General features: G+C 62.5%; 55 protein-coding genes and 1 other RNA gene (2 of these 56 cut by a window edge). 29 read left to right on the top strand and 27 right to left on the bottom strand.

Annotated elements, in window-relative coordinates; genetic code table 11:
* The 4 genes from B5P46_RS18645 to B5P46_RS18625 all read left to right on the top strand — a co-directional run.
* Nucleotides 1-342 carry the end of an aspartate/glutamate racemase family protein gene (locus tag B5P46_RS18645; protein ID WP_129419997.1) on the top strand. The gene continues 378 nt to the left of window position 1, outside the view, so only the last 342 of its 720 coding nucleotides appear in the window; its start codon lies beyond the left edge, outside the window; the stop codon is at nt 340-342.
* 231 nt (nt 343-573) lie between these two features.
* On the top strand, nt 574-1,485 hold the full coding sequence (locus B5P46_RS18635; RefSeq protein ID WP_129419996.1) for a bifunctional helix-turn-helix transcriptional regulator/GNAT family N-acetyltransferase: 912 nt from the start codon (nt 574-576) through the stop codon (nt 1,483-1,485).
* Nucleotides 1,486-1,545: 60 nt separating this feature from the next.
* Nucleotides 1,546-2,169 (top strand): TetR/AcrR family transcriptional regulator, encoded by a 624-nt coding sequence (locus B5P46_RS18630; RefSeq protein ID WP_129419995.1) that lies wholly within the window; start codon nt 1,546-1,548, stop codon nt 2,167-2,169.
* A gap of 110 nt (nt 2,170-2,279) precedes the next feature.
* The gene (locus B5P46_RS18625; protein WP_129419994.1) at nt 2,280-3,494 is read left to right on the top strand and encodes an MFS transporter; all 1,215 of its coding nucleotides are present in this window, start codon (nt 2,280-2,282) and stop codon (nt 3,492-3,494) included.
* Here the strand turns inward: B5P46_RS18625 and B5P46_RS18620 are convergent.
* Complete coding sequence (locus B5P46_RS18620; protein ID WP_129419993.1) at nt 3,491-3,907, bottom strand: winged helix-turn-helix transcriptional regulator; 417 nt, start codon at nt 3,905-3,907, stop codon at nt 3,491-3,493. The two genes, B5P46_RS18625 and B5P46_RS18620, sit on opposite strands and share 4 nt — an antisense overlap.
* 123 nt (nt 3,908-4,030) lie before the next feature.
* Between B5P46_RS18620 and B5P46_RS18615 the strand changes: the two genes are divergently transcribed.
* Nucleotides 4,031-4,939, top strand: coding sequence for an SDR family oxidoreductase (locus tag B5P46_RS18615; protein ID WP_129419992.1), 909 nt, complete (start codon nt 4,031-4,033; stop codon nt 4,937-4,939).
* 352 nt (nt 4,940-5,291) lie between these two features.
* Here B5P46_RS18615 and B5P46_RS18610 read toward each other — a convergent pair whose 3' ends face one another.
* Nucleotides 5,292-6,044 (bottom strand): pyridoxine 5'-phosphate synthase, encoded by a 753-nt coding sequence (locus tag B5P46_RS18610; protein WP_129419991.1) that lies wholly within the window; start codon nt 6,042-6,044, stop codon nt 5,292-5,294.
* A gap of 450 nt (nt 6,045-6,494) precedes the next feature.
* On the opposite strand from B5P46_RS18610, the gene B5P46_RS18605 reads away from it, so the two are divergent.
* The gene (locus B5P46_RS18605; RefSeq protein WP_129419990.1) at nt 6,495-7,187 is read left to right on the top strand and encodes a MerR family transcriptional regulator; all 693 of its coding nucleotides are present in this window, start codon (nt 6,495-6,497) and stop codon (nt 7,185-7,187) included.
* 86 nt (nt 7,188-7,273) lie between these two features.
* On the opposite strand, the gene B5P46_RS18600 is transcribed toward B5P46_RS18605, so the two are convergent.
* Nucleotides 7,274-8,401 carry an ATP-dependent DNA helicase gene (locus tag B5P46_RS18600; RefSeq protein WP_003541249.1) on the bottom strand — a complete coding sequence of 376 codons (1,128 nt, stop codon included), beginning with the start codon at nt 8,399-8,401 and terminating at the stop codon, nt 7,274-7,276.
* A gap of 73 nt (nt 8,402-8,474) precedes the next feature.
* Nucleotides 8,475-9,398 carry a LysR family transcriptional regulator gene (locus B5P46_RS18595; RefSeq protein WP_129419989.1) on the bottom strand — a complete coding sequence of 308 codons (924 nt, stop codon included), beginning with the start codon at nt 9,396-9,398 and terminating at the stop codon, nt 8,475-8,477.
* A 130-nt stretch (nt 9,399-9,528) separates the two neighbouring features.
* Between B5P46_RS18595 and B5P46_RS18590 the strand changes: the two genes are divergently transcribed.
* From B5P46_RS18590 to B5P46_RS18575, 4 genes are all read left to right on the top strand, one after another.
* Nucleotides 9,529-10,008 carry a carboxymuconolactone decarboxylase family protein gene (locus tag B5P46_RS18590; RefSeq protein ID WP_129419988.1) on the top strand — a complete coding sequence of 160 codons (480 nt, stop codon included), beginning with the start codon at nt 9,529-9,531 and terminating at the stop codon, nt 10,006-10,008.
* Nucleotides 10,009-10,076: 68 nt separating this feature from the next.
* The gene (locus B5P46_RS18585; protein WP_129419987.1) at nt 10,077-10,832 is read left to right on the top strand and encodes an SDR family oxidoreductase; all 756 of its coding nucleotides are present in this window, start codon (nt 10,077-10,079) and stop codon (nt 10,830-10,832) included.
* Nucleotides 10,833-10,898: 66 nt separating this feature from the next.
* Nucleotides 10,899-11,315: a cupin domain-containing protein gene (locus tag B5P46_RS18580; protein WP_129419986.1), complete on the top strand. Its 417-nt coding sequence runs from the start codon at nt 10,899-10,901 to the stop codon at nt 11,313-11,315.
* 97 nt (nt 11,316-11,412) lie between these two features.
* A complete protein-coding gene (locus B5P46_RS18575; protein WP_129419985.1) occupies nt 11,413-12,894 on the top strand; it encodes a cyclic nucleotide-binding domain-containing protein in 1,482 nt (493 codons plus the stop codon).
* Between the two features lie 15 nt (nt 12,895-12,909).
* On the opposite strand, the gene B5P46_RS18570 is transcribed toward B5P46_RS18575, so the two are convergent.
* Complete coding sequence (locus tag B5P46_RS18570; protein WP_028732797.1) at nt 12,910-13,398, bottom strand: RrF2 family transcriptional regulator; 489 nt, start codon at nt 13,396-13,398, stop codon at nt 12,910-12,912.
* 132 nt (nt 13,399-13,530) lie between these two features.
* Nucleotides 13,531-14,082 carry a MarR family winged helix-turn-helix transcriptional regulator gene (locus B5P46_RS18565; RefSeq protein ID WP_129419984.1) on the bottom strand — a complete coding sequence of 184 codons (552 nt, stop codon included), beginning with the start codon at nt 14,080-14,082 and terminating at the stop codon, nt 13,531-13,533.
* Between the two features lie 145 nt (nt 14,083-14,227).
* On the opposite strand from B5P46_RS18565, the gene B5P46_RS18560 reads away from it, so the two are divergent.
* The 5 genes from B5P46_RS18560 (at nt 14,228) to B5P46_RS18540 (ending at nt 17,098) form a co-directional block, all read left to right on the top strand.
* Nucleotides 14,228-14,563, top strand: coding sequence for a cupin domain-containing protein (locus B5P46_RS18560; RefSeq protein ID WP_129419983.1), 336 nt, complete (start codon nt 14,228-14,230; stop codon nt 14,561-14,563).
* A gap of 57 nt (nt 14,564-14,620) precedes the next feature.
* The gene (locus tag B5P46_RS18555) at nt 14,621-15,037 is read left to right on the top strand and encodes a VOC family protein (RefSeq protein WP_129419982.1); all 417 of its coding nucleotides are present in this window, start codon (nt 14,621-14,623) and stop codon (nt 15,035-15,037) included.
* Between the two features lie 351 nt (nt 15,038-15,388).
* The gene (locus B5P46_RS18550; RefSeq protein WP_129419981.1) at nt 15,389-15,769 is read left to right on the top strand and encodes a COG4315 family predicted lipoprotein; all 381 of its coding nucleotides are present in this window, start codon (nt 15,389-15,391) and stop codon (nt 15,767-15,769) included.
* Nucleotides 15,770-15,803: 34 nt separating this feature from the next.
* Nucleotides 15,804-16,319, top strand: a complete 516-nt coding sequence (locus tag B5P46_RS18545) for an RNA polymerase sigma factor (RefSeq protein WP_129419980.1) — start codon at nt 15,804-15,806, stop codon at nt 16,317-16,319.
* Nucleotides 16,316-17,098, top strand: coding sequence for an anti-sigma factor family protein (locus B5P46_RS18540; protein WP_129419979.1), 783 nt, complete (start codon nt 16,316-16,318; stop codon nt 17,096-17,098). The genes B5P46_RS18545 and B5P46_RS18540 overlap by 4 nt, the downstream gene beginning before the upstream one ends.
* Nucleotides 17,099-17,202: 104 nt before the next feature.
* Here the strand turns inward: B5P46_RS18540 and B5P46_RS18535 are convergent, their stop codons facing one another.
* The 3 genes from B5P46_RS18535 to nthA are packed head-to-tail and all read right to left on the bottom strand — an operon-like array spanning nt 17,203 to nt 18,789.
* Nucleotides 17,203-17,571 carry a nitrile hydratase accessory protein gene (locus tag B5P46_RS18535; protein ID WP_129419978.1) on the bottom strand — a complete coding sequence of 123 codons (369 nt, stop codon included), beginning with the start codon at nt 17,569-17,571 and terminating at the stop codon, nt 17,203-17,205.
* Nucleotides 17,558-18,217 carry a nitrile hydratase subunit beta gene (gene nthB, locus B5P46_RS18530; protein ID WP_129419977.1) on the bottom strand — a complete coding sequence of 220 codons (660 nt, stop codon included), beginning with the start codon at nt 18,215-18,217 and terminating at the stop codon, nt 17,558-17,560. Before nthB ends, B5P46_RS18535 begins: the two co-directional genes overlap by 14 nt.
* The gene (gene nthA, locus B5P46_RS18525) at nt 18,214-18,789 is read right to left on the bottom strand and encodes a nitrile hydratase subunit alpha (protein ID WP_245456211.1); all 576 of its coding nucleotides are present in this window, start codon (nt 18,787-18,789) and stop codon (nt 18,214-18,216) included. The genes nthB and nthA overlap by 4 nt, the downstream gene beginning before the upstream one ends.
* 428 nt (nt 18,790-19,217) lie before the next feature.
* Between nthA and B5P46_RS18520 the strand changes: the two genes are divergently transcribed.
* Nucleotides 19,218-20,492: an SDR family oxidoreductase gene (locus B5P46_RS18520; RefSeq protein WP_129419975.1), complete on the top strand. Its 1,275-nt coding sequence runs from the start codon at nt 19,218-19,220 to the stop codon at nt 20,490-20,492.
* Nucleotides 20,492-20,968, top strand: coding sequence for a DUF2269 family protein (locus tag B5P46_RS18515; protein ID WP_129419974.1), 477 nt, complete (start codon nt 20,492-20,494; stop codon nt 20,966-20,968). Before B5P46_RS18520 ends, B5P46_RS18515 begins: the two co-directional genes overlap by 1 nt.
* Here B5P46_RS18515 and B5P46_RS18510 read toward each other — a convergent pair.
* Nucleotides 20,960-21,553, bottom strand: coding sequence for a LysE family translocator (locus B5P46_RS18510; protein ID WP_129419973.1), 594 nt, complete (start codon nt 21,551-21,553; stop codon nt 20,960-20,962). The genes B5P46_RS18515 and B5P46_RS18510 overlap by 9 nt on opposite strands.
* Nucleotides 21,554-21,705: 152 nt before the next feature.
* Here B5P46_RS18510 and B5P46_RS18505 point away from each other — a divergent pair, with 152 nt between their 5' ends.
* The gene (locus B5P46_RS18505; protein ID WP_129419972.1) at nt 21,706-22,554 is read left to right on the top strand and encodes an aldo/keto reductase; all 849 of its coding nucleotides are present in this window, start codon (nt 21,706-21,708) and stop codon (nt 22,552-22,554) included.
* A 368-nt stretch (nt 22,555-22,922) separates the two neighbouring features.
* On the opposite strand, the gene ilvN is transcribed toward B5P46_RS18505, so the two are convergent.
* Nucleotides 22,923-23,495, bottom strand: a complete 573-nt coding sequence (gene ilvN, locus B5P46_RS18500; RefSeq protein WP_129419971.1) for an acetolactate synthase small subunit — start codon at nt 23,493-23,495, stop codon at nt 22,923-22,925.
* Between the two features lie 20 nt (nt 23,496-23,515).
* The gene (locus tag B5P46_RS18495) at nt 23,516-25,306 is read right to left on the bottom strand and encodes an acetolactate synthase 3 large subunit (protein ID WP_129419970.1); all 1,791 of its coding nucleotides are present in this window, start codon (nt 25,304-25,306) and stop codon (nt 23,516-23,518) included.
* Between the two features lie 323 nt (nt 25,307-25,629).
* On the opposite strand from B5P46_RS18495, the gene B5P46_RS18490 reads away from it, so the two are divergent.
* The gene (locus tag B5P46_RS18490; protein WP_129419969.1) at nt 25,630-27,654 is read left to right on the top strand and encodes an ATP-binding protein; all 2,025 of its coding nucleotides are present in this window, start codon (nt 25,630-25,632) and stop codon (nt 27,652-27,654) included.
* Here the strand turns inward: B5P46_RS18490 and B5P46_RS18485 are convergent.
* Nucleotides 27,639-28,565: a dihydrodipicolinate synthase family protein gene (locus tag B5P46_RS18485; RefSeq protein WP_129419968.1), complete on the bottom strand. Its 927-nt coding sequence runs from the start codon at nt 28,563-28,565 to the stop codon at nt 27,639-27,641. The genes B5P46_RS18490 and B5P46_RS18485 overlap by 16 nt on opposite strands.
* Before the next feature lie 21 nt (nt 28,566-28,586).
* Nucleotides 28,587-29,201 (bottom strand): LysE family translocator, encoded by a 615-nt coding sequence (locus B5P46_RS18480; RefSeq protein ID WP_129419967.1) that lies wholly within the window; start codon nt 29,199-29,201, stop codon nt 28,587-28,589.
* Nucleotides 29,202-29,346: 145 nt separating this feature from the next.
* On the opposite strand from B5P46_RS18480, the gene B5P46_RS18475 reads away from it, so the two are divergent.
* Nucleotides 29,347-30,855: a PLP-dependent aminotransferase family protein gene (locus tag B5P46_RS18475; protein ID WP_206735384.1), complete on the top strand. Its 1,509-nt coding sequence runs from the start codon at nt 29,347-29,349 to the stop codon at nt 30,853-30,855.
* Here B5P46_RS18475 and miaA read toward each other — a convergent pair.
* Nucleotides 30,852-31,748, bottom strand: coding sequence for a tRNA (adenosine(37)-N6)-dimethylallyltransferase MiaA (gene miaA, locus B5P46_RS18470; RefSeq protein WP_129419965.1), 897 nt, complete (start codon nt 31,746-31,748; stop codon nt 30,852-30,854). The genes B5P46_RS18475 and miaA overlap by 4 nt on opposite strands.
* Between miaA and serB the strand changes: the two genes are divergently transcribed.
* Together serB and B5P46_RS34470 are read left to right on the top strand one after the other, a co-directional pair.
* On the top strand, nt 31,747-32,637 hold the full coding sequence (gene serB / locus B5P46_RS18465) for a phosphoserine phosphatase SerB (protein ID WP_129419964.1): 891 nt from the start codon (nt 31,747-31,749) through the stop codon (nt 32,635-32,637). The two genes, miaA and serB, sit on opposite strands and share 2 nt — an antisense overlap.
* 25 nt (nt 32,638-32,662) lie before the next feature.
* Nucleotides 32,663-32,818, top strand: coding sequence for a hypothetical protein (locus B5P46_RS34470; protein ID WP_164986509.1), 156 nt, complete (start codon nt 32,663-32,665; stop codon nt 32,816-32,818).
* Nucleotides 32,819-33,093: 275 nt separating this feature from the next.
* On the opposite strand, the gene B5P46_RS18460 is transcribed toward B5P46_RS34470, so the two are convergent.
* The 5 genes from B5P46_RS18460 to B5P46_RS18440 form a co-directional block, all read right to left on the bottom strand.
* The gene (locus tag B5P46_RS18460; protein ID WP_129419963.1) at nt 33,094-34,824 is read right to left on the bottom strand and encodes a DegQ family serine endoprotease; all 1,731 of its coding nucleotides are present in this window, start codon (nt 34,822-34,824) and stop codon (nt 33,094-33,096) included.
* A 202-nt stretch (nt 34,825-35,026) separates the two neighbouring features.
* Entirely contained in the window at nt 35,027-35,992 is a 966-nt protein-coding gene (gene hflC / locus B5P46_RS18455) for a protease modulator HflC (protein WP_129419962.1), read from the bottom strand.
* Between the two features lie 3 nt (nt 35,993-35,995).
* Nucleotides 35,996-37,078, bottom strand: coding sequence for an FtsH protease activity modulator HflK (hflK, locus tag B5P46_RS18450; protein WP_011652753.1), 1,083 nt, complete (start codon nt 37,076-37,078; stop codon nt 35,996-35,998).
* A 148-nt stretch (nt 37,079-37,226) separates the two neighbouring features.
* On the bottom strand, nt 37,227-37,745 hold the full coding sequence (locus B5P46_RS18445; protein ID WP_129419961.1) for a dihydrofolate reductase: 519 nt from the start codon (nt 37,743-37,745) through the stop codon (nt 37,227-37,229).
* Nucleotides 37,746-37,758: 13 nt separating this feature from the next.
* On the bottom strand, nt 37,759-38,553 hold the full coding sequence (locus B5P46_RS18440; RefSeq protein ID WP_129419960.1) for a thymidylate synthase: 795 nt from the start codon (nt 38,551-38,553) through the stop codon (nt 37,759-37,761).
* A 111-nt stretch (nt 38,554-38,664) separates the two neighbouring features.
* On the opposite strand from B5P46_RS18440, the gene ssrA reads away from it, so the two are divergent.
* The 4 genes from ssrA to B5P46_RS18420 all read left to right on the top strand — a co-directional run bounded on the left by ssrA (nt 38,665) and on the right by B5P46_RS18420 (nt 40,298).
* Nucleotides 38,665-39,027, top strand: a transfer-messenger RNA (tmRNA) gene (gene ssrA, locus B5P46_RS18435).
* A gap of 128 nt (nt 39,028-39,155) precedes the next feature.
* Nucleotides 39,156-39,671, top strand: a complete 516-nt coding sequence (locus B5P46_RS18430) for an SspB family protein (protein ID WP_129419959.1) — start codon at nt 39,156-39,158, stop codon at nt 39,669-39,671.
* Nucleotides 39,672-39,720: 49 nt separating this feature from the next.
* Nucleotides 39,721-39,915 (top strand): DUF4169 family protein, encoded by a 195-nt coding sequence (locus B5P46_RS18425; RefSeq protein WP_129419958.1) that lies wholly within the window; start codon nt 39,721-39,723, stop codon nt 39,913-39,915.
* A gap of 158 nt (nt 39,916-40,073) precedes the next feature.
* On the top strand, nt 40,074-40,298 hold the full coding sequence (locus B5P46_RS18420) for a ribbon-helix-helix domain-containing protein (protein WP_129420520.1): 225 nt from the start codon (nt 40,074-40,076) through the stop codon (nt 40,296-40,298).
* Between the two features lie 92 nt (nt 40,299-40,390).
* On the opposite strand, the gene B5P46_RS18415 is transcribed toward B5P46_RS18420, so the two are convergent.
* From B5P46_RS18415 to B5P46_RS18405, 3 genes are all read right to left on the bottom strand, one after another.
* Nucleotides 40,391-44,107: an AsmA family protein gene (locus B5P46_RS18415; RefSeq protein WP_129419957.1), complete on the bottom strand. Its 3,717-nt coding sequence runs from the start codon at nt 44,105-44,107 to the stop codon at nt 40,391-40,393.
* Nucleotides 44,108-44,309: 202 nt separating this feature from the next.
* Nucleotides 44,310-45,722, bottom strand: a complete 1,413-nt coding sequence (locus B5P46_RS18410) for an FAD-binding oxidoreductase (RefSeq protein WP_129419956.1) — start codon at nt 45,720-45,722, stop codon at nt 44,310-44,312.
* Between the two features lie 162 nt (nt 45,723-45,884).
* The gene (locus B5P46_RS18405; protein ID WP_129419955.1) at nt 45,885-46,919 is read right to left on the bottom strand and encodes an aldo/keto reductase; all 1,035 of its coding nucleotides are present in this window, start codon (nt 46,917-46,919) and stop codon (nt 45,885-45,887) included.
* Between the two features lie 92 nt (nt 46,920-47,011).
* On the opposite strand from B5P46_RS18405, the gene B5P46_RS18400 reads away from it, so the two are divergent.
* Nucleotides 47,012-47,914 carry a LysR family transcriptional regulator gene (locus tag B5P46_RS18400; RefSeq protein ID WP_129419954.1) on the top strand — a complete coding sequence of 301 codons (903 nt, stop codon included), beginning with the start codon at nt 47,012-47,014 and terminating at the stop codon, nt 47,912-47,914.
* A gap of 326 nt (nt 47,915-48,240) precedes the next feature.
* The gene (locus B5P46_RS18395; RefSeq protein ID WP_129419953.1) at nt 48,241-49,335 is read left to right on the top strand and encodes an AbrB family transcriptional regulator; all 1,095 of its coding nucleotides are present in this window, start codon (nt 48,241-48,243) and stop codon (nt 49,333-49,335) included.
* A gap of 59 nt (nt 49,336-49,394) precedes the next feature.
* Here B5P46_RS18395 and B5P46_RS18390 read toward each other — a convergent pair whose 3' ends face one another.
* The gene (locus tag B5P46_RS18390) at nt 49,395-50,309 is read right to left on the bottom strand and encodes an AraC family transcriptional regulator (protein ID WP_129419952.1); all 915 of its coding nucleotides are present in this window, start codon (nt 50,307-50,309) and stop codon (nt 49,395-49,397) included.
* A 44-nt stretch (nt 50,310-50,353) separates the two neighbouring features.
* Here B5P46_RS18390 and B5P46_RS18385 point away from each other — a divergent pair, with 44 nt between their 5' ends.
* Nucleotides 50,354-50,761, top strand: a complete 408-nt coding sequence (locus B5P46_RS18385) for a DUF2000 family protein (RefSeq protein WP_129419951.1) — start codon at nt 50,354-50,356, stop codon at nt 50,759-50,761.
* 49 nt (nt 50,762-50,810) lie between these two features.
* On the opposite strand, the gene B5P46_RS18380 is transcribed toward B5P46_RS18385, so the two are convergent.
* From B5P46_RS18380 to B5P46_RS18370, 3 genes are all read right to left on the bottom strand, one after another.
* Nucleotides 50,811-51,476 (bottom strand): OmpA family protein, encoded by a 666-nt coding sequence (locus B5P46_RS18380; protein ID WP_129419950.1) that lies wholly within the window; start codon nt 51,474-51,476, stop codon nt 50,811-50,813.
* A gap of 264 nt (nt 51,477-51,740) precedes the next feature.
* A complete protein-coding gene (locus B5P46_RS18375) occupies nt 51,741-52,739 on the bottom strand; it encodes a flagellin (protein WP_129419949.1) in 999 nt (332 codons plus the stop codon).
* Between the two features lie 271 nt (nt 52,740-53,010).
* A protein-coding gene (locus B5P46_RS18370; protein WP_129419948.1) for an efflux RND transporter permease subunit crosses the window boundary here: on the bottom strand, nt 53,011-55,870 show its 3' portion. The gene runs 296 nt beyond the window's last position; 2,860 of the gene's 3,156 nt are visible here — the last part of the coding sequence; the start codon falls outside the window, past its right edge — the gene reads right to left on this strand; the stop codon is at nt 53,011-53,013.

Raw genomic sequence — 55,870 nt, 5'->3', positions numbered from 1 at the left:
TACACGATGGAGCACGGCTTCTACAGCAACCGTATGAAGAGCCTTGGCCTCGATATCATGGTGCCCGATGCTGGCGACCGCACGACCGTGCACGACATCATCTTCAACGAACTCTGCGCCGGCAAGGTGCTCGACAGCTCTCGCGACAAGCTCATGGCGGTGATTACCCGCGCCGTCGAGAATGGCGCCGATAGCATCATCCTCGGCTGCACCGAAATCTGCCTGATCCTCGACCCCGACCACCTGCCGTTGCCGGGCTTCGACACCACCGCGATCCATGCGCGGGCGGCGGTCGATTTCGCGCTTCGCGCAGACGAAGCGGCAAAAGAGGAAGCGGCCTGAAAGTCGCACTGACAATTTAGTTGACCCAGTCAACTAAATGCCCGACAAAGTCTCTGTTTGGAGATTTTTGCCAGTTTGCTGACACCTCGCTCTCTCCTCGGCGTCATCCTCGGCCTTGTGCCGAGGATCTGCCGCGTATCGACCGAAGGCAGATGCTCGGGACAAGCTCGAGCATGACGAAGGAGGAGTTGGCCGACTTCGCCTCGCAAAAATCTCCATCTGGAGATCATCATGTCCGATATCGCCCTTATCGAAAACGCCCGCGACTTCAACCGCTTCTACACGAACTTCCTCGGCCTCTTGAACAAGGCCTATCTCGACACCCCCTTCACGCTGACCGATGCCCGTATCCTCTTCGAGATCGGCTCGCATGACGGCGTCAGCGCCGTGGCGTTGGCCCGAGACCTGCATCTCGACGCCGCTTATCTCAGCCGCATCCTGAAGCGTTTCCGCGCTGAAGGGCTGGTCGAGACCAACCCCGATCCGACCGACCTGCGCAGCCAGGTCATTATTATCACCGACCGGGGACGAGAGCAGTTCGAAGAACTCGGCCGGCGCGCCAATGCGCAGATCGCTGCCCGGTTCGACAATCTCGCCGCCGGCGAACCAGAGGCAGCGGTCTCCGCGATGCATACGATCCGCGCCCTGCTCGACCCGGCGGCAAAGTCCGCGCCGGTTATCCGCGCCCACCGCGCCGGCGATATCGGCTGGATCGTTCAGAGCCAGGGCCGCTTCTACGCAGAAGAATATGGCTGGGATCTGCGCTTCGAGGCGCTGGTCGCCGAGGTCGCCGGAAAATTCCTCGCCAATTTCGATCCGGCCAAAGAATATTGCTGGATCGCCGAACGCGGCGGCGTCAATGTCGGCTCCGTCCTCGTCACCAACGGCGACGGTATCGCCAAACTCCGCCTGCTCTATGTCGACAAATCAGCCCGCGGCCTCGGGCTCGGCAAACTGCTGGTCGACGAATGCATCCGCTTCTCCAGGCAGAAAGGCTACCGCGAACTCTCGCTCTGGACCAACGACATGCTGGAAACCGCCCGCGCCATTTACGTCAAGGCGGGCTTCCGTCTTGTCTCTGAGGAGAGACATCGCATGTTTGGCCCCGAGGCGAACGGCCAGAACTGGGTGCTCGATCTCTAAATTTGCTGCGTCGCAGAAATTTCACTTGATTTGGAAACGCTCATTCCCTAATTAGGCGCCATGACCGTTGCCACCCTCACATCAGAAGCAAAGCCCCGCAGCCGTGGCCGTCCGCGCGAGTTCGATATGGACGCAGCACTCGATGCAGCCCTGCGCGTCTTTTCCGCACGCGGCTACCACGCCGCCTCCATCAGCGAATTGACCGAAGCAATGGGCCTTGCTTCGGGGAGCATCTACAAGGCGTTCAAGGATAAGCGCGGTATCTTCCTCACTGCTTTTGACCATTATCGAAAACTCGGCCGACGGCGCCTGGAAGCGATGATCGCGTCTGCAAAGACCGGTCGCGAGAAGGTCTTCCAGATGGTGATGTATTATACCGAGCTCTCCTATGGCGAAGCTGGCCGCAAAGGCTGTCTCGTCGTTGGCGGCGCCAACGACTTCGCCCTGCTTGACGAGGAAGCTGCTGCCCATGTCGTGACGGCCTTTGCCGCGGACGAAAAGCTGATGGCCGATCTCATCCGCATCGGCCAGGCAGACGGCACCATTCCGAAGACGGTAGACCCGGATGCCGCCGCCCTCGCCTTCCTCTGCTTTACCAAGGGCCTGCGCGTCATCGGCAAAACAGGACGCAGCAGGGAAGAGATGCTGTCCGCGGCTGAGGCCGCGATGAAGCTCGTGACCTGAACAGTCCACACCGTGGACGAGAGAAATACCGGCATTCGGTCAAGGATCGGGTGGCCGTAGCCAGCATTTTTGCATTCAATCCTTTCAGTCTTTGAATACCGGAGTTCCCGATGAGCGTTTCAGCCACCACGCCGGACAAGGCCATTCCCAGGACGCTATCCCCCTGGCTCACCTTCCTTTTCGCTGCCGCCTGCGGACTGGTGGCCGCCAATCTCTATTACGGCCAGCCGCTCGCCGGCCCGATCAGCGCCGATCTCGGCTTCACGCCTGCCGCTACCGGCCTGATCGTCACGCTGACGCAGATCGGCTACGGCCTCGGCCTGCTGCTGATCGTGCCGCTTGGCGACCTCACCGAAAACCGCCGTCTGGTGCTGATGCTGATCGCCGTCTCCGCCGTTGCGCTCATCGGCGCGGCGCTGTCCTCGACGCCCACGGCCTTCCTCGTCGCCTCGCTTTCTATCGGCCTTTCATCGGTCGCAGTTCAGGTTCTGGTTCCCTTCGCCGCCAACATGGCGCCGGATGCAACGCGCGGCCAGGTCGTCGGCAACGTCATGAGCGGCCTGCTCTGCGGCATCATGCTGGCCCGCCCCTTCGCAAGCTTCGTCGCCGAAGCCTCGTCCTGGCATATGGTCTATTACGTCACCGCTGGCGTCATGCTCGTGCTCGCCGTCGTGCTCCGCGCCAACCTGCCGGTCCGCCGGCCGACGACCAGGCTACGCTACGGCGAACTGCTCGCCTCCATGGGCCATCTGGCGCTCACCTCGCGGGTGCTGCAGCGCCGGGCACTCTATCAGGCCGGCATGTTCGGCGCCTTCAGCCTGTTCTGGACGACGACGCCGCTGCTGCTCGCCAGCCCGGCCTTCGGCCTGACGCAGAACGGCATTGCCCTCTTCGCCCTCGCAGGTGCTGCCGGCGCCGTCGCTTCGCCGATCGCCGGCCGGCTTGCCGACCGCGGCATGACGAAGATCGCCTCGACGCTTGCCATGCTGCTCGGCATGGCCTCTTTCCTGATCAGCCATTTCGCGGGGGACGGCTCGCTCACCGCTCTCGTGCTTCTGACGGCGGCGGCGATCATGCTCGATTTCGGGGTAACGACCAATCTCGTCTGCGGCCAGCGCGCCATCTATGGCTTGAACCCGGAACATCGCAGCCGGCTCAACGGCCTCTTCATGGCCACCTTCTTTGCCGGTGGCGCACTCGGCTCGGCCGTCGGCGGCTGGGCCTATGCGACCGGCGGCTGGACGATGACCGCCTGGATAGGCTTCGCCTTTCCAGCGCTCGCCTTCCTGCTTTTCCTCACGGAGGGGCGCGGCAAGGAAGCCTAGCTATCGGCGGAATCGAATCGCGAACGGGCGGCGCGGACGGCATCATGGTTCGCTTCCGCCCAGTTCAGAAGCTGCGACAGCGGCTGGTAGAGCGAACGTCCAAGTTCGGTCATCGAATATTCCACACTCGGCGGCTTGGTCGGGAAAACCTCGCGGTCGATATAACCATCCCTCTGCAGGTCGCGCAGTGTCTGCGTCAGCATGCGCTGCGAAATATCGGGGATCATCCGCCGCAGCTCGCCAAACCGATAAGGCCGATCCGCCAGCACCTCGAGTAGCAGCGTCGACCATTTGCCGCCGATCTGCTGCATCATGTCCCTGACCGGGCAATTGCCGAAATCCAGGCCGGCGAGATCGATCTCGCGCCGCGCCCCCGGCACCCTGTTCTTCAGACTGACGACCGCACCGCTCATCTGCTGGTTCCCTTTTGGTAACGTAGAGCTGAAAAACTGCCTCCTTTACACCGCCAAGTCAATTCCTATTCTAGTGTTACTCTCTTTTCGAGACCACCTGCACAACACAGAAGGAAACGACGTATGAGCGAAACCATCCTGGTCACCGGCGCTGCCGGACAGCTCGGCCAGCGTGTCATCCATCACCTCATCGAGACCTACAAGGTCGCTCCCGACAACATTGTCGCGGCAACGCGCCAGCCGGAAAAGCTTTCCGAGCTCGACAACAAGGGCGTCGTTATCCGCAAGGCCGATTTCGATGACCCGGCAGGCCTGGAAAAGGCTTTCGCCGGTGTCGACCGGCTGCTGATCATCAGCACCGATGCGCTCGACACTCCCGGCAAGCGCCTCGCCCAGCACAAGGGCGCCGTTGCGGCGGCCGTCAAATCAGGAGTCAAGCACATCGCCTATACCTCGATGCCGGCGCCGGACGATTCGCTCGTCACCTTCGCGCCCGATCATCTCGGCAGCGAAAACGCCATCAAGGCAAGCGGCATCGCCTATGCGATCATCCGCGATGCCTGGTATCACGACAATTACCTGCACGGCATGCCGCACAACCTGCAGGGCGGCAAATGGTATAGCGCCACGGGTGACGGCAAGGTCTCGACCATCTCGCGTGACGACTGCGCCCTGGCGATCGCCGCAGCCCTTGCCTCCGGCACCTCGACCAGCGCCACCTATACGCTGACCGGTGCGCAATCACTGAACAACCGGCAGATCGCCGCCATCGTCTCCGATGTCGCCGGCAAGCCGCTCGAGGTCGTCGACGTCACCGACGAACAGCTCGGCCAGGGCATGCGCAGCGCCGGCCTTCCCGGTTTCGTCGCCGACATGCTGGTTTCTGCCGACGCCAACACTCGCGCCGGCAAGTTCGACATCGTCACCGAAGACTTCACCAAGCTGACCGGCAAACCGCCGCAGCCGCTGAAGGACTTCTTCGTGGAGCATAAGGCTGCGTTGACGGCGTCAGGCAATGCCGCAGGTCATTGATCTCTCCTGCATCCCTGCGCAACATCGCAGGGATGCAATGCGCGTGAGAAAACTTCACGTCAAATGAGCCACTTACGTCGAAGCGGATTCGAGAGAGCTATCTTGCGAATTGACTGACGTCCGGGCTCCCTCTTCTCCCCAGCGGGGAGAAGGTGGCCCGAAGGGTCGGATGAGGGGGCTGCACGGCACACCATTCATTGCCCTTCGCTCTCGCTCAGCGCATTCGCGGCTCTGCCGCTCACCCCCTCAACCGCCTGCCGGCACCTTCTCCCCGCTGGGGGAGAAGAGACTCGTAGCAGCGCCGTATTCCTCTCCCATCCGTTAGAGCCCGAGGCAACGGACGAGTTGGCCGTCAAACCACCTGCCCGCAAGCCTGGCAGAAACGGCGCACCGTTTCCGCCATACCGTATTCCAGCGCATCGGCGGTCAGCCCGTGACCGATCGAGACTTCGGCGAGCGCCGGAATGCGCTTCACCAGCGCGGGCAGGTTCGCCACCGTCAGGTCATGGCCAGCATTGACGGCGAGGCCGATTGCAAGGGCTGCATCGGCCGTCCGTTCGAGCGCTTCGAGAATCGGGGCCGCCCGTTCCGGCGCGTCAAAGCAGCCACCATAGGGGCCGGTATAGAGCTCGATCCGGTCGGCGCCGACCGCCTTGGCGATATCAACCGCTTCTGCATCGCCATCGCCGTCGGCAAATAGCGACACCCGGCATCCCATCGTCTTCAGCCGCGCGACGGCATCGGTCAGGAACGCCTGGTGCTTACGGAAATCCCAGCCGTGATCGGAGGTCGCCTGCGCGGGATCGTCAGGCACCAGCGTCACCTGCTCGGGTGCTACCCCGGCGCAGAGCTCGAAGAATTCTTCGGTCGGATAACCCTCGATATTGAACTCGGCCTTGGGGAACTCGTCATCGATCAGGTTTCGGATGACGGGCAGATCGGAGAAACGGATGTGCCGCTGGTCGGGGCGCGGATGCACCGTCAGGCCGCTCGCACCGGATTTCAGCGCGATACGCCCGAGCGCTTCGACGCTCGGCCAGGGCAGGTCGCGCCGGTTGCGCAGCATGGCGACGGCGTTGAGGTTCACGGAGAGTTTGGCGGGCATGGCGAGATCCATCGGTCACGGAAATGGGAGGCCCTGCTTTTAAGCCAAGTGCTCCGCGATGGCCAACGAGATTCACAAATGGATGCCATACCAATCGCTGATGGGCAGCGAAATTACGCTGAGCATTTGCCGAACGCGTACCGCAGATAGTAAATCCCGTCACCTTTGAAGAGGACCGCGAGATCCCGCAGTGCAGCACATGTTTCTGTGCAACACACCCAAGAACCCGGCAAAAGATGCCGGTAAAGTTGCTATCCCATTTAAAAGAGATTATTTTTAGCACTTATAAAAAAGATCGTTCACGCATAACGTGGACATCGTATCGCGTAGAGTAGCCGCGTACTGCTTCTTTCCCACTGAGAAGAACGCCTAGAGGAAACCCCACTCGCCGCGCATGGGAAGCAACTGGCAAAACCGCATGAGGTGCAACAACATGCCCCAGGAGGGTTCATGCCAGACGGTTCCAAACGCCTGTTTGCCACCGCCGGTATCGCTTCGGAGGCCCGGTCGAAATACCGGTTCCTGCCTTCGGCCGCGCTACCGCCGGATCTACCGGACGGTCCGGTGCCCATTGCCGACATGGCAAACGCATTCGGCGTCACGCATAGGACACTGCATTTCTATGAAGAGAAAGGGTTGATTTCAGCCAACCGCATCGGCCTGATGCGGGTCTACGGCCAGGACGACGTGATGCGCATGGCCGTCATTACAGTCTGCCGCGAAACCGGCATGCCGATCGCCGTCATCCAAGAACTGATGGACGAACTCCGCAACGCCGATTCGCAGGAAACGGCCGAAGCGATGTTCCGCGAGGCCCTGCAGGTGCGCAAACGCGAACTGACGGCCGAGATGTCGACGCTGCACCGTCAGCTCCAGCAGGTCGGCGACCTCCTGGATTTCGACGGCAGCGTCGAGGCGCCGCTATTGAACGACAATCAGGACAGTGAAAGCCTGACCGCACAGGAGCGGCGTTGCCTGGAACTGATGGCCGAGGGTTATTCCACCCAGCGCATCGCCCGGGCGCTCGACCTGAAACATGACGAAACCCGTGACCTGGAAGCCGGAATTATCCTGAAATTCCGCGCCAACAACCGCTTCCAGGCCATCGCCAAGGCAGTTCTGCTCGGCATCGTGCAGGCTTAGTATCACCCGCCTAAGACACGGCCGCCACCGTTTCTTCCTCACCACTCCAGATCGGGAATGCGACCTAGTCGTGGGTGCGACTGGGATTAGCGGACGATCGTCAGCGTCTCCGCCGCGCGCGTGATCGCGGTATAGAGCCAGCGTTCGCGGGTATCGCGAAACGCCCAGCTCTCGTCGAAGAGCACGACATCGTTCCATTGCGAACCCTGCGCCTTGTGAACGGTCAGCGCATAGCCATAGTCGAACTCGTCGTAGCGTTTGCGGGTGTTCCAGGGAATCTCGCCCTCGACATCCTCGAAGGCCTGCTTCAGCAGTTTGATCTTGGCAGCTCCCCGGTCCATGTCGTCATCCTCTGGCCGGACGAGCAGATTGATGCCGGGCTTCGTCGTTTCCTTCGACGAGGTCATCACCTGCCAGAGCGAACCGTTGAGCAAGCCCTTGGCCGGATCGTTCCGCAGGCAGACGAGCTTGTCGCCGGTCTGCGGATAATCGGCATTGAAGCCTTTCAACTCACGCAGGCGCTGATTGTAGCGCCGCCGCGTGCGGTTGGTGCCGACGAGCACCTGATCGGCATCGAGCACCAGCTGCTGCGTCACCTCGTTCTTCGAGATCACCTTAGCCGTGCCGTAATCACCATACATCACCTCATTGCCTTCGCGCACCTGCATGGCGAGCTTGATGATCGGATTGTCGCGCGCCTGCCGGTGGATATCGGTGAGCAGATAGTCCGGATCCTGATTGGTGAAGTAGCCGCCGCCTGTGACCGGCGGCAGCTGGCCGGGATCACCGAGCACCAGGATCGGCGTGCCGAAGCTCATCAGATCCTTGCCGAGCGCCTCGTCCACCATCGAGCATTCGTCGACGATGATCAGCGCCGCCTTCGCGACCGGGCTTTGCCGGTTGATCGAAAACATCGGCGCGATCGAGGTCTTGCCTGTTTCCTCGTCTTCCACCGCCTCCTCACCGCGCGGCCGGTAGATCAGCGAATGGATCGTCCGGGCGTTGGAGGCGCCGCGTGAGCGCAGCACCTGCGCCGCCTTGCCGGTGAAGGCGGCAAACAGCACGTCGCCATCGACATTTTCGGCAAAATGCTTGGCAAGCGTCGTCTTTCCCGTTCCGGCATAGCCGAACAGGCGAAAGAGCGGCGAGCGCCCTTCCTTCAGCCATTTCGAAACAGCCTTCAGGGCTTCATCTTGTTGCGGCGCAAATTGCATGATCGCAGGACTTGGCAGGATTCGCGGGATTTAGGCAAGGCGGAAAACGGCAAATCGCCCGGCCGGACGATCATCAGTTCCACTGCCGGTCCGCGCCGCTCGCGCACATCGACGGGTCCTGCCCCATAGCGTCGGTGAGAAAATCCAGAACCGTCTTGACGCGCAGCGGCATGTTGCGCCGCGAGGGATAGACGACGGTAACCGGCAGCCGGCTCGGCTGGAAATCCTTCATCACGGGGACCAGCCGGCCGGCGGCGATATCGGGCATTGCGATGATGTGCGAAAGCACCGCAAGACCCGCTCCAGCAAGGGCTGCCCGGTGAATGGCGACGGCATTGCAGGCGGTCAACCGCGGCGAGATCCGGACCGATATGTCTTCCGAACCGTTCGAGAAGGACCAGGTATTGGCCTCGCCTGCCCTGTTGTAACACAGGCATTCATGGTCCTTGATCTCCTTCGGTGCGCGGGGAGCCGCCCTGCGCGCGAGATAGGCGGGAGCTGCAACGAGGAAGGCGGTCGTCCAGCCGATCCGCCGGCAGACGAGGCTGCTGTCGGCGACCTGGCCCAAGCGCACTTCGAGATCCAGGCGCTCCTCGATCATATCCGAGCCCTGCTCCCTGAAGATGAGTTCGACCGAGAGCTTCGGATGGGCGGCGAGAAGATCGCCGAGCCGCTCGCTGAGATAGAGGCCGAGTGGTGCTGGAACGCTGAGCCTGACCTTTCCCGAGGCCATGGCGCCGTCCGATCCGGCCGCATCGCCAAGCTCCTCAACCGCTTCGAGAATCCGCAGCGCCATCGGCAGCATCCGCTCCCCCTCTGCCGTCAGCGACAGGCCGCTCGTCGTGCGATGCAGGAGGCGGGTGTTGAAATGGCCCTCGAGGGCTGCGACCTGTCGCGAGACCGCCGGCTGCGTCACGTTGAGATCGTGCGCCGCCGCCGAGAACGAACCCGTCTCCACGACGCGCTGAAAGGTCCGCAATGCCGAAACGATATCCATCCCTGCCCCTCATACTTTTGTGCATAGGCCTTATGCAGCCAAACTAAGCGAGAATGACTTTACAGTCCAGCAATTAAGGATATCTTTTATCCATAAGGATACTTAATATCCTTAATTGAAGGAGAGACATATGACCCAGCGACTGAACTACGCCCAGCAGTCCCCCGAGCTTTTCAAGAAATTCATGGAATTCAGCATGGCGCTGAAGAGCAGCGTGATCGACGAGAAGCTGCAGGCCCTCGTCGAGATCCGCGCCTCGCAGATCAATGGATGCGGCTTTTGCCTCGATATGCATGTGAAGCAGGCCAAGATCCACGGCGAGACGGAACTGCGGCTTTACCACGTCGCCATCTGGCGGGAATCGAACCTGTTCGTTCCCCGCGAGCGTGCAGCCCTTGCCTGGACCGAAGCACTGACCAAGCTTCCCGAAGGCGGCATTCCCGACGAGATTTACGAACGGGTGCGCGGCCAGCTTTCCGAGAAGGAAATCTCGGACCTGACCTTCGTCGTCATGGCGATCAATGCCTGGAACCGCGTCAATGTCGGCTTCAAGACAGTGCCCGGCTCGGCCGACAAGGCCTACGGCCTCGACAAGGCAGGCCTGAACTAACCCTCGCAATTCCTTGAGAAGATTCAACTTTGACGCTGCCGCACTCCGGCAGCGAACGGAGATCCGTTATGAAAATCGTTGTCATCGGCGGAACCGGCCTCATCGGTTCGAAGACTGTCGAACGCCTGCGCAAACGCGGCCATGACGTGATTGCCGCATCGCCGAACTCCGGCGTCAACACGATCACCGGAGAAGGGCTGGCAGAGGCGCTCTCGGGCGCCGAAGTCGTGCTCGACCTCGCCAATTCGCCGTCCTTCGAGGATAAGGCCGTGCTCGAATTTTTCGAGACCTCGGGTCGCAATCTACTCGCCGCCGAAAAACTCGCCGGCGTCAAGCACCATATCGCGCTCTCCGTCGTCGGCACCGAGCGCCTGCAGGAAAGCGGCTATTTCCGCGGCAAGCTTGCCCAGGAAAAGCTGATCAAGGCGTCGGGCATTCCCTATACCATCGTGCATTCGACGCAGTTCATGGAATTCCTGAACGGCATCGCCCAATCCGGCACGGTCGGCCAGACGGTCCACCTGTCGCCGGTCCATGTGCAGCCGATCGCTTCCGACGACGTCGCCGACGCCATGGCTGATGTGGCGCTCGACCCCCCCGCCAATACGACGGTCGAGATATCAGGTCCCGAACGGGCCCGCCTCAGCGAGCTCGTCGCCCGTTATCTGAAGGCGATGAAAGACCCGCGCACCGTCGAGGTCGACGCCGAAGCGAGATATTTCGGCGCAAGGCTCAACGACCAATCGCTCGTCTCCGACGCCAATCCGCGGCTCGGCTCGATCACCTTCGAGCAATGGTTCGCAAAGTCCGCCCAGCCGAAGTGATTTCACTTGCCCTCAGGACGCGGCCGCTTGGGCGCGTCCTCCCCATCCAGATCCAAGGAGATTCCGATGATCAAAAAATCATTCCTCGCCGCCGCCCTCGCCCTTCTGGCCGCCACCGGCGTGGCCGCACATGACAGCAGCAAGGCTGCGAAGGTCACGCTCGTTTATGAGCACGAACTTCCGAACGTGCCAGGCAAGAGCATTAAGGGCGTGCTCGTCGAATATGGTCCGGGCGGCTTCTCCGAAGGCCACACCCATCCGGACTCGGCCTTCATCTACGCCACCGTGCTCGAAGGGTCGATCCGCAGCCAGGTCAATGACGACCCGGTCAAGGTCTATAAGGCCGGGGAGAGCTTCTCCGAAATGCCGGGCGACCGCCATGGCGTCAGCGCCAATGGCAGCGAGACCAAGCCCGCCCGCCTGCTCGCCGTCTTCGTCGTAGACACCGACCAGAAAGAGCTGACCTATCCGCTCCAGAAGTGACAGTTCACTCCTGCCGTCCGCGCGAAGCTCCGATGCTTGCGCGGGCGGCCGAGATGCTGAATCATGTGCCGCCCGCCCCTTCCGGAGACAGAGAGAGATGATCTACGACGCGCTCTTCGGCAAGCCGCTGATATCGCTGATAACAGTCGGCTTCGCCGGCATCGTCGTCTGGCATCTGCTTTCCCGGCAGCGGCCGACGACGCGGCTGGTGGTGCAGATCCTGTTCTTTGGTGTGATGACGCTGATCCTCGTCGGCAGCGGCATCGAACCTCATCGGTTTCAGGGATATGGCTCGGAAGATCCGCAGGCCCTGCTCGTCATCGTCGCAAAAACGCTCTGGTGGATCCATCTGGCATGGGCTGTCATCGGTTTCATCAGGCTCTATCTGGTGCTGGAGGGCAGTCCGCGAGAGGCTCGCCTGCTCCAGGATCTGGTCATCGGCGTCGTCTATATCGGCATGGCCCTGTCGGTTCTGGCCTTCGTCTTCGGCGTGCCGATCGGAACCCTCGTCGCAACCTCGGGCGTGGTCGCCATCATTCTCGGCCTGGCGCTGCAGAACACGCTCGCTGACGTCTTCTCCGGCATCGCCCTGACGCTCGGCCGGCCATACATCATCGGTGACTGGATCCTTCTCAGCGACGGCACAGAGGGGCGCGTCGTCGAAAGCAATTGGCGCGCGACGCACATCCTGACCAGCGCAAACAATATCGTCGTTCTGCCGAACAGTTTTCTGGCAAAGCTCGGCCTGACGAATGTAAGCCGGCCGGACGAGACCCATCTCTTGATCCTCACCATCCGCATCGCCCCGACGCGGATGCCGGCATCGGTCCGCCAAGTCATGGCAACGGCGCTTGCGAGCTGCAATTCGATCGTGCGCGAGCCGCCGCCGGTCGTAGCACTCAAGGGGCTGGATGCCACGGCGCTTGAGGTCGAGCTGCAGTTTCGGGTGACGAGCCCGAGCCAGCGGGTGCCGGCGCGAAACGAGGTGCTCGATCTCGTCTATCGCCACTGCAAATCCGCCGGCCTGCTGCTGGCCATTCCGCCGTCGGCGACGGTGCTGACCGCCGATCTGCCGACAGAAGAAAGCGCAAAGCCGCCGAGCGTAACGCCGCTTGCCCTGATCGAGGCCATTCCGGTCTTTACAACGCTGACATCAGATGAGAAGCGCAGGCTCGCCGAAACCACGACTGTCCGGGAGTTCCGCAAAGGCGATGTGATCGTGCGGGAGGACGAAATGCTCCCCTCACTGATGATGGTACGCGCCGGCATCATCGCGGCGCGGAACGCAGGCGAGGAACGCGGACGGCTCGCGCCGGGCGATTTTTTTGGAGAGACCGGACTGCTCGCCGGCATGCAGGAAGTCTGCACCCTGGAGGCTCTGACCCCCGTGACCGCCTATGAGATCGATCAGGAGGCCTTCGCGCCGCTGCTAAGCGAACGCCCGGCGCTGGCGGAAGAAATCGCCGACCACCTCGCCAGCCGCGCCGAGCGTTTCCGCAACGGCGCCTCCTTGCCTCCCGAACATGCCCGCAGTGCGCATGCCATCCTGAAGACCATCAGAACCATTTTCAAGGCGTAGAGATCGGCGCCCCGCTCAGCCAGCGCGCTTGAGCACCCATTCGAACGTGCTGCGCCAAATGTCGGCCGGCACTTCCTCGGACAAGGTGCCGACCAGATCGGAAAGCCGGACGCGCCTCAGCGTATCACGCCAGGCCTCGTCGGCCTCCCACATGATGCGCGCCACCGCGCATGGCTTGCTGTCGCAGTATCCTTGCGGCCGGCAGGGATTGTTCGCCCGGATGTTCGTACAGGTGAAGCTGCGGGCCTTCCCCTCGACCGCCTCGACGATCTCGAGAAAGTTGATATCCGAGGGGGTCTTGGCAAGCCTGTAGCCGCCACTCGGACCGAGCGTGGTCTCGACCAGCGATGCCTGCGAAAGGCTCTGCAGTGCTTTGGAGAGATATTCCTTCGGCAGACCATGAAGCTCGGCAAGCGCCTTGGTGGAAAGATACCTGCCCTCTGGCAGGCCCGCGAGAATGGCGCAGCAGTGAAGCGCCCACTCGACCTGGCTTTTCAGGATCATTCGGCAACTCGTATGATGGTTGGTTCTGCCAATGGAATTAAGGACATATCATATCCGAAAACCGGCACGATGTAAATGAGCTGCAAAAGCAGCGTGTTGCTGCCTGAACGGCGATGCGGGCTCCGATCTCCCTCAGCCCCCGTTCTCGTCCTCTCCCTGCGCCTGCTCATTTTCAATTCCGGCGATCAGCTTGCGCAGCAGCGCCGCGAGCGCCTCGCGCTCCTTTCCGTCAAGAGCCTGCAGAAACGAAGATTCGCTCGCCATGTCGGTGCGGAAGGCCTTTTCGGCGAGTGCCGCGCCCGCCTCGCTCAATGCCACCAATACGCTGCGCCCGTCACGCGGTGATTTCTCCCGGCGGATCAGGCCCGCCTTCTCCAGCCGGTCGAGCCTGTGGGTCAGGCCTCCCGAGGAGATCATCAAAGCCGAATACATGTCTGTCGGGGTCAACCGATAAGGCGGTCCGGAACGGCGAAGCGTTGCGATCACGTCGAATTCGCCGCGGTCGAGACCAAAATCGGCAAAGGTCGCCTCAATGCTCGGGCGCACCAGGTTCGACAGCCGAAAGGCCCGGCCCAGGATCGCCATCGGCTCAGTGTCGAGGTCGGGCAGTTCCAGCGCCCATTGCCGGCGCAGCCGGTCGACATGATCCTCGTAGGAGCCGTCTCCTTTAGTTCCATTCGTCATTTTCTGCCTCATATGCCACCACAGCCGAGACATACACCTTCCATCCACTTCAAGGAAGATATCTTGACAGGAAGACAGTTTTGAGGATATATCTTCTCACGAAGATAGTTTTGTGATCGCAGAGGGCACCAGCAGGAGGCACGTGATGTTCAGTATTCTTCGCCACCAGGAACCGCGACCCGATCAGAGCCGCACGGTCCGCTTCGAAGGCCGCGACCATGGCGGCGAGATATCGCTTTTCCTGGTCGACAATGAGCCCGGCCAAGGGCCTGACCTGCATGTCCACCCCTATTCCGAAACGTGGGCAGTCAGCAAAGGCGAAGCCGAATTCACCGTAGGCGACGCCAAGACCCGCGCCTTTCCCGGCGATATCGTCGTCGTGGCCGCCAACATTCCCCACCGCTTCGAGAATGTCGGCACCGGACGGCTCGAAATCGTCTGCATTCATGCCAGCGACACGATCGTGCAGGAGTTTGTGTGAGGCAAAGCCGCCTCAGAAGACAACCTCCGCAAGACAAAGGAAGAGGAGAGAACTGCAATGCCTAAGATGATCTTCGTGAACCTGCCGGCGAAAGACATCGCCGCCGCAACTCGCTTCTACGAAGCGATCGGCTGCAGCAAGAACGAACAGTTCAGCGACCACCAAGCCTCGAACATGGTCTGGTCCGAAGCCATTGTCTTCCACTTGCTGACACGCGACTTCTTCGCCACCTTCACGCCGAAGCCCGTCGCCGAAGCGCAGAAGACGAGCGAAGTGCTGATCGCGCTGACGATGGACAGCCGCCAGGATGTGGACGCTATCGTCGAGGCAGCCACAGCCGCTGGCGGCAGGGCCGATCCGCGCGCGCCGACGGACATGGGCTGGCTCTATAACCGTGCCTTCGAGGATCCCGATGGCCATATATTCGAAGCGGTGTGGGTCGACATGGCGGCAGCGTCTGCCTCGGCGCCATAACGGACGATACCTCTCTCCAGCCTCATCCTGAGGTGCCCCGCAGGGGCCTCGAAGGACGGGGCTGGCCACCGGCGCTGAAACCCAGCGATATCTGCACGCGGCACGCACGCACCTAGCCACCCGCCCTCGTGGTTCGAGACGGCCCTGCGGGCCTCCTCACCATAAGGGCTGATCGGTGTGCCTCGCTCCGCTCTCCAAGAGCGCGTCGATCATTCTCAACGGTTCGACCGCCTCGACGCAGCGGCCCCGCCATTTGCACAAAACTTTCGCTCCGCCTGGAATAAAACCACCTCCCCCCGTGTCTCATCTCAGGTATCGCAGCATTGCGTGCCCAACCCGAGGAGAGACATCATGACATCCGTGAAATTCCTGTCCGTCGCAGCCGCAGCCGCCCTTGCCGCGACCGCTGCTTTCGCCGCCCCTCCCGTCAAGGAAGTCGAATCCGCCAAGGGCAAGGTGCTCGCCGGCGAAAACGACATGACCCTCTACACCTTCAAGAAGGACGCCAAGGGCGTTTCCAACTGCTACGACGATTGCGCCAAGAACTGGCCCCCGCTGATGGCCGCTTCCGATGCCAAGGCCGATGGTGCATATTCGATCATCGAACGCAAGGACGGCACGAAGCAATGGGCCAAGGACGGCATGCCGCTCTATTACTGGGTCAAGGACACGAAGGCCGGCGACATCACCGGCGATGGCGTCGGCGGCAACTGGGATCTCGCCAAGCCTTGATCGCGAAGACCCCGATCACAAGCGAGTTGCCGGCGTGAAAACACCCGCACCAGAAACCTTCGAGGGCCAGATCCTGGCCCTCCTGCCCTCGCTCAGGCGTTATTCGCGCAGCCTGACGCGCTCGGATGCCGATGGCGAGGACCTGCTCCAGGATTGTGTCGAAAAGGTTCTCACGCGCCGCGGCCAATGGCGCGGCCTCAACCTGCGCGGCTGGGTCCTGACCATCATGACCAATCTCTACCGCAACGGCCGGCGCGGCAAGACGCGCGACGGCCTTGTCGAGATCGGTGCCGCAGAGAATCTGGCCGCGCCCGAACCGCCCGCCGATCCGCTGGAACGTGCCCGGCTGGACGATGCGCTGAACAGCCTTTCAGAGGAACACCGCGCCGTGCTGATGCTCGTGGTCATCGAGGGATACACCTATGGCGAGGTCGCCGCCGCGCTCGATATCCCAATCGGCACCGTCATGTCGCGCCTGTCTCGCGCCCGCCGGCGCGTCGCCGAGCGATTGAAGGCCGACAACATCATTACGCTTCGGAGACCGAAATGAACGAGACCAATCCGAGCGTCACCGAAGCCGACCTTCACGCCTATGCCGACGGCCAGCTGCCGGAAACGGCGCGCGCCCGCATCGAGACCTTCCTGGCCGACAATCCCGACGAGACGGCGATGGTCGCCGAATGGCAGGCGCAGAATTCAGGCATCCGATCGCTGTTTGCCGGTTATGAGAAGGCGAAGGACACCGATCCTCTGCTCGTCGTCCCCCCGCGCGCCGTCTCATCGGGACCGAATCGCTGGGCGATCGCGGCATCGGCCCTCCTCGTCTTCACGCTCGGTGCAGTCAGCGGCCATTATGGCCCTGCACTTCTGGAAAAACCGGAGTTGCAGCTTGCCGGCTCCGAAACCCTGCCGAAACAGGCCCAGACCGCGTTCACGGTCTATGCCGCCGAGGTTCGCCATCCCGTCGAGGTCTTCGCAAACGAGGAGGTCCACCTCGCCACCTGGCTTGGCAAGCGCCTGGCAATCCAGAACCTCAAGATCCCGAACCTGCAGCCGCTCGGCTTCAAGCTGGTCGGCGGCCGCCTGCTGCCGGTCGACGGCAGGCCGGGCGCCATGTTCATGTATGAAAACCAGGCCGGCGAGCGCCTGACCGTCATGGTCGGCCGCAACACGCAGAACCGCACGACGAGCTTCCGCTTCGCCTCATCAGGCAATCTCGAAACCTTCTACTGGATCGACGGCGAACTCGGTTATGCCGTCACCGGCGAAATTTCCCGCGAGACGCTGCGTCAGGTGGCCGAGGAATGCTACAAGCAGTTCCCGTCGTAGAGCAACTCCAGGCAAAGCGCGAAGCGATTTTGCCGGGAATTGCGTAAAAAAACAAAAGGGTAGAGCGGTTCCGCGCTTCTGTAAAAGCTGAACCACTCTAAGGATCAGCGCGAGGGATCGTTGCTGAGCTCGATTGGCCGTCCGTGCGGCGTCGCTTCCGCCGCCCGCTGCCAGCTCTGCTGCAGTGCCAGGATCGTTTCCGCATCGGCGATGCCGTTGTCGACGATGAGGTCGGAGAGTGCAGCCACCCAGCAGTCGAAATAGTCGCTGCCATCTTCGGCCCGGTCAGGCTTGTGCAATTGCGCGGAAAGCGTTTCAGCCCATTCGCTCCAGCTGAACAGGCCTTTTGCGTGCAGGTGCACGGTCATGGCAAAAGCTTCGGCCGCCCATGGCTCGGGAAAAACCGGCTCGCCCTCCGGCGACCTCGGCAGCCCGGACGATTGCGTCAGCGGCGATATCTCATGCCGGCTCAAGATAGCTCTCCCAGGCATCGATCGACACGGTCAGCGTCGGATCGGCATTTCCGCCCCAGATCTCCGCGCCGTCGAAAACGACCGTGTAGAGCCATTGTGGGTTTTCGCCCTTGCCATGTGCATTGTCGTCAGGGAAAACGAAAGAGCCCTGCACTGCCTCGACCACACCGGTCCTGGCCCTGGCATAACGCGGCAGACGCGTATGCGTCGCCGGATTGAAGTTCTTCGTCCTCACCGTCTCGCCGACCGCAAAGAGCGGTGCTGTCTCGACAGGACGATCGCAAGGGCCGCCTTTCGCCAGAACGCCGGGCACCATGTCCGCCTTCAGCACCCGCTTCGGAACGGCTCCTGGCTGCTGCGCATGACCGGACAGCAATTCCGCGCGTGTCGCAAAGCCATGCCGTTCGAGCAGCTTGTCGATGCCTCGGATCCAGATCTCGTAATAGCTGGCGGCGAGGTAATCGGCCGGCGGAATATTCTCGCGCGCATGCCGGCTTTCATCGATCGTCCATGCGCCGAAAGCGCCGCAGGAAAGCGTGATGCCGAGCGCCCGCTTTTCCCATTCGGCATGGAAACAGGGCTCGTCCTTTTCGGGCGCGACAGGACCGAAGCCCATCTGCCCGCCGAGATCGTGCGGTCCGTTCATGTGGCGCTCTCCGGCTTCCGGGCAACGGCCGTGCCGATCATCGCATCGCGGCTGACGAGGCCGGCGAGCGACTGCTCGTCCATGCCCTCTGTCCCTTCGGGCCGCTCGGGAATGACGAGGTAACGCAGTTCCGCCGTCGAATCCCAGACGCGGATCTTCTTGTCCTCCGGCAGCGTTAGCCCAAATTCGGCCAGCACGCCGCGCGGATCGATGACGGCGCGCGAGCGATAGGCCGGCGCCTTGTACCAGACCGGCGGCAGACCGAGCACCGACCAAGGATAACAGGAGCAGAGCGTGCAGACGACGAGATTATGGGTCTCGGCGGTGTTGAAGACGGCGCGCATATGCTCGCCCTGCCGGCCGGTATAGCCGAGGCTGGCAATGGCCGCCGTCGCATCACGCTTTAGCCAGTCGGCGAAATCGGCATTGTTCCAGGCCTTGGCTACAACATGGGCGCCGTTTCTCGGTCCCACCTTCGTCTCGTAAGTCTCGACGATCGCGTCGATCGACGCCGGATCGATCAGCCCCTTCTCCGTCAGCAGCGTTTCCAGGGCCTTCACGCGGGCCTGCATGTCGGAATAATGATTATCGTGATCGTCGTGGTGGTCATGATCGTGCAAGGCAATGTCCTCCCGAAACAACAGATAAGCGACTTACGCGCTTCTCCGGCAAGCCCTGAAAGGCGGGCGAAGTCCAACTCTTGCTCCCCTTCTCCCCAGCGGGGAGAAGGTGGCCCGAAGGGTCGGATGAGGGGGCCGCACGGCACACCCTTTATTGTTGCCCTTCGCTTACGCTTCGTACATTTGCGGCTTTGCCGCTCACCCCCTCATCCGCCTGCCGGCATCTTCTCCCCGCTGGGGAGAAGCGGAATCGTGGCAAGGCCTCGCACTTCCTCGAAGCCTCCTCCGTGGAAGCAGTGTAAACATCCTCCCTTTTATCACACGCCGCACGCTCGCCAAGCCCTCCTATCCCATTCATGCTTTTCCGCTAATCTCCCAACATGAACATCCTAATTCTCGGCGCTACCGGCTTCATAGGCTCCGTCGTCGCGGCCCGGCTTACGGCCGACGGCCACGTCGTGACCGGGATTGGCCGCAATCCGGCTCGGGCGCGGTTGAAACATCCGGCGATAGCTTGGCGGCAAGCCGATCTCTCCGGCTTGACGAAGCCCGAAGACTGGGACGATCTCCTCAAGTATCAACACGTCGTCGTCAATTGCGCCGGTGCCCTGCAAGACGGCCTGTCGGACAATCTGGCGGTCACCCAGGAAAAGGCGATGCTGGCGCTCTATTCCGCCGCGAAACGCTCGTCGCGTCCGCTGATCGTGCAGATATCGGCAAGGACGGCCGGAGCGGCGGGCGATCTTCCCTTCCTCGCCACCAAGCGGCGAGCCGACGAGGCGCTGGCGGCAAGCGGCCTGCCTTACCTCATCCTGCGCCCTGCCCTCGTTCTCGGCCGCAATGCCCATGGCGGTTCGGCGCTGCTGCGGGCGCTTGCCGCCTTTCCCCTGGTGCTGCCGCTGGTCCATGCCGAAAGTCCGGTCGAAACGCTTTCGGTGGACGATGTGGCGGAAGCCGTGTCGCGGGCGGTCTCCGGCGGCATCTCCGGCGATATCGATCTTGCCGCCGACGAAGTTCTGACGCTCGCCGATCTCGTCCGTCTTCACCGCCAGTGGCTCGGCCTGCCACCCGCCCGCGTGTTCGCTCTCCCCCGCTGGCTTGCCGGGCCGGTGACGTGGCTGGCCGATCTATCAGGACTGCTCGGCTGGCGTTCGCCGCTGCGCTCGACGGCGATGACTGTCATGTCGGAAGGCGTGCGGAGCTCGAAAGCGGAGAGCGGTCTTGCCACGACACCCGCGGCAGCGACACTCTCGGCCAGTCCGTCCGGCGTACAGGATCTCTGGTTTGCCAGGCTCTATCTTCTGAAGCCGCTCGTCATATCGGGCCTATCCTTTTTCTGGCTGCTGTCCGGTCTGATCCCGCTGCTGACGCTGGAGAAGACGTCCGCGCACTTCCTGGCGTTCATGCCTGAGGCCGCAGCAACGGCGCTGACGCTTGCAACCTGCCTGATCGACATCGCTCTCGGCGTAGCCGTCCTCCTTCGCCCGCTGGCGAAACGCGCCCTTCTCGGCATGCTGGCCGTGTCGTTCGCCTATCTTGCCGGCGCCAGCCTGCTCGAACCCGCACTCTGGCTCGATCCGCTTGGTCCCCTCATCAAGGTGCTGCCGTCGCTCCTGCTGACGCTCACCGCACTTGCCACCCTGGATGAACGCTGATGCTTGAGGAATGGCTGCTGCTTGCCCATGTCATCGGCGCGACCGTGCTCTTCGGCACCGGCGCCGGCATCGCCTTTTTCATGGTGATGGCGCACTGGACACGCGATCCCCGCCTGATCGCCCATGTCGCCAGCACGGTTGTCATCGCCGATACTCTCTTCACCGCCACCGCAGCCATTGTCCAGCCGGTGACCGGCTATCTGCTGGCCCGGTCGATCGGTTGGGAACTGTCGGAGGGATGGATTGCGCTGTCGCTGCTGCTTTATGTCGTGACCGGCCTGTTCTGGCTGCCCGTCGTCTGGATCCAGATCCGCTTGCGCGATCTTGCCCGCGCCGCAGCCGCGGCGGGAAAAGCTCTGCCGCCGGCCTATTTCAGCCTTTACCGCATCTGGTTCGCCTGCGGTTTTCCCGCCTTCTTCGCCGTCATCGGCATTCTCTGGCTGATGCTCATGAAGCCGGCAATCACTCTATTTTAGCATCGGCCAGAGGCTTAACACCAACAGCACGGCCATGCTGATATTGAACCATTTCAGTCGCACCGGATCCGAAAGCCATTCCCTCAGCGCCGAGCCGAAGCCGGCCCAGGTCGAAACGCTGGGCACATTGACTGCCGCGAAAGCGAGGCCGACGATCAGCACGCTCACCAGGTAGAGTTGCGGATTGGTATAGGTCGCCATTGCCGTGACCGCCATCACCCAGGCTTTCGGGTTGACCCACTGGAAGGCGGCGGCGGCGAGGAACGACATCGGCTCAGCGCCGATTCTGCCTTCGCTGAGCGAGCGCGACGAGGCGATCTTCCAGGCGATCCAGACGAGATAGGCGCCGCCCGCAAACTTCAGCGCCGTATAGATCACAGGTATCGTTTGCAGCAACGCGCCAAGCCCGAGGCCGACGCCGAGCAACAGCACGAAGAAGCCGGCACCGATCCCGAACATATGCGGGATCGTCCTGCGGAAACCGAAATTCACGCCCGATGCGAAGAGCATCATATTGTTCGGCCCCGGCGTGATCGAGGTCGTGAAGGCGAAGAGAACGAGGGCGAGAAACGTATCCAGCGGCATGAAACCTCCCGGGACCGGCCATCCTTCGTAGCCGATTTCATTTAGGTCAATGTAACTGTCCTAAATTGCTGATGCCATTGCATCATTGTCATGGTGACAGGATTACTTGAAAGATAAGAATTGGCGGCAATCTCCCCCAAATGGAAAAGATCATGCAAGACGACCCGATCCCGACGATCACCTTCCCGAACGGCGCGCAAGTGCCGGCGCTCGGCCAGGGAACCTGGGCCATGGGCGAGGATGCCGGCCATGCCAAGGCCGAGATCGAAAGCCTCAAGGCCGGCATCGATCTCGGCATGACGCTGATCGACACCGCCGAAATGTATGGCGACGGTGGCGCTGAAGAGATCGTCGGCCAGGCGATCAGGGGCCGGCGCGACGAGGTCTTCATCGTCAGTAAGGTCTATCCCTGGAATGCCAGCCTGAAAGGCACGATCGAGGCCTGCGAGCGCAGTCTCGAACGGCTAGGCACCGATCGTATCGATCTCTATCTGCTGCATTGGCGAGGCAACTATCCGCTCACTGAGACCATCGCGGCCTTCGAAACACTCAAGGCATCCGGCAAGATCGGCGCCTGGGGCGTCTCCAACTTCGACACCGACGACATGGAGGAACTGCTCCGCGTGCCCGACGGCGCCAATGTCGCCGCCAACCAGGTGCTCTACAATCTCTCCCACCGCGGCATCGAATTCGATCTGCTGCCCTGGTGCCAGAACCGCGGCATTCTCGTCATGGCCTATTCGCCGATCGACCAGGGACATATCCTGCACCATCCCGAACTGATCCGCATCGCCAAGGCCTATCAGGCGACACCCGCCCAGCTGGCGCTCGCCTTCCTACTGGAACGCGATGGCGTCATCGTCATCCCGAAGACCTCGAATGCCGAACGCGCGGCAGAAAACCGCGACTGCGTCTCGCTTGATATCACCAACGACGACTGGGATGCCCTCGACGCTGCCTTTCCGCCGCCCACAAAGAAAAAGCCGCTGGAGATGCTTTGATCTCCAGCGGCTCAGACTATTCACGCCTATCCGGTTATATGCCGCGACCTCTCGATTCCCTCTTCTCCCCCAGCGGGGAGAAGGTGCCCGTAGGGCGGATGAGGGGGCCGGCGACGCCGGTCTTTCCAACGATCCTTATGCGAGCTTAAGCCGCGTTGGTATCGTCGCGACCGTATTCACGATGCAACATTGCGGTGGCGGGGAATAGACTATCACGGAAAAGATGTCCCGTGTGGCCCCCTCATCCGCCTGCCGGCACCTTCTCCCCGCTGGGGAGAAGAGACTTTGCGGCAGCCTCTCCGTTCCTCACTCACCGAACAGCCCTGGCACAAGGCCGAGGATGACGCCGAGCAAAGGGCGATGCGAGATCACATCCCCTGCACGCCGCGGTTCATCGCCGCGATGCCGGTACGGCACACCTCGATGAGGCCAAGCGGCTTCATGATCGCCACGAACTGATCGATCTTCGACGATTTGCCGGTGATCTCCAGAATGAAGTGACCGACGGTCGCATCCACCACCTTGGCATGGAAGGCATCGGCAAGGCGCAGGGTCTCGGCGCGCATCTCGCCCTCGCCGAGCACCTTGATCAGTGCCACTTCGCGCTCGATCGGCCGGTCCTGGCCGAGTTCGCGGGCGCGCACCGTCAGATCGACAACGCGATGCACCGGCACGATGCGCTCGAGCTGCGCCTTGATCTGCTCCAACACCTGCGGCGTGCCGCGTGTGACGACGGTGATGCGGGAAAGATGCGCCTGATGCTCGGTCTCGGAGACCGTCAGGCTCTCGATATTGTAGCCGCGGCCGGAAAACAGGCCGATGACCCGGGCAAGAACCCCCGGTTCGTTGTCGACGAGAACCGAAAGCGTGTGGCTTTCGACGGCCGCCGTTTCCGGCGAAATGAAGTAAGCGGAGCCCGTGGGCTGTAGGTGAGCGTTCATGTCCTTGGTCCCTTCCCTTATTAGACGAGCGCGCGGCCCTTGGCGTCGATCGCATTGGCGACCGCTTCGTCGGTGGCTTCGTCCGGCAACAGCATTTCGTTATGGGCCTTGCCCGAGGGGATCATCGGGAAGCAATTAGCGAGATTGGCGACGCGGCAATCGAAGATGACCGGCTTTCTGACCTCGATCATCTCCAGAATGGTGTCGTCCAGCGCATCCGGCTTTTCGCAGCGCAGGCCGACGGCGCCATAGGCCTCCGCCAGCTTGACGAAATCGGGCATCGCCTCCGTATAGGAATTCGATAGGCGGTTGCCGTGCAGCAGCTGCTGCCACTGGCGCACCATGCCCATATACTGGTTGTTCATGATGAAGATCTTGATCGGCGCATCGTGCTGGATCGCCGCCGACATTTCCTGGATGCACATCTGGATCGAGGCGTCGCCGGCAATGTCGATGACGAGGCTGTCGGGATGGGCGATCTGCACGCCGAGCGCGGCCGGCAGACCGTAGCCCATCGTGCCGAGGCCGCCCGAGGTCATCCAGCGGTTCGGCTGCTCGAAGCCGAAGAACTGTGCCGCCCACATCTGGTGCTGGCCGACCTCGGTGGTGATGTAGGTGTCGCGGTCCTTGGTGTGGGCGAAGAGCCGCTCCAGCGCATATTGCGGCATGATGACGTCATTGCTCTTCGTATAGGCGAAGGAGTTGCGCGCCCGCCAGCGGGCGATATCGGTCCACCAGTCATCGAGGCGGCCCTTTTCCGGTTTCTTCGGCAGCGCCCGCCACAGGCGGACCATGTCTTCAAGCACATGCCCGACATCGCCGCGGATGCCGATATCGACCCGGACGTTCTTGTTGATCGAGGACGGATCGATATCGATATGGATCTTCTTCGAATTCGGCGAAAAGGCATTGAGACGGCCGGTGATGCGGTCGTCGAAGCGGGCGCCGATGCAGACCATGACATCGCAGTCGTGCATTGCCATGTTGGCCTCATAGGAGCCGTGCATGCCGAGCATCTTCAGCCAGTTCTTGCCTGAAGCAGGATAGGCGCCGAGGCCCATCAGCGTCGAGGTGATCGGGAAACCGGTGAGCTCGACCAGCTCGCGCAGCAGCTTGGAAGCCTCGGGGCCGGAATTGATGACGCCGCCGCCGGAGTAGATGATTGGACGGCGCGCATTCGCCATCAGCTCGATCGCGGCATGGATCTGGTTGAGGTCGCCCTGGATCTTCGGCTGGTAGCTCTTCTGGATCGCGTAATCGGCGGGCGGCGTGTAGGTGCCGATCGCAAACTGCACGTCTTTCGGAATATCGACGACGACGGGGCCCGGACGGCCGGACTGGGCGATGCGGAAGGCCTCGTGAATGACGGCGGCGAGCTGGTTGACATCCTTGACCAGCCAGTTGTGCTTGGTGCAGGGCCGGGTGATGCCGACCGTATCGCATTCCTGGAAGGCGTCGGAGCCGATCAGTGGGGTCGGAACCTGACCGGTCAGGCAGACGAGCGGGATCGAATCCATCAGCGCGTCCTGTAGCGGCGTGACGGCGTTGGTAGCGCCCGGACCCGAGGTCACCAGCATGACGCCGACCTTGCCGGTGGAGCGGGCGTAACCTTCGGCCGCATGGCCTGCCCCCTGCTCGTGGCGGACGAGGATGTGCTTGACATCCTCTTGCTGGAAGATCTCGTCATAGATCGGCAGGACCGCACCGCCGGGATAGCCGAAGATATGTTCGACGCCGTTGTCCTTCAGCGCCTTGAGAACGATCTCCGCTCCCGTCATCCGATTGCCTGCCGCCTGATTGTCCGTGCTCATCTGTCTGTTCCGTTTGATGCTGGGATTGCGTTTGTGGCCGGAAGCCCTGATTTTGGGCATAAAAAAAGGCCCCTGAGGAGCCTGTCATCTAGCGCATGGGTGGCTATCGCCGGATGGTTACACCATCCTGCCCATGCGCTTTCCCACCACGATAAGAGCCGTTGCGATTTTCATGGTCGGAAGTGATAGACAGAAAATTTCGCAGCGTCAACGCATGCCGCAATAAAAAACTGCCCCACGCCTGCATCCCCGAAAATCGATAGGATGAAGGATTTGTTAAAGGATCGACTTTATTCTTCTACGCTACCGCATGGAGTAGCCCTTTGCTCAACAACGACTTGCGCACGTCTGGCAAGGCAGGCGAGCATGATCGCCGCGATGGCCTTGCGCCGGGAAATCGCTTTCTCGGCCGCGTCGTTGCATGCAGCGGCTCCAGGGCGACGATTGCCGCCGTCGCCGAACAGGGCGGCACCGATCTTACCGAACTCTGGTCCGTGGGCCGGCTGATTTCGATCAGCGTCGGCCGCAATCGCGTCGTCGCGCTCGTCTATCAGATGAACACCGGCAGCCATGCCTGGGGCGAAGGCGAAGACAATATTTTCAAGATCGAGACCGAGCTGCTCGGCGAAGTCCGCGTCGACGAGGACGGGCGCGAGGAATTCTCGACCGGCATCTCGCGTTATCCCTATCTCGGCGCCATCGCGCACCGCATCCGATCCGCAGACCTGATGCGCATCTACGATGCCGGCCAGGGCACGACCGCCGTCATCGGCAAGCTGACGCAGGACGAAAGCATCGATGCGGCGATCCATATCCCCTCGATGCTCTCCAAGCATTTCGCCGTCGTCGGTTCCACCGGCGTCGGCAAGTCGACGGCCGTGTCGCTGCTCCTGCACAAGGCGATCGCGGCGGACCCGAAGCTGCGTGTACTGATCCTCGATCCGCATAATGAATTCGCCGCCGCATTTCCTCAGCACGCCGTCACCATCGATACTGATACGCTTGATCTGCCCTTCTGGCTGATGCGGCTGGAGGAGTTCGCCGAAGTCGTGTTTCGCGGCCGCCCGCCGGTGCCCGAAGAGCTCGATATGCTGCGCGATATCCTGCCGGAAGCCAAGCGCGCCTTCCGCGGCAGCGACAATTCGCTGGTGCGCCGCACGACGGAAAAAAGCTCGATCACCGCCGATACGCCGGTTCCCTACCGCATGGCCGATCTGCTGGCGCTGATCGACGAGCGCATCGGCCGCCTGGAAGGCCGTTCGGAAAAACCCTCTCTGCGGTCGTTGAAGATGCGCCTCATCGCTGCGATCAACGATCCGCGCTATCACTTCATGTTCTCCAACAACACGATCAGCGACACGATCACCGAAACCATCGCGCAGATCTTCCGCATCCCCGGCGAGAACCGGCCGATCTGTACCTTCCAGCTTGCCGGCATTCCCTCCGAGGTCGTCAATTCTGTCGCCTCCGTGCTCTGCCGCATGGCCTTCGAGGTGGCGCTGTGGAGCGAGGGCGCCATCCACATGCTCGTCGTCTGCGAGGAAGCTCACCGCTATATCCCCTCCGATCCGAGCCTCGGCTTCGTGCCGACACGCCAGGCGATCGCGCGCATCGCCAAGGAAGGCCGCAAATACGGCGTCTCGCTCGGCATCATCACCCAGCGGCCGGGCGAGCTCGACCAGACGATCCTGTCGCAGTGTTCGACGCTCTTTGCCATGCGCCTTGCCAACGACCGCGACCAGGAAATCATCCGCTCGGCCATCCCGAACTCGTCGATCTCGACGACGAGCTTCATCTCCTCGATCGGCAACGGCGAGGCGATCGCCTTTGGCGAGGCGATCAGCGTGCCGATGCGTATGCGTTTTTCCCGCGTCGACGAAAACCTCCTGCCGAAGGCGAGCAGCGCCAACAGCAAGCAGAGCGAGGAAGATCCGGATACGGTCGATTTGCGCAAGATCGTCACCCGCATGCGGGCGGTGACCGTCGGACCTGACATTTCAAATTTCCAGCAGAATTATGCCGCGTCCGTGGCAGGTTTCGACGAGACCGACGCAGCCGACGAGGATCTTGACGCGAAGCCATACACGCCGCCCGCCTCTTCCGCCGCGCCGCTCGAATCCTACCGCCGCGAACTGCTGCCGCAGACACCGCGGCTCGATCCGGCCACGTCACCTGCGATCGATCCCCGGCTGGACGCGCTCCGACGCGAGATGCGCCGCGACGAGCCGGTCTTTCCCCGGCCGACACCGCCGGCGGACCAGCCCGCCGTCTCCCGCCGGGAGCCCGGCACGTCGCTGCGCGAAAGCATCCTGAAAAAACCGCTGAGCAGCCTCTACAACAAGGATTGACGCTTCAGCTCGCTCTCCAGGGCGATCAGAGGCTCGACGGCCTCGAGCACACGCTGCCGCTCCATCGGCCCGAGCGGTAAAAGAGGGCGTGGGAGCTCTGCCCTGGCGAGTGAAAGAAGGTCGACCAGCGTGTAGACTACGCGAAGGCTTCCGAACGCCTTGAACGTTTGCCAGAGCGGCTCGAGAAGACCATCGAGCCGACGCACTTCGCCGCCCTCGCCCGCAATCGCGGCCTTGGTCAGGGCAAGGGCGACGCGCGGAAGCAAGCCGCCGATGACGCTGTACCAGGCGTCGGCACCTGAAAGCAGCGCTTCGGCCGCTCCCCAGTCACCGCTGTAGCCGATCGCAAGCCTGGTCTTGTCACGCAATGCCGCCAGCTCGCCTGCGAAATCGCCGTCAATAGGCAGAGGCATCTTCACGGCCCTGATCGTCTCGATATCGGATAGGCGCTGCAGAAGATCCCGGCCGAAGGTGAAGTGGGTCGTGCCGGGATTGTTGTAGATACAAAGCGGCAGCTTCGCCGCCTCGGTGACCGCCAGGAAATGCTCGTAGGCTTCGTCCTGGGTCAGCGGCGTGTAGGACACCGGCGCAAGCAGAAGGGCATCTGCACCGGCGGCCTCGGCATCCCTCGCCAGGTTCCGGGCGTGGTCTGTCCTCAGGGCACCGACGCCGACGACGAGGGGAATACGACCGCGAACGCACTCGACCGCAGCCTCGACGGCTCGCCGTCGTTCCTCGCGTGTGAGAAAGGCATAGATCCCTGTGCTGCCAAGAAGGCCTATCGAAGCGACGCCTGCATCACACAGGCGTTCCAACAGGCGGCAGAGGGCTTCCGTGTCGACCCGGCCATCCCTATCGGCGGGCGTTGGCGGAAAGGCCGAAAGGCCATGAAACGGAGAAGCGACAGACATGATGCGATCCTGAAAATCCGGTCAATGTGAGAACAGGAGGCGCGATCCGGCGCCCGCGAAGAAGACGGCGAGACTGCCCTCGATCCACCGTCGCGCACGGGCGTAGCCGCGCACCATCGGTGCCGTGGAGAAGAGCACGGCATAGCCGGCAAATATCGAGATCCCCAAGAGCACGCAGCCGCCGAAGGCCGTGACGGCCACCTCCGGCGAAGCGCCCGGCTTGAGGCCGAGCGACATGATCGCCACCCAGGCCAGAACCGACTTCGGATTGCCGAGATGCATCAGAACGCCGCGACGATAGAGCACGCCGAGTTGCGCGGCAGGCCGCACGGCCTCGCTTGCCGGCCTATCCGGGGCGGCGGCCGAGCGGGCCGCCCTCCAGGCGAGCCAGAGAAGGTACAGCCCGCCTGCGATCTTGAGGAATAGCAGCGCATGGGCATAGCGGACCAGGATTGTCGAGATGCCGGTGACCGCGATCAGCCCCCAACATGTCGACATCGTTATGACCCCGGCGGCAAGGGCGAGCGCCGGTCGACGTCCTTGCCGCATCGCCACATTCATGATGGCCATATTGCTTGGTCCGGGACTGCCTGCAGCGATTGCGTAGGCAATGTAGACGACGAGAAGATCCTGCATTTGCGTTTTTCCAGAAGTTTGCGCTCGCACGACCGACGATGACGAAGAATGCGCCATCGGGGAGCCGCCAATCTGCTTCCTTTTCCTCGAAAATTGGTTCATCGTGAAGCGCCATTTTTGAAGAATCTCTATGGACCATTTTGCGATGTCCAAACGGCGCAGCACCATTGAAATCCCATCGCTCAACGCGATCGATCGAACGGCTAACGTCGGCCGCCAACTTGCGCAGACCCTGCGGAATGCAATCGCCCGCGGTGAGCTGAGGCCAGGCGAACGCCTTCCTTCGACGCGCGGCCTGGCGGATTCGCTGAAGATCGCGCGCGGCACCGTCGTCGAGGTGTTCGATCAGTTGACCGCCGAAGGCTATCTCGAAGCGCGGGTCGGAGCCGGAACCCGTGTTGCCGCCGATCTGATGGACGCGACGACGGCACCCCCGCTTGCACCGGCGGTGCCGTCTACCGCGGATGCCGTCGATCTGCCTTCCCAAGCTGGCCGGCTGATCGCCATTGCCCGTGCGCTCACTCCGCACCCACCGGTTCCCTTCGCCATCGCTGTCCCGGCTTGCGGCGTTGCGCCCGACGACAACTGGCGCCGTCTCGGCAACCGCGTGCGCGCGTCGCGACAGGCCGCACCTTCGGGTTATCACGACCCTATGGGCTTGCTCGAACTCAGGCTTGCCATTGCCGACCACGTCCGGCGCGCGCGGGCCGTTCATTGCGAGCCGGAACAGGTCATCGTTACATCAGGCACCCAGCAAGGCCTCTATATGGCAGGCCGAGTCCTTCTTTCGCGTGACGATCCGGTATGGGCCGAGGACCCGGCCTATCCCGGCCTGACGGCAGTGCTTGACGATCTCGGCGTACGGACGCACCGCCTGCCGGTCGATGCACAGGGAATGAACGTGGAACGCGGCCTCGAGCTCTGTCCGCAGGCTCGCGCCGCATTCGTCACCCCGTCGCATCAATATCCGGTCGGGATGCCGCTCAGCATGGCGCGGCGCAATGCCTTGATCGCCTGGGCCGACCAAAATCGCGCCTGGATCGTCGAGGACGACTACGACAGCGAGCTGCGTTATGCCGGGCACCCGTTTCCCTCGATGCAGGGATTGCGTCCGTCACGCGTCATCTATCTCGGCACGTTCAGCAAGGTGCTTTTTCCTTCCCTGCGCCTCGGCTACGTCATCGCCCCTCCTCCGCTCGCGGAAGCCTTTGCCGGCGCCCGCGCCATTCTCGACCGGCATTCGCCGATCGCCGAACAGCATGTTCTGGCGGCCTATATGCGGGAAGGCTATTTCGAAGCGCATATCCGGCGCATCCGCGGCCTCTATGCCGAACGCCGCGCAGTTCTGCTCTCGGCGCTCGAGCGGGCCTTGCCTGAGGGCTGCCGCGTCCAGGAGAGCGACCAAGGCATGCATATTCTTCTATGGCTGCCCGAGGAGGTCGACGACGTGCAACTCGCAGCCCGCGCCCTCTCGGCCGGCCTCGCCGTGCGTGCGATCTCCCCGATGTATGCCGCGCAGCCGGCGCGCCCCGGCCTGATGCTGGGCTTCGGTGGATTTCCGCCGGACCAGTTGCAGGCGGCGGTCGGCAAACTCGTCAAGCTGCTGAGCCTGCAGATGTCTGAAGCGGGAGGCCGGCAACAAGCTGAAGCCTAAACTGTCAGCCGTTCCCAGCTATCGTCCATCTGGTTGCGGAACCATGTCATTTGCCGCTTGGCATATTGCCGCGTCGCCGCAGCCCCCTTCTCCAGCACCTCGTCGCGCGTCATCTCGCCCCTGACCATCGCCGTAATCTGCGACACGCCGATTGCCTTCATCACAGGCGCCTCGGCCGGCAGATCGAGCGCAAGCAGAGCCCGTACCTCGTCTTCCGCACCTTGCTGCAGCATTTTTTCGAAACGGCCGTTGATGCGTTGATGCAGCACAGCCCGGTCCGGCAGCACGACGATCTTGCGGGCCTCAGCCGCGTCGATCACCACCGGTCCCGACCGGCCCTGGAAATCGGCGATCGACCGCCCCGTCGCCTTCACCACCTCCAGCGCCCGGACAATGCGCTGCCCATCCTGGTGGTTGAGGCTTGCCGCCATGGCAGGATCGACCTCAGCGAGTTCGGCATAGAGCCCGTCCGGCCCCTCCTCCAGCAGCCGTGTCCTGAGTCTCTCCCGCAGCGCCTCCGGTATCTCCGGCATATCGGAGAGGCCACCGGTCAGCGCCTTGAAATAAAGCCCCGTGCCGCCAACGAAGACCGGCAGCCGTCCTGCGTCCCTGAGCCCCGGTAGTAGTGCCGAGACATCGCGCAGCCAGGCGCCTGTGGAATAGGCCGCACCTGCCGGGACGTGGCCGTAAAGATGATGCGGCACGCCCTGCATCTCTGCCTCCGACGGCCGCGCGGTCAGCACCCGCAGCGTGTCGTAGACCTGCATGCTGTCGGCGTTGACAACCGCGCCGTCATGGCGTCTGGCCAATTCGACGGCGAGCGCGGACTTGCCGCTGGCGGTTGGCCCGGTTATCAGGATCGCGTTCACTGTGCTCAGAAGGTTTTCCATCATGGCCCTCGTTGCCACGCTTGTTGCCAATCCGTCAAATCCCGTGCTGACACCCGCGATCGCCGAACAGGCGGCGAAGTCCGTGAAGGCTTCGGGCCTCTACTGGCTGGCCGACGGCATCGCCTGCGACATCGCGCTGCGCGACGGCACCGATGCGCAAGCGGCCGAGGCCAGTATCCTTGCCGTCATATCAGGCGCGCCCATCGACCTCGTCATCCAGGAGCAGGAGACCCGCCGCAAGAAGCTGCTGATCGCCGACATGGATTCGACGATGATCGGCCAGGAATGCATCGATGAACTCGCCGCCGAAGTCGGCCTGAAGGAGAAGGTCGCGACCATCACTGCTCGCGCCATGAACGGCGAGATCGCTTTCGAACCTGCCCTGCGTGAGCGTGTCGCCCTGCTGAAGGGGCTGCCGATATCGGTCGTCGACGAGGTCATCGCCAAGCGCATCACGCTCACCCCGGGCGGTCCGGAACTGCTTGCCACCATGAAGTCGAAAGGCCATTACACCGCGCTTGTCTCCGGCGGCTTCACCGTCTTCACCAGCCGTATCGCCGCCACCCTCGGCTTCGACGAGAACCGCGCCAACACGCTGCTCGAAGACGGCGACATCCTCTCCGGTTTCGTCGCCGAACCGATCCTCGGCAAACAGGCGAAAGTCGATGCGCTGAACGAAATTTCGGCAAGCCTCGGTATTTCGCCGGAAGAAGCGATCGCCGTCGGCGACGGCGCCAACGACCTCGGCATGCTGCACCTCGCCGGCTCCGGCGTCGCGCTCCACGCCAAGCCCGCCGTCGCCGCCGAAGCGCAAATGCGCATCAACCACGGCGACCTGACCGCCCTGCTCTATATCCAGGGCTATCGGAAGACGGATTTCGTGACGGTTTGAAGCGATGCCGCGCCAGAGGAGACATATGAGCAAGCAAACTTTGACGGACGAACAACTGGCCGAACTCCGCGCGCTCAATGCTCTTCCGGACAAGGAGATCGATACCAGCGACATTCCTGAAATCGGGGATGATCGCTGGCGGCTCGCACGGAAGGGCAAAGTCTGTAGGCCGGCCAAGTAGCCTGTCATCTTACTCCGGCTGAGAAGAGACGCAGGGCGCTGCAGCAGGTCTCTTCTCCCCGGCGGGAGAAGGTGCCGGCAGGCGGTTGAGGGGGTGAGCGGCAAAGCCGCGAATGCGCTGAGCGCAGGCGAAGGGCAATAGATAGGAGGTGCCGTGCGGCCCCCCTCATCCGACCCTTCGGGCCACCTTCTCCCCGCTGGGGAGAAGAGGGAGAAAGCCGCGACTGACCAATGTCAAGCAGTTGCTCTCTATTTGCCAGTCTCCACCGGGTCGTCTCACTCCATCGGCACCGCCACGAACCGCAGATCACCATTCGACGATGCGATCATCAGCTGGGCGTTGCGGCGGCCTTCCTGTTTCAGCGCCTGCACCTTGGCGGCGACTGCATCCGGCGATTTCATGAACTCCTGCGCCACCTCGACGATCACGTCGCCGGGCTTCAGCCCCTTTTCAGCGGAGGCGGAGCCGGGCGTCACTTCCGTCACGACGACACCATCGACGCTCTCGGCGATGCCGAAGGCCTTGCGCGTCTCGGCGCTCAACAGCGACAGCGACAGCCCGAGTACGTTCTTCGGCGTGGCCGCATCCGGCGGCACCTGGCCCTTATGCTGGTCGGGTGTATCAGGTGCAGGCTTGGCCTGATCGCCTGAATCCGGCTGGTCCATGTCATTGTTCTCGCCGGGATCCGGAGTGATCACGCCGTCGTCCTGCGAGCCGTCGGGTGCTGAATCGCCGGATGCAGCCGCCTGATCGCTGTCCTCGAGCCGGCCGAGCTTCACCTTGACGGTCTGCTCCTTGCCGTCGCGCAGCACCACGACGTCGACTTCCTTGCCGACGGTGCTTTCCGCCACGACACGCGGCAGGTCGCGCATTTCGCTGACGGTCTTGCCGTCGAATTTCAAAATGACGTCGCCCGCCTTGATCGAGCCGTCATCGACCGGTCCACCCTTGATGACGCCGGCGACCAGCGCGCCCTTTGCAGTGTCGAGCCCGAGGCTGTCGGCGATATCGTCGGTCACCGGCTGGATGCGCACGCCGAGCCAGCCGCGCCGCGTCTCGCCATATTGGCGCAGCTGCTCGACGACACCGGAAGCAAGCTCCGAAGGCACCGAGAAGCCGATGCCGATCGAGCCGCCGCTCGGCGAGATGATCGCCGTGTTGATGCCGATCACCTCACCCTTCATGTTGAAGAGCGGACCGCCCGAATTGCCCTTGTTGATCGCCGCATCCGTCTGGATGAAGTTATCGTAGGGGCCGGCATTGATGTTGCGGCCGCGCCCGGAAATGATGCCCACCGTCACCGAACCGCCGAAGCCGAACGGATTGCCGATCGCCATCACCCAGTCGCCGATGCGCATCTCGCTGGAATCGCCGAATTTCACCGATTTGAGCGGCGTCTTCGGCTCGACCTTCAGCACCGAGAGATCGGTCTTCGTATCCGTGCCGATCAGCTTCGCCTTCAGCTTCGAGCCGTTGGCGAAATTGACCTCAATGTCGTCGGCGCCCTCGATCACGTGATTGTTGGTGACGATATAGCCGGCGGGATCGATGACGAAGCCGGAACCGAGCGAGCTGACATTGTGGTTGCCGCCCTTGTTGCCTTGCTGCTTGTTGAAGAAGTCGTTGAAGAATTCCTGGAAAGGCGAGCCGTCGGGCGCGCGCGGCGCCGGACCCGCGCCCTCATCGTCCTTCACCTTCTGCGAAGTCGAGATGTTGACCACGGCGTCGAGCAGCCCTTCGGCGAGATCGGCGACGGAAGCCGGGCCGTTATTGGGCACGGCGGCCTGGATCGGAGCGGTCTGCTGTGGTGCGGCGGGTACGGGAGGCGTAGGAGCGGGAGCCGCCGTTTCCGGACTAGCCGGAGCGGGTGCCGTAACCCCGGGTGCGGTCGTCTCAGGCGCGGTTTGCGCATAGGCAATCCCGCTCACGCCGGCTTGCGCCAGGATTGCGGCGCTGGCCATAAGCGCGAGCGTTCGTCTGAAGGGCGAGCGAATCGTGGGGGCCATCAAGCTTCCTCATAAGGGGGTACATGCGCACATTGAGCATCAGCATAAGGCGGAATGATGGAGGGTGAAATCACCTTTTCGCGAAATCCCCGTGCAATGTGACGTGCCCTCGCAAAAGCCGGATCGTCACAATCATTCCACGAAAAAAGGGCCGGCGCTCGGGCCGGCCCTTCCAGAATTATCGGGCTCGTTTCTCCTGCCGTCAGTTCGCCGGCTGGGCGGGTGCTGCGGGAGCAGCTGCGCCGGGAACTCCCGGAACTGGCGCGGCCGGATTTGTCGGCTGCAGGGTGCCGGCGGCGTTGTCGAAATAGCGGAAGAATTCCGAATTCGGCGACAGCACCAGCGTCGTGTCCTGCGACGAGAGAGCGGAGGAATAGGCGGCCATCGAGCGATAGAACTCGAAGAAGGCTGGATCCTTGCTGAAGACTTCGGCGAAGACGCGGTTGCGTTCCGCATCGCCCTGGCCTCGAAGGATTTCCGCATCGCGCTGGGCGCCTGCGGTGAACTCGACGACCTGACGGTCGGCGATGGCTCGGCGCCGCTGGCCTTCCTCATTACCCTCGGCACGGATACGCTCGGCCTCGGCGAGGCGTTCGGACCGCATGGCATTATAGGTGTTCGGCGCAACCTCCGGCGAAAGGTCGGTGCGCCGGATACGAACGTCGTCTATATGCAGGCCGAGATTTTCGGCATCCGTGCGCAGGTCGTCGCGAATCTCCAGCATCATCGCCACACGCTCTTCCGAGAGCGCGGCATTGTAGTCACGCAGACCGTAGACGCGGCGGAGCGATGAATCGAGCTGGGCTCTCAACCGCGCTTCCGCGGCCTCGCGATCGCCCGATACCGTTTCGCGGAAGCGGCGAACATCCGCGATGTTATAGATCACGAAGGCATCGACGTCGAAGGTCTGGCCATCCTGAACCTGAACGCGAATATTATCGAGATCGAGCCTCAGCGCCTGCTTTTCGACCAGCTGAACGCGGTCGGCATCCATGAAGCCGAAGGGCAGCTTGAAATAAATGCCAGGCTCGGTCTTGACCGACTGGATCTGGCCGAAACGGACGACGATGGCCTGCTCGCGTGCATTCACCACGAAGATGGACGAATAAAGCCCGACCAGCACGATGGCGAGGATGATGAGAATGATGGGAAGCCTGTTCGATGTCATGACTCAACCTCCCTGCTGCGCCGGCTTGCCGAGCTCATTGAGCGGCAGATAGGGCAAGACGCCCTGCTTCTCGTCGATAATGACCTTCCGGGAATTCTTCAGCACCTGCTCCATCGTTTCGAGATACAACCGCTTGCGGGTCACGTCGGGCGCCTTGGAATATTCGTCGTTGATCGCCGTGAATCGCTGCGCTTCACCTTCCGCCTCCTTCACGACACGGTCCTTGTAGGCGGCTGCATCTTCACGGATTCTGGCCGCATCGCCTCGCGCCTGACCGAGCTTCTGGTTGGTATAGCGATTGGCTTCTTCGATCGTGCTGTCGCGGTCACGGCCGGCACGCTGCACTTCTTCGAATGCATCGGCGACTTCCCGCGGCGGCGCCACGTTCTGGATCGTCACGCCGGTCACGGTCACGCCCGCGCCGTAGCGATTCATCGTGTCCTGCAGGATATTGAGCACGTCCACTTCGATCGGCTGGCGATTGCTGCGGAAGGCGTCCTGCGCCGGACGCCGGCCGACGATTTCACGCATGGCACTGTCGGAAACCTGCTGCAGGGTCTCTGCCGGATTTTCGACGTTGAAGAGATAGGCCTTGGGATCGCTGACGGTATAGAAGACCGCGAACTGCACATTGATGACGCTTTTGTCGCTGGACAGCATCAAGCCGTTTGAAGACGAGGCCGAAGTCGCCCCGATATTCAGCTGCTGCACGGTCACCTTGACCGTCTCCACCGTTTCCATCGGCCAAAAGTGGAAATGCAGGCCCGGCATGGAAATCTCGTCCTTCGGCTTGCCGAACCGCAGTTCGACGCCGCGCTCGTCCGGCTGCACGACATAAATGCACTGGATCAGCCAGAAGACGGCGACAATCGCCACGACGATCACTGCCACGCCGCCGTTGAAGCCGCCGGGAATGATGTTGCGCAGCTGGTCCTGGCCGCGCCGGATGATATCTTCCAGATCAGGCGGTCCGCCCTTGCCGCCGCCACCGCGCGGCCGGTTCGGCCCCTGTCCCCATGGTCCCTGATTATTACCGCCGCCGCCGCCCCAAGGGCCGCCGCCGCCATTCTGATTGCTCCAGGGCATCAAAACCTCGTTGTTCGTTAAGTCTCGACGCATCCGAAACCGTGGGGGCTGACCGGCGGACGCGTTGGTGACCGTTATAGGTATCACCGCACCGGCTTTCAACGCAGCGTGAGAAACTTGGTCAATTTAATTGGAAAATAGTTCATTTTCAGGCGTAACGGCGTTCATAGACGATGAAACGCGTGGGATAACTGTCCTTTTCGCCGGCCGGAACCGCGATCGCCTCCCCCGCCTGCCAGATGTCGGGATCGATCGCGGGAAACGACGCGTCTCCGTCGAGATCGGCCTCGACATGCGTGATGCACATCCGGTCGGCAAGACCGATCGCCTGCGCATAGACCTGCCCGCCGCCGAGAATGCAGATCTCGTCGACGCCGGTTTCGAGCGCCAGCCTGTCGGCCGCCGTCATCGCCTCGGGCAGCGAATGGGCCATGGAGACATCAGGATGGTCTATCGCCGCTTGCCGCGAAATGACGACGTTCGGCCGTCCCGGCAGCGGCTTGCCGATCGAATCGTAGGTCTTGCGGCCCATCACGACAGGCTTTCCCAATGTCAGCGCCTTGAAGCGCTTGAGATCGCTCGAAAGCCGCCACGGCATGTCGCCGTCGCGGCCGATAATGCCGTTGCGAGCAACGGCGGCGATAATGGTCCTGCGAATGTCGGCCATGAAATATCCCGGATCAGACGGCGATCGGCGCTTTGATGCTGGCATCGGCCTCGTAGCCGATCAGCTCGAAATCGTCGAAGGTGAAGCCGAAAATGTCCTTCACATCAGGCTTGATGCGCATGAACGGCAGCGGCTTCGGCCGGCGCACCAGCTGCAGCTTCGCCTGGTCGAAATGGTTGTGATAGAGATGGGCGTCGCCGAGCGTGTGGACGAAATCGCCGGGCTTCAGCCCAGTCACCTGAGCCACCATCATCGTCAGCAGCGCATAGGAGGCGATGTTGAACGGCACGCCGAGGAAGATATCGGCCGAGCGCTGGTAGAGCTGGCAGGAAAGCTTGCCGTCAGCCACATAGAACTGGAACAGGCAATGGCAGGGCGGCAGCGCCATTTCGTCCACTTCGGCCGGATTCCAGGCCGAGACGATGTGGCGGCGCGAATTCGGATTGTTGACGATGCCTTTGACGAGATTGGCGATCTGGTCGATATGGCCGCCGTCGGGCGCTGGCCAGGAGCGCCACTGGGCGCCGTAGACCGGCCCGAGATCGCCGTTTGCATCGGCCCATTCGTCCCAGATCGAAACGCCGTTCTCCTTGAGATAGCGGATATTCGTCTCGCCCTTCAGGAACCAGAGAAGCTCGTGGATGATCGAGCGCAGATGCAGCTTCTTCGTGGTAAGGACGGGGAAGCCCTCTTCGAGGTCGAAGCGCATCTGGTAACCGAAGACCGAGCGCGTGCCCGTGCCGGTGCGGTCGCCCCGGTCGGAGCCCTTTTCCATCACATGATTCAAGAGATCGAGATATTGCTTCATGTCGCGCTGATTCCGTTTCGGCTAATTTAAGCCCTCGGAACCGGGAAACCAATCACCGGCGGGCATTTTCCCAATGTTTCTGATGGGTCGCATAACGCTTTTATGACGTTTGCCCTTTCCTTGGGCTGAGGAAACCACTATATCAGCCTTGCCGGCTTTCGGGTCGGCTATGGCGATAAATGAGCGGTGTAATAAACCTATTGGACCCGGGGGCGGTACCCGGCGCCTCCACCAAAAACCGGCGGTCTTAAAGGCCGGCTTTTGATGGGGGCGAAACAGGATCGACAAGGGTGTAAAGATCGTCTTTTTGCTCGGCATTGTACCGCCGTTATCGGGCTAAAATTGTAGTTGCAAACGACAACTATGCGGAAGCTCGTCTCGCTGCTTAATCGCGGTGTGACACTTCAATCAAAGTCCTAGTGGTTCGCACCTCTAGGCGGGGTCCGAAGGCACCTGGCAACAGAAGCCTTCACCTTCTCCCTGCCGCCGAAATCATGTATGCTGCTTAAAAACGTGACTCGGCTCCGGTCTTTCCCAAGGCGCCCGGACGTGGCATATAACCTTGTGAAAAGACTTCCGAACCGACGAAAGACAGGAAAAGCATGGGGCAGGATCATATCCGCTACGACATTCTGGCACAGGATGCACTTCGCGGCGTCATCCGCAAGGTTTTGGCGGAAGTCGCAGCGACGGGCCGTCTGCCCGGTGATCATCACTTCTTCATCACCTTCCTCACGGGCGCCACCGGCGTGCGCATCTCCCAGCACCTGAAGTCGAAATACCCCGAGCAGATGACCATCGTCATCCAGCACCAGTTCTGGGACATGAAGATCACCGAGACGCATTTCGAGATCGGTCTTTCCTTCTCAGACGTTCCGGAAAAGCTGGTCATCCCATTCAATGCGATCCGCGGCTTCTACGATCCCTCCGTCAACTTTGAGCTCGAATTCGACGTGCCGCTCGCCGATGGCGAGGAATTGCCGTCCGGAGAAATCACCGCCTATCCGGTGGATGCGGCCGGAAAGCCCGATGACGCCGCAGGCGCAAAACCCGTCGACGGCGAGGAGAAGAAACCGGGCTCCGTCGTCTCGCTCGACTCCTTCCGCAAGAAGCAGTGATTTGAAGGGAGGCCAAGCCTCCCTTTTTCGTGAGGGTCCAGGCAACCGCATGAGCGCCGAAATCATCAATCTGCGCCAGTTCCGCAAGAAGCAGGCCCGCTCCGAAAAGGAGAAGCAGGCCGAACAGAACCGCGTCTCCTTCGGCCGCACCAAGGGCGAGAAACAGCTGACCCGCAGCCTGAATGACAAGGCCGACAAAGCCCATCGCGACGGCCGGATTGAGACGGATGACGACGGCGCGTGACGCTTTCACGCAAAGCTTGAAAAGCCGGAATGGATTCTGCGATCAGCCACTTGCGCACTTTCCTTGAATCGATCTGCCAACCCACGCTTAATTTGATAGAACGTCATGAGCGCGTCGTCTCGGGCGCGCTGTGGCTCTACCTGGGATGTGAAGGCCTCATGATTCGCAAGCATTCGGCGACATTGCACGGCCATCGCACCAGTTTCTCGCTGGAGGATGAGTTCTGGACCGAGCTGAAGACGATCGCCGCCGCCCGTTCGATACCGCTCGCCGCCCTGATCTCCGAAATCGACGACCACCGCCCACCAGACAGCAACCTGTCCTCGGCGCTGCGCTTGCATGTGTTTTCCTGGCTGAAGGCCGGCGCTGGCCACCAGCCTTGATGCATGTTGCTCAAAATAGCGTAGCGATTTGGGACGACATCAATGAAAACAAAGACTTGAAGCGTCTTGCATGAATCAAATTCTATGCGCTTTCACTGCGCCTGAACGCCCGGCAGCTGATCGAAATTGAGCGGACCGGGCTGCGCTTGCCCACTGCGCCGTGCTGCTTCCGCCTCGGCCGCGGCTCTCGCCTGCGCATCCGCATCCGCCTTCGCTTTGGCTTCCGCCGCGCGTGCGGCCTCCGCCTCGGCAGCAGCCTTCTCAGCGGCTGCTTTCTGCGCCAGCGCGCGCAACCGCTCTTCCTCCGCCTGCCGTTGCTGCTCGATCTCGGCCGCCTTGATGCGCTCGGCGTCGTTGAACCGGTAGAGCGCTACCTCGCGGCGCAGCCGCTGTTTTTCGAGCACGACCGCCTGCAGCCGCTCGACACGCCGGCGCTCGCGCTCGAAGGCGCGCAGCGACAGATAGCTGGTGATACCGGTCACATCCATCGTCTTGCCGGGCGACGGCAGCATGCCGGAAAAATTCAGCCGGAGCGCCGGCTCGGCGCCGGAAAGCGCTTCCGTGCCAGGATTGAACCCCACACCCAGCGTCGCGCTGATCCGCTCTTCCGGCAGCGCGATCTGCGCATCGGCGGTGATGCGGGCGAGATCATTGGCGACGGTGACATTCTGCACCCTCAGCGTCCCGTCGGCGATGTTGAAGGGGATGCCGAGCGGCGGCAGCTTCGCCTCGCCGTTGCTGAGCAGCGTCTCGATGATCGGATGCACCTTGCCGGCATTGATCTGCTCCTGCATCGTATCGGTCGCGGCAAGCAGCGGCGGCAAGATGGCAAGGTTCAGCCCGCGTATGCTGGTATCGCCGAGCCTCAGTTCGCCCGAACCATTGAGCGAGCTGGCGATTTCGCCGATCGTCTTGCCCGAGGCCTCCATCGACAGTGACAATCCGAACTTGCCGTTGGCGATCGGCGCGCCGTCGCGCAGCCAGACGACGCCGGAAAGATCGGAATCGGCAAGCGCAAGCTTCGTCTGCAGGAAACCTGTGCCGCTGGCATTGGTGAAGAGCAGATTGCCGGAGAGCTTTCCGCCGTCCCAGTTGCCGGCCATGTCGTTGAGCTGCAGCTCGTCGCCCTTGTAGGTGACATTGCTGGTGAAGTCCGACACCGCCGTTTCCGGCAGGCCGGGCCAGAACTCCTTGGCCGCCAGCTTCACGTTGACGTCGAGATCCTTGAAGATGGGCAGCCCCAGCGCCGCCGTCGTCAGCTGACCGTTGGCGGGATCGACGATCTGGCCGAACACCGCCTCGCCGAGCCAGCCGGCATCGGCCTTGGAGAGTGTCAGCCCGCCGCTCGCGGTCGTCTTCGCAGCCTTCCGGTCGAAGGTCAGTGCACCGGAAAATTCGTTTTCGGCCGCATGTCCCTTGAGATCGGAAAAGACGATCTTGTCACTGTCGACGGCGGCATTGACCTGCAGGCCGAACGGCAGCCCGGTTCCGGTGTGCGGCAGGGCGATGCCGTTCATGATGAGATAGGGGTCGATATCGGCGCTGTCGAGCGAAAGCGCGATCTGGCCGTTCATGAAGGTCTCCGGCCGGACATCGACCTTGCCGTTGGCCATGAACGAGGTCCGGTCGGTCGCAAAGGTCAGCGCCGCGTCGGCGGGATCGTTGCCCGATGCCTTCACTTTCAGCGTCAGGCGGCCGTTGGCCCCGACATCGACCGGCAGCGGGTCGAGCCCGGCCTGGCCGAACAGGACTGATGGCACGGCGTTTTCGAGCGTCGCCTCGAGGCTCGTCGTGCCGTTGCCGGTCAGCGCCAGGAGGTCGGACATGCGGTAATCGAGATTGACGCGGCTGCCGTTCGCCACACCGGCAAGCGTCACGGTCAGCGCATTGCCCTCGTCGCCGCCGAGCGTCAGCGCGCCGCGAAGCGCCGTATTGCCGTACCAGCCGGCATTGCGCACCAGCCGGTCGAGCGCTGGGTGATGCGGCAGGTGCTCGCGCAGCATGGTGAAGAAGCCGCCGGGATCGGCCGATTTGAAGGTGATCTCGCCGGCACCCTTGTAATCGAGCAGCGAGCCTTCCGCCCTGCCCGTCGCCGTCAGCTCGGCGCCGGCGATATTCTTGATCGACAGCCGGTCGACGGCAAGCGCCCCGTCGGCGATCGTAAACGTGGTCTCCACATTCTCGGCACTGACGCCGAAGGCGGTAAACTTGTCGGCCTTGAGCTGGGCGGCGATCTTGTGGTCGAGCACGTTGTCGCCGGCATCCTGGCCGGTCATCAGCCCGCTCAGCGCCTGCAGCGCGTCGAGATCGAGCGTATCGCCGTTCAGCGCCACCGATAGCGTCGGCGTCTGGCCGGAGATTGCCTGGCGCTCCAGCCGGCCCTTCAGCGTCGCCGGTCCGATAGCAATCTCGAGATTTTCAAAACGCTGCAATTCATGCGTCAGGCTGACATTGGCGGAAAAGCCCGCCTGCCGCAATTGCCGGATTGCCGGATCGACCGAGCCGGCTAGCCAGGAGGCAAGCCCCGTCGGCTGGCTGGAGGCCACCAGGATCTGGCCGTTGAACGAAGGCTCGCCCTGAAGCAGGAGCTTGCCCTTGCCCTCCACCTGCGTGCGCCCCGGCAGCGTGCCGGTGGCGCTGTCGATCAGCCAGCCGGTGCCGGCCGGTTCGAGCTCCAGCTGTACGTCGCGCAGCGTCGTATCGCCGGCGACGATCGCCGGCAGCTTGACGCTCGCCTTGCCCGGCACCTGCGGGATCGGCACCTGCGCGACGATATCGATCAGCGAATTCAGCCTCTGGCGCGCCGAAACAGCGGGATCCCGTGTCGTCTTGCCGGCCGAGCCCTGATTGCCGATGCGGTTGACATCGATCTGCTGGCCGTCGGCGGTCAACAGGAATTCCGGCGCATTGCCGGTATCGAGCGTCGCCTCGCCGGTTATGACATAAGGGTCGTCCGTCGGGCCGATCTCCATCCGGTATTCGGGGATGCGGATGCGTTCATTGGTGAGCTCGAAGCGGCCCTTGACGCGCGGCGGCTGCTCTTTCTTGTCGGCGGGCTTGGCGCTGTTGCGGATTTCGATCGCGGCCGAAAGCTGGCCCTGATAGTTCGGCTTGCTGTCGACGAGCTTCAGCTCGCCGTCGAGATCGACGCTGACAGGGTGCTTGTCCGGCGAAAGCCTTGTGCGCATGCGCAGCACGCCCTTCTCGTCCGGCTGACTGCTCGAGATCGAGAAGCCGCCGTGCTCGCCGTCGAGCGCAGCGTCGCCCTCGATGCGCCAGGGGCCGGCCAGCGACTTTGCCGACATTTCCGCGTTGAGGCCGGTGATGCGACGCGAGCGACCCGACTGGTCGTCGATGAATTCGACCTCGCCGCCACTGACATGCACGTTTTCGAGAACGACCGTCCTTGCCGGTATTTCCGCGCGGCTGCCGCGCATCCAGTCGAGCGTGCCGTCCTTGAGCAATCGCAGGCGCACCTTCGGATTGACGACGCGCATGTCGAAGATCAGCGCCTCACCCGACAGGAAAGGTGCCAACTCCGCATCCATGGAGAACTGCTCGACCCTGACGATCGGCGTGCCGTCCGCTTCCTGGCCGACGCGCACGTCATGCAGCGTCACCGACGGGAACGGCAGCAGGCGCGCATCCACCGTGCCGTAGACGGTGACCTTCTTGCCGATGATGCGGCTTGCCTGATCCTCGAAATTCTTGCGGAAATCCGTCCAGTCGATGAACAGCGGCGCAAGCAGCGCCACAAACAGCACTACGACGATCACTCCCCCCAGAAAGACGAGGAACCGGCCTACCAATGCAAAGCGTCTCCATTCGGGATTCTGTTGCCGACACTAGAGCATGATGCCGAAAAGTGTGAGCGGTTTTCGGACGACATCATGCTCTAACTCTTTAATTGAGAACAGGTTTCAGATTTCGGGGCGAGCCGGCCTAACATCATCTTGTTCTAGCGCTATTCATGCCGGGGGCAAGGCCCAAGTTCATGAGAATGTTCCGTTTTCAGCCATGGTGGAAAATCTTGCCGGGATTGAAGATATCGTCCGGATCGAGCGCCTGTTTCACCTGTCGCATCAGATCCACCGCGCCGCCGAGTTCCTGTTCCAGAAACGCCATCTTGCCTTGCCCGATCCCGTGTTCACCGGTGCATGTCCCGTCCAGGTCGAGCGCCCGCTGGTTGAGTCGCTGCACGAAGCTCTCAGCCCTGGCGATATCTTCGGCACTGCTGTCGTCGAACAACAGCAACACATGGAAGTTCCCGTCGCCGGCATGGCCGACGATCGGCCCCAGCAGCCCGTGCTCCTCGATATCCGCCTGCGTTTCGGAAACACAATCTGCGAGCCTCGATATCGGAACACAAACATCAGTCGAAAGTGCGGCAAGCCCGGGCGCCAGCGCCCTTGCAGCCCAATAGGCGTCGTGGCGCGCCTTCCAGAGCTTCGTCCGCTCTTCGGCATTGGCGGTCCATAGGAATTCGCCGCCGCCGCATTCCGCCGCGATCTCGGCAAAGGCTGCCGATTGCAGCGGCACTGTCTCGTCGGTGCCGTGGAATTCGAGGAACAGCGTCGGGCTTTCGGCAAAGGAAAGCTTGGAATAGGCGTTGCAGGCCCGCATCTGCACCGTGTCGAGCAGCTCGATGCGCGCCACCGGAATGCCCATCTGGATCGTCATGATGACGGCATCGCAGGCGGCCTTGATGCTCGGAAAGGCACAGGCCCCTCCGGCGATCTTCTGCGGAATCGCCTGCAAGCGCAGCGTCACCGAGGTCAGAATGCCAAGCGTGCCCTCGGCGCCGACGAAGAGCCGCGTCAGATCGTAGCCCGCCGAGGATTTACGGGCGCGCCGGGCCGTGCGGATCTCCTCGCCATTGGCAGTGACGGCGGTGACGGCAAGCACATTGTCCTTCATCGTTCCGTAGCGCACGGCATTGGTGCCGGAGGCCCGCGTCGAGGCCATGCCGCCGATCGAGGCGTTGGCGCCGGGATCGATCGGGAAGAACAGCCCGGTATCGCGCAGGTAGATGTTCAGCGCCTCGCGTGTCACTCCCGGTTCGACGGTGCAGTCTAGATCTTCGGGATTGACCTCAAGCACCTGGTTCATGCGGCTGAAATCGATCGAAATACCGCCATTGGCGGCGTTCACTTGACCCTCCAGCGAGGTGCCGACACCGAAACCGATCACCGGCACCTTGTGGGTCGCACATGCTCTGACCGCCGCTTTCACATCCTCGGCGCTCTCGGCGAAAAGCACGCCGTCGGGCAGTTGCGGCGGGATATAGGTGGTCGTATGCGCATGCTGTTCGCGGAAGGACTGGCCGGTCTGGAAACGCTCGCCGAAGCTCTGCTTGAGAATGCCGAGCACCGCGGCAATTCCCGCCTCGTTGCGTGTGCCCGCCTTCGCGTCCTTCAGCGCCATCCCGTTGATCTCCCTGCCATTCCGCAGAAACCACATCGTGTTCCGCAGGTCAGGCTGGGTATGCGGCAAGTCACAGCGGCTGTCCAGTTAAGATTGGCAGAAGATTTCATTCCCCTTTTGTTATAGGCGGGTTGCTATAGCCAAGTCCGCCGTCCCCGCGCCTCAGACAATCGGCGGATTGAGCCGGGCAAAACCCTCCTGTCGCCGATAGGGGAAATAGGGATAGGGCGCCGTGACGGTGCTGACGGCGTCGAGCCTTTCGATCTGCTCCTTCGACAGGCTCCAGCCGACCGCGCCGAGGTTCTGCCTGAGCTGCTCCTCGTTGCGGGCGCCGATGATGACGCTCGATACCGTCGGCCGGCCAAGCAGCCAGTTTATGGCGATCTGCGGCACCGTCCGGCCGGTCTCACCTGCAATGGCGTCCAGCACCTCGACGATGTCGAACAGTTTCTCGTCGTCGACGGGTGGGCCGTATTGCGCCGTCTCGTGCAGCCGGCTTGCCTCAGGCAACGGCTGGCCGCGGCGGATCTTGCCGGTCAACCGTCCCCAGGCAAGCGGGCTCCAGACGAGGGCTCCCACACCCTGGTTGGCGCCGAGCGGCATCAGCTCCCATTCGTAATCGCGCCCTGCCAGCGAGTAATAGACCTGATGGGCGACGTAACGCGGATAGCCGTGGCGGTCGGCGGCGGCGAGCGACTTCATCAGTTCCCAGCCGGCGAAATTGGAAACGCCGACATAGCGGATCTTGCCTGCTGCAACGAGCCCATCGAGCGTCGACAGCACCTCCTCGACCGGCGTCGAGGCGTCGAAAGCATGAAGCTGCAAAAGGTCGATATAGTCGGTCCCGAGCCGGCGCAGCGCATCCTCGGTCGAACGGATCAACCGCGCCCGCGACGTTCCCCAGTCCTGCGGCCCCTCGCCCATCGGCAGCGCCGTCTTCGTCGAGATCAGCACAGCGTCGCGCCGGCCACGGATCGCCTGGCCGAGCACCTCCTCGGACGCGCCGGCCGAATAGACATCGGCCGTGTCGAAGAGATTGACGCCGGCTTCGAGGCAGATGTCGACGAGCCGCCGCGCTTCCTCGGCATCGGTATTGCCCCAGGCGCCGAACAGCGGCCCGCTGCCGCCGAATGTGCCCGCGCCGAAGCTCAAGACCGGCACTCTGAGGCCGGAGGCGCCGAGATTTCTATAGTCCATGGATCTGGCTCCTGTATTTCCTAAGAGATAGACCCCGGGCATTCGATGATATAGAGTGCCTACAAGCAAATCATTTGTGACTTGAATTCATCATGAGCCGTCAGGACATCAATCGCTCCGGCGAAATGGAAGTCTTCGTCAGCGTCGTCGAGCGCGGCGGCTTTTCCGCCGCCGCCGCGGCCCGGCGCATGACGCCGTCGGCCGTCAGCAAGCTCGTCGCCCGGCTGGAGACGCGCCTCGGCGCCCGCCTCATCAACCGCTCCACCCGCAGGCTCCAGCTGACGCCGGAAGGCTGTGCCTTCTACGAGCGCAGCATCGCCATCCTTGCCGATATCGCCGAAGCTGAACGTCAGGCCTCGACAGGCGAACAGGCCTCAGGCCGAATCCGCATCAACACCAGCGGCTCTTTCGGCAATCATATGCTGGCGCCGCTCTTGCCTGCCTTCATGGCGCTTCATCCGGCCATAACGCTGGATATTTCCCATACCGACAGGATAGTCGACCTGATGGAGGAGCGCGCCGATGTCGCAATCCGCGCCGGCCCCTTGAAGAATTCCAGCCTGATCGCCCGCAAGCTCGGCGCCACCGGCAAGATCATCGTCGCATCGCCGGATTATCTCTCGCGCCACGGCGAACCACGCTCGACCGCCGATCTCCGCCGCCATTGCCGCATCGGCTTTTCCTACGCCCGCGCCATCGAGGGCTGGCCGCTGCGCGACGGTGGCGAAACGGTAACGATCCCGATCACCCCGGGCCTGCAGGTGGGAGACGGCGAAGCCATGCGCCACCTCGTTTTGTCAGGCGCCGGCCTTGCCCGGCTCGCCGCCTTCACCGTGCGCGCCGATATCGATGCCGGCCGCCTGGTGCCGGTGCTCGAAGAGGCCAATCCCGGCGATCTCGAGGAGTTCTACGCCGTCTATATGGGCCAGGGCGGCCCGCTGCCGGCGCGCGTACGCACACTGCTCGATTTTCTCGTCAGCCATGTACGTTTCTGAGGCACCCCGCCCGAAACCGTTCAGCGGTTTTGGAAAGATGACACGCATAAAAACAACGACTTGAAGCGGTCGCATGAATCAGTTTCGCATTCCAGGGCGCCGAGAAGCCAGATTTCGCAATTGACCGCCCGCCTCGCGTCCGCCTATACCGACCCGCGTCAGTCGGTCCTTGCAGCCGGCCTCTCTTCGTCATGCCGGAGCCTCCTCCCATCTTCAGCCCGTAAGGGCTCGCGCCGGTCATGCTCTAACTGTTTGATTTAGAGCAGGATTCAGATTTTGGCCGACATGGCCTAAAATCATCCTGTTCTAGGAAAGATACGGGGATCATGTCATTCAGCGACGCGAGCCGCCTGCTGCGGGATGCCGGCCTGCCGAAATGGGCGCTGCTGCTGGCACTTTCGACCGCTCTCGTCGTCTTCCTCGAACTCTTCGCCCTGCCGGCCTCGCTGCTGATCGGACCGATGGTCGCGGCAATCGCACTGGCGTTGACCGTCGGCAAGGGAAAGCTTCGCGTGCCCTTCTGGCCGCTGCAGTTCGGCCAGGTCCTCGTTGGCCTGATGATGGCGCGCACCATCACCCCTGACATTCTCGGTACCATGGCGAAGGACGCACCACTCTTTCTGCTGTTCATCTTCTCGGTCATCGCCATCGCCACCGGCCTCGGCTGGCTTTTGACGCGCTGGCAGGTGCTGCCGGGGACGACCGCGGTCTGGGGTTCCTCGCCGGGCGGCGCCTCCGCCATGGTCATCATGTCGGAAGCCTATGGCGCCGATGCCCGTCTCGTCGCCTTCATGCAGTATCTGCGGGTCGTCTTCGTCGCCGTCGGCGCCTCTGTGGTCTCGCGACTGTGGGTGGCAGCCGATGGCGCCGAGCCGCCGCCGCTTGTCCTCTTTCCCGAGATCGACTGGCCAGCCTTAGCAGCGACGATGGCTTTTGCCGCCTTTTGTGCTTATGGCGTCCGGCGCCTGCGCCTCCAGGGCGGCACGATCATCGTGCCGCTCTTTCTTGGCGCCTTGCTGCAGGGCATGGGCCTCCTGAAAATTGAGTTACCGATGTGGCTGCTCGCCGTCGCCTATGCACTGGTCGGCTGGAGCATCGGCCTGCGTTTCACCCGCTCGATTCTCAAACACGTGGCGCGCGCCCTGCCGAGGGTATCGGCCTGCATCGTGCTGCTGATGGCGCTCTGCGGCTGCATGGCGGTAGCGCTTCACGTCTTCGCCGGCATCGATCCGCTGACCGCCTATCTCGCCACCAGCCCCGGCGGCGCCGATTCCGTCGCCATCATCGCCGCCTCCAGCGATGTCGACGTGCCCTTCGTGATGGCAATGCAGACCGGCCGTTTCCTGGTGATCCTGATGATCGGCCCGATGCTCGCCCGCTTCATCGCACGCCGTTCCGGCCTTGCGGAAAATCCCGCCTGATGCACGTCGCCCAAAAGTGCGCAGCGGTTTTGGGATAACGACATGCATAAATCAAAGACTTAAAGCGCGTCGCATGAATCCGGATCGACGCGACGCGCTTTAGAGCCCTGCTTGCGGTTGTGCGCGAGTGCTGCCCATTGGCCGGGAGTCATGCCGTAGGCCTTCTTGAAATGGCGGTTGAGATGGCTCTGGTCGGCAAAGCCGGTCGCCGCCGCCACATCGGAAATCCCCTCACCCGCACCGATCATCGCCCGCGCCCGCTGCAGCCGCCGCATCAGGAGGTAGCGATGCGGGCTGGTGGCAAAGGCCGCCCGGAAATGCCGCGACAGCGCAAAACGGTCGAGACCCGTCACCGCCTCAAGCTCGCCGGAATTCACTGCCCGGGTCGCATGTGCCTCAAGATAATCCCGCGCTGCCCGCGCCTGCCGCCACGCGACGAGGCCCAGCGGCCGCGGCGGCATGCGCGCATGCCGTGACAGCCCGCCCGTCACCTGCGATACGAAATCGTCGACGAAAAGCGCGTCCAGTTCGCGGTCGAGTTCGCCAAGTGCTGCCAGCAGCACGCCCGCTAGCGCGGGATCGCCGATCACGGGTTCATCGACAAAAGGCAGGCCGACGCCATCCGCCTTCAGGCATTCAAGAAGCAGCGACGGCTCCAGATAGAGCATGCGGTACTGCAGCCCATCCTCGGTCCCCGCCCCGCCGTCATGCTCCTCATCGGGGTGCAGCACGATCACCTGTCCTGGCAGGCTGAAGCGCCGCTCGCCGCGATAGCGGAAGGTCTGAACCCCCTTCAGAGTCACGCCGAGTGCATAGGTGTCGTGTCGGTGCGGCTCGAAAGCATTGCCTGAGAACTGCGCCTCGATGCGCTCGATGCCGGGAAAGGCCGGCGCAGCCAAGATGGCGTTGCCGGATGGTCCCGCGCACAAACGTTCAAGACCTTCGAAGACCTGCGGATGTAAGTCCTGGTTCAACGCGCCCGATACTCCATAACCCGTAATAGGTGAAAGACCGTCCGATGTTTGATACCAAAATTGCCGTCGTCCTGCGAAACAATCTTGCCGGCTGGCAGAAGCTGAACGTCACCGCCTTCCTGATGACAGGCATCGCCGGCCGGCATCCCGAGATCATCGGCGAAGCCTACAGGGACCGCGCCGGCAATCTCTACAATCCCCTATCGATCCAGCCGATCATTGTGCTCTCCGCCGACGAGGCGACGATGTCAGCCGTTCACCGCCGCGCGCTGGAGCGCGATATCACCAGCTCGCTGTTCATCGAGGAGATGTTTGCGACCGCCCACGACGCGGCCAACCGCGCCGTCTTCGCAGAATTTGCGCCCGAAGACGCCAAGGTGGTCGGCATCGCGCTGCGCGCCGAAAAGAAGATCGTCGACAAGATCACCAAGGGCGCAACGATGCAGCACTAACAGAAACGGCCGGGCTTAGCCCGGCCGTTTCAAAGGCAGTAAATTTGGTTCAGCCCTGCGTGATCGGCGCGATCTGGATCTCGACGCGGCGGTTCTGCGCGCGGCCGGCCTCACTCGCATTGGAGGCAACGGGTTGCGACGGACCGAAGCCGACGGCGGAGACGCGGCGCTGGTCGATGCCCTGGCCGCCGAGATAATCGGCAACCGAGAGTGCGCGGCGCTGCGACAGGTCCTGATTGTGCTGCAGGCTGCCGGTCGAATCCGTATGGCCGTTGACGTCGATCAGCGTCCGGTTGAATTTGCGCAACACGATCGCCACCGAATTCAGCGTCGGATAGAAGCCCGGCTTCACCGCGTCCTGATCGACGTCGAAGGTGATGTTCGACGGCATGTTGAGGATGATGTTGTCGCCGTTGCGGGTCACCGAAATGCCGGTGCCTTCGAGCTGGGCGCGAAGCTCGGATTCCTGCTGGTCCATGTAATTGCCGATCGCACCGCCGGCGAGAGCCCCGACGCCTGCGCCGATCAACGCCGCATTACGCTTGCCGTGGCCACCGCCGCCGACAGCCACGCCGACGAGAGCACCGCCCAGCGCGCCGAGCGCCGCGCCGCCGGCCGTATTGGAAACCTTCTGTTCACCGGTATAGGGATCGGTCGTCGTGCAGGCGCTGAGATAACTTGCTGCGACAGCCAGAAGTATGAATTTCTTGATCATGGACAGGACGGTCTCCGTTCAAAGCTGATGCGAGCAAATGGCAAGGATTGCGGCAAGAAAATGAAGATTTTCCCTTGATAGGGGAATTTCAGACGCCGAAACAGCAGCCATGTTGCAGCGATGCGCTGATATCACCAGTTTTCGCGAATTGGCAGCGCTCGACGTCCCGCAAGATGCGGCAGGCTACGACGATCAGCCCTCATGGTGAGAAGGCCCAAGGGCCGTCTCGAACCACGAGGGCGAGTGGCTGGATGACCCGCCTCTTTAAAAATTCTGAAACAGCTGCCGCACGGTGTCGTAGGTGGCGTTGGCGATGTTCAGCGATTGCAGGCCGAGCTGCTGCTGCGTCTGCAGCGCCCGCAGCCTGCTCGACTCCTCCTCCATGTCGGCATCGACAAGCCGGCCGATGCCGGCGGTGATGTTGTCGTGCAGTTTCGTGGCGAAGTCGTTCTGCAGGTTGATGCGCTTTTCCAGCGCGCCGAAGGCCGAACCGACCGTCGTCAGCTGCGTCAGCGCGGCATCGACGACGCTGATCATCTGGCCGATCTGACCCTTCGTCGTGCTTGATGTCACCGAGATCACCACCTGCCCGGTGGTGGTGCCGTTCTTGCTCGTCATCAGCACGTAGTTCTGCGCAGCACCGAGTTCGGTGGCGAAATAGGCCGATGTCAGCACCCCGTATTCGCCGGAACCGGTGGCACGGTCGTCGATCAGGTAGCGCGCGTCCTTGGAGGTCGTCGCTCCCACCGGCGTATTGTCGATATGGTAGCTCAGCATGCCGATCGAGATCGTGCCGTCGGCGTTGCGGATGAACGAGGCCGGGATCTGGCGCGGCTGCGTCGGCGTCGTATCGTTGGTGAGGACCACCCAGTTGTCGTTGTTGAAGGTCGCCGATTCCGAAACGCTGCGCAGTTGCTCCTGCAACTGCTTGATCTCTTCGTTGATCTTGTTCTTGTCGATGCCGTCTTCGGTCGCGGCGACCAGCTTGGCCTTGATCTCGGAGACGACGTCGATGACGCTCTGAACGCCGGTATAGGCCGTTCCCATCGTCGCTGCGGCCATGCCGAGCGCATCCTGGATGGCCGAAACCGCTTTATTGTCGGTCCGCGCGGTGGTGGCGATCGACCAGTAGACGGCGTTGTCGCTGGCTTTTGCGACACGCATACCTGTCGTGATGTAGTTTTGCGTGACCGTCATATTCCGATTGATATCGCGCAGCACATAAAGCGCCGCATCCACGGAGACGCGCTGATAAATACTCACGGGACTAAACTCCAAAACACAACAGCCGCAAACTGAACTAAAAATGAACCGTGCCGCACGGACATTCATGTCCGGGGTCGCTGAAACTCCAGCGCATTGCAGCCTTCAAGAAACGAAGAAGACCAGTCGGTTACTGGTAACAATCATTGCCGTTTATGCTTAACAAACGACTAAACTTCAAAAGTAATTTATCTTATTTCGCAAGGTTTCATACACCATAAGAAACGCCGCAGGAGGAGATCCGGCGGCGTTTCAAAATTGGATGAAAACCTTATTCGGCGGCCTGTAGCTGCTCGTCGTCGGGTGCGGCGCGCGCCCGTGTGGCAACAGACATCTCTTCGTGCAGGCGCGCTTCCTCGTGGGCGTGCGGCTTGGCGAAGCGGGCAAGCAGCAGATAGGCGACCGGCGTGATGAACAGCGTCACCAGCGTCGCGAAACCGAGGCCACCGACGATCACCCAGCCGAGCGCGATGCGCGCTTCCGCACCGGCGCCATGCGCAAACACCAGCGGCACGCCGCCGAGGATGGTGGCGATCATCGTCATCATCACAGGGCGAAGGCGCAGCGCGCAGGCCTTCTCGATCGAGGACCGCACATCCTCGCCCCGGTCGCGCAGCTGATTGGCGAATTCGACGATCAGGATACCGTTCTTCGCCATGACGCCGACGAGCAGCACCAGACCGATCTGGCTGTAGATGTTGAGACTGGAGCCGGTGATAACAAGTGCGAAGACGGCGCAGGCAAGACCAAGCGGCACCGTCGACATGATGATCAGCGAGGACAGCACGCTTTCGAACTGCGCGGCCAGCACCAGGAAGATGATGACGATGGCGAAACCGAAGGTCAGCGCCATGCCGCTCGAATTCTCTTCGAGCGTCGCCGCCTCGGCGAGCGGCAACAGGCGGGAGCCTGGCGGCAGCAGCGGCTCGGCGAGATCAGTCGCCTGCTTGACGGCATCGCCGAGCGACATGCCGTTCCTGAGGCCGGCGGTGATCGCCACGGAGGCGAGCTGCTGCTCGCGGTTGAGCTGCGGCGCGACCGACCCTTCCTTCATCGTGGCGATGACCGACATCGGCACGATCTTGCCGTCGCCGGTTTTCAGGAACACGTTCTCGAGGTCGGTCGGATCGTCGATCGGCCGCGTCGTCGAGGTCAGAAGCACGGGATAGGATTCGCCGTCGACGAAGACGTCGACCACCGAGCGCCCTTCGAGCAGCGATTGGATTGCCGTCGAAAGCCCGGTTATGTCGATGCCGAGATCCGAGGCGCGCTCGCGATCGATCGCCACCGATACCTGCGCCTGGCTGGGCTCGCTGGTCAGGCGCGGCGTATCATACTGGCCGGTGGCCTCGAGCGACTGAACCAGCTTGGCGGCCGCCGCCGTCAGCGCCTCGTGATCATTGCCGATCAGCGCCATCTGCAGACCACTGCCGGCGCCGCGGATGCGAAGGCTGTTCGATGAGATAGCATTGCCGCGCAAGGCCGGCACCCTGGAGGCTGCCTGGTTGATATCGCCGACGATTTCCGTCTGCGTCCTGTCACGCTCTCCCCAGGGGGCGAGCGTCAGCACCATGAAGCCGCTGTTCAGCGAACCGCCCTGCCCTGAGATCGAGAAGATATTGCGAATGTCGCCGCCATCGACCAGCGGCTGCAGATATTCCTCGACGAGCTGCATCTTGTCGCGGGTATATTCGAGGCTCGATCCCTGCGGCGTCGTCAGCCGCATCATCACCATCGACCGGTCCTCTTCGGGCGTCAGCTCGCTCTTCACCATCGAGAAAGCGACGAGTGCCGCACCGGCAAAGATCACCGAGAACAGGATGACGACGAAGGGCGCGTTGAGACAGCCGTGCAGCGCCCATTTGTAGAGATCGGCAAGCGCTGCGCCGAAACGGCCGAGTGCGCCGTGATCCTCGATCATCGGTTTGGTCAGCATGCGCGAGGCGAGCATCGGACACAGCGTCAGCGCCACGATCGACGACAGACCGACCGAGAAGGCGAGCACGAAGCCGAATTCGCGGAAGAGGCCACCGACCTGTCCCGGCAGGAAGGAGAGCGGAATGAACACCGCCGCCAGCGTCGCCGTCGTGGCGATGACGGCGAAGAACACCTCGCGCGTTCCGAGCACGGCAGCAGCGCGCGGTCCCATGCCTTCGGAGCGCCGGCGTACGATATTTTCGAGCACCACGATCGCATCGTCAACGACGAGGCCGGTCGCCAGCACGATCGCAAGCAGCGTCAGGATGTTGATCGAGAAGCCGACCATGTAGATCGCCGCCAGCGTGCCGATCAGCGCCACTGGCATGCTGACCGCCGGGATCAGCGTCGCCCGCCAGTCGCGCAGGAAGAGGTAGATGACGGCGGTGACGATGACGGCGGCGAGCACTAGCGCCAGCACCACTTCGTGGATCGCGCCTTGGATGAAGACTGCATCGTCGCTGGTGATGGCAATCGTCGTGCCCTCGGGCAGCGTCTTCGACAGCTGGTCGACGGCCGCCTTGATGCCGGTCGATATGTTCAGCGTATTCGACTGCGCCTGGCGGATGATGCCGAGGCCGATGCCCGGTTTGCCGTTGGAGCGCAGCGCCGTTTCGCCGTCGCGTGGCCCAAGCATCACCGTCGCGACGTCGCCCAGCCTGACGCGGTCCTGCAGGATGACGTTGGAAAAATCCGCCGGGGTCTGCAGGTTGGCGGTGGCGCGCACCACGATATCCTGCGTATTGCTCTTCAGCGAGCCGGCCGGCACGTCGAGTGCGGCATTGTCGAGTGCCTTCGTCAGGTCGCCGATGGTCAGCCCGCGGCTGGCAAGAGCCCCCTGGTCGACATCGACGCGGAAGACCTTCTCCTGGTCGCCATATTCCTCGACGTCGGCAACCCCGTCGACGGAGGCGAGGCGATCGATCACCTCGTTTTCGACGAGCTGGGTCAGGTCGTCCATGTTGAGATTAGTGGAGGTGACGGCAAGGCGCATGATCGCCGAGGAATCCGAATCCGCCTTGACGATCTGCGGCGCATCCGCTTCGTCGGGCAGGTTCTGGGTAATGCGGCCGATCGCGTCACGCACGTCGTTGGCGGCGACCGAGAGATCGATCGCATCCGAGAATTCCAGCGTCACCCGGCTCTGACCGAAG

The sequence above is a fragment of the Rhizobium leguminosarum genome (assembly GCF_004123835.1).
In the GTDB taxonomy this organism is placed as follows: domain Bacteria; phylum Pseudomonadota; class Alphaproteobacteria; order Rhizobiales; family Rhizobiaceae; genus Rhizobium; species Rhizobium leguminosarum_M.
The sequence above is the reverse complement of the archived record's forward strand: the minus strand, read 5'-3'. Positions and strand labels throughout refer to the sequence as shown.

Coding starts and splice junctions, on each gene's coding strand:
- B5P46_RS18635 (WP_129419996.1), top strand. CDS start 574: ATGTCCGATATCGCCCTTATCGAAAACGCCCGCGACTTCAACCGCTTC.
- B5P46_RS18630 (WP_129419995.1), top strand. CDS start 1,546: ATGACCGTTGCCACCCTCACATCAGAAGCAAAGCCCCGCAGCCGTGGC.
- B5P46_RS18625 (WP_129419994.1), top strand. CDS start 2,280: ATGAGCGTTTCAGCCACCACGCCGGACAAGGCCATTCCCAGGACGCTA.
- B5P46_RS18620 (WP_129419993.1), bottom strand. CDS start 3,907: ATGAGCGGTGCGGTCGTCAGTCTGAAGAACAGGGTGCCGGGGGCGCGG.
- B5P46_RS18615 (WP_129419992.1), top strand. CDS start 4,031: ATGAGCGAAACCATCCTGGTCACCGGCGCTGCCGGACAGCTCGGCCAG.
- B5P46_RS18610 (WP_129419991.1), bottom strand. CDS start 6,044: ATGCCCGCCAAACTCTCCGTGAACCTCAACGCCGTCGCCATGCTGCGC.
- B5P46_RS18605 (WP_129419990.1), top strand. CDS start 6,495: ATGCCAGACGGTTCCAAACGCCTGTTTGCCACCGCCGGTATCGCTTCG.
- B5P46_RS18600 (WP_003541249.1), bottom strand. CDS start 8,401: ATGCAATTTGCGCCGCAACAAGATGAAGCCCTGAAGGCTGTTTCGAAA.
- B5P46_RS18595 (WP_129419989.1), bottom strand. CDS start 9,398: ATGGATATCGTTTCGGCATTGCGGACCTTTCAGCGCGTCGTGGAGACG.
- B5P46_RS18590 (WP_129419988.1), top strand. CDS start 9,529: ATGACCCAGCGACTGAACTACGCCCAGCAGTCCCCCGAGCTTTTCAAG.
- B5P46_RS18585 (WP_129419987.1), top strand. CDS start 10,077: ATGAAAATCGTTGTCATCGGCGGAACCGGCCTCATCGGTTCGAAGACT.
- B5P46_RS18580 (WP_129419986.1), top strand. CDS start 10,899: ATGATCAAAAAATCATTCCTCGCCGCCGCCCTCGCCCTTCTGGCCGCC.
- B5P46_RS18575 (WP_129419985.1), top strand. CDS start 11,413: ATGATCTACGACGCGCTCTTCGGCAAGCCGCTGATATCGCTGATAACA.
- B5P46_RS18570 (WP_028732797.1), bottom strand. CDS start 13,398: ATGATCCTGAAAAGCCAGGTCGAGTGGGCGCTTCACTGCTGCGCCATT.
- B5P46_RS18565 (WP_129419984.1), bottom strand. CDS start 14,082: ATGACGAATGGAACTAAAGGAGACGGCTCCTACGAGGATCATGTCGAC.
- B5P46_RS18560 (WP_129419983.1), top strand. CDS start 14,228: ATGTTCAGTATTCTTCGCCACCAGGAACCGCGACCCGATCAGAGCCGC.
- B5P46_RS18555 (WP_129419982.1), top strand. CDS start 14,621: ATGCCTAAGATGATCTTCGTGAACCTGCCGGCGAAAGACATCGCCGCC.
- B5P46_RS18550 (WP_129419981.1), top strand. CDS start 15,389: ATGACATCCGTGAAATTCCTGTCCGTCGCAGCCGCAGCCGCCCTTGCC.
- B5P46_RS18540 (WP_129419979.1), top strand. CDS start 16,316: ATGAACGAGACCAATCCGAGCGTCACCGAAGCCGACCTTCACGCCTAT.
- nthB (WP_129419977.1), bottom strand. CDS start 18,217: ATGAACGGACCGCACGATCTCGGCGGGCAGATGGGCTTCGGTCCTGTC.
- nthA (WP_245456211.1), bottom strand. CDS start 18,789: ATGCAGGCCCGCGTGAAGGCCCTGGAAACGCTGCTGACGGAGAAGGGG.
- B5P46_RS18520 (WP_129419975.1), top strand. CDS start 19,218: ATGAACATCCTAATTCTCGGCGCTACCGGCTTCATAGGCTCCGTCGTC.
- B5P46_RS18515 (WP_129419974.1), top strand. CDS start 20,492: ATGCTTGAGGAATGGCTGCTGCTTGCCCATGTCATCGGCGCGACCGTG.
- B5P46_RS18510 (WP_129419973.1), bottom strand. CDS start 21,553: ATGCCGCTGGATACGTTTCTCGCCCTCGTTCTCTTCGCCTTCACGACC.
- B5P46_RS18505 (WP_129419972.1), top strand. CDS start 21,706: ATGCAAGACGACCCGATCCCGACGATCACCTTCCCGAACGGCGCGCAA.
- ilvN (WP_129419971.1), bottom strand. CDS start 23,495: ATGAACGCTCACCTACAGCCCACGGGCTCCGCTTACTTCATTTCGCCG.
- B5P46_RS18495 (WP_129419970.1), bottom strand. CDS start 25,306: ATGAGCACGGACAATCAGGCGGCAGGCAATCGGATGACGGGAGCGGAG.
- B5P46_RS18485 (WP_129419968.1), bottom strand. CDS start 28,565: ATGTCTGTCGCTTCTCCGTTTCATGGCCTTTCGGCCTTTCCGCCAACG.
- B5P46_RS18480 (WP_129419967.1), bottom strand. CDS start 29,201: ATGCAGGATCTTCTCGTCGTCTACATTGCCTACGCAATCGCTGCAGGC.
- B5P46_RS18475 (WP_206735384.1), top strand. CDS start 29,347: ATGTCCAAACGGCGCAGCACCATTGAAATCCCATCGCTCAACGCGATC.
- serB (WP_129419964.1), top strand. CDS start 31,747: ATGGCCCTCGTTGCCACGCTTGTTGCCAATCCGTCAAATCCCGTGCTG.
- miaA (WP_129419965.1), bottom strand. CDS start 31,748: ATGATGGAAAACCTTCTGAGCACAGTGAACGCGATCCTGATAACCGGG.
- B5P46_RS34470 (WP_164986509.1), top strand. CDS start 32,663: ATGAGCAAGCAAACTTTGACGGACGAACAACTGGCCGAACTCCGCGCG.
- B5P46_RS18460 (WP_129419963.1), bottom strand. CDS start 34,824: ATGGCCCCCACGATTCGCTCGCCCTTCAGACGAACGCTCGCGCTTATG.
- hflC (WP_129419962.1), bottom strand. CDS start 35,992: ATGACATCGAACAGGCTTCCCATCATTCTCATCATCCTCGCCATCGTG.
- hflK (WP_011652753.1), bottom strand. CDS start 37,078: ATGCCCTGGAGCAATCAGAATGGCGGCGGCGGCCCTTGGGGCGGCGGC.
- B5P46_RS18445 (WP_129419961.1), bottom strand. CDS start 37,745: ATGGCCGACATTCGCAGGACCATTATCGCCGCCGTTGCTCGCAACGGC.
- B5P46_RS18440 (WP_129419960.1), bottom strand. CDS start 38,553: ATGAAGCAATATCTCGATCTCTTGAATCATGTGATGGAAAAGGGCTCC.
- B5P46_RS18430 (WP_129419959.1), top strand. CDS start 39,156: ATGGGGCAGGATCATATCCGCTACGACATTCTGGCACAGGATGCACTT.
- B5P46_RS18425 (WP_129419958.1), top strand. CDS start 39,721: ATGAGCGCCGAAATCATCAATCTGCGCCAGTTCCGCAAGAAGCAGGCC.
- B5P46_RS18420 (WP_129420520.1), top strand. CDS start 40,074: ATGATTCGCAAGCATTCGGCGACATTGCACGGCCATCGCACCAGTTTC.
- B5P46_RS18410 (WP_129419956.1), bottom strand. CDS start 45,722: ATGGCGCTGAAGGACGCGAAGGCGGGCACACGCAACGAGGCGGGAATT.
- B5P46_RS18405 (WP_129419955.1), bottom strand. CDS start 46,919: ATGGACTATAGAAATCTCGGCGCCTCCGGCCTCAGAGTGCCGGTCTTG.
- B5P46_RS18400 (WP_129419954.1), top strand. CDS start 47,012: ATGAGCCGTCAGGACATCAATCGCTCCGGCGAAATGGAAGTCTTCGTC.
- B5P46_RS18395 (WP_129419953.1), top strand. CDS start 48,241: ATGTCATTCAGCGACGCGAGCCGCCTGCTGCGGGATGCCGGCCTGCCG.
- B5P46_RS18385 (WP_129419951.1), top strand. CDS start 50,354: ATGTTTGATACCAAAATTGCCGTCGTCCTGCGAAACAATCTTGCCGGC.
- B5P46_RS18380 (WP_129419950.1), bottom strand. CDS start 51,476: ATGATCAAGAAATTCATACTTCTGGCTGTCGCAGCAAGTTATCTCAGC.